Genomic DNA, 49,455 nt, shown 5'->3' on the forward strand with positions numbered 1-49,455 from the left:
AGACTTACAGTGAATCCAAACTGGGGAAGTATTTGGAAGTGTGTATCAGTTAACGGCTCGGTGGTCTATTCAACTCTTAACGTTGCCAGTCCTGTCTCTGGCAATCCCCACGCTCCACGTTAGTAGCGTGGGGTTGTTGAAATTATCATTGCGGTTGCGATCGCGCTTCCCATCGGTTTAATTCTGCGACAGATTCGACATCGACAAAAATAAACTAATAATCATCCTCCTCATCCAGCATAATCGTCTTTTCATGAGACACTTGTGTCTCTTCCTTCGCGCCCGCCTCTAGCGGCTCCTCCTCAGTTTCCGACTCATAGAACTCCCAATCGTCTATCTGTTCTGTCTCTCCAGCATACTGCTGTGTATCCGACACAGACGGTGGTTGTGCCATCTCATCCACTTGCTGCGTCTCCCCACTATACTGCTGTGTATCCGATATCGGGGCGTGGGTAACCCATTCATCCAGTTGCGCCGTCTCCCCAGCATATTGCTGTGTATCCGACACCGTAGCTTGGGAACTGAACTGCTCACGATTAAACTGTTCAGTTTCCCCATCATAGCGATTGCTTCCTTGAGAGTAAATCGTCGGTAACATCGGTTCCCCTTCAGCACTCTCAATAAAAATCATCGGTTCATCTTCAAACAAATGCTCCTCTTCAATGGTTTTCATAAACGGAGATACAACCAACGATTGGTAATACACCTGAAATTCCTCCCAAGAAAAGAACGCCCCACTTTTAACCGCCAACTGTTTATTCGGTTCATCTAACTGAGCATCTACTAAACAAGCATTCGTCAAATTCGCCGAAGTCAAATGGGCACCCCGCAAATCCGCCCCCAACAAATTCGCCCCTTCTAACTGCGCCCCCTTAAGATCCGCATCCGCTAAATTTGCCCCAACTAAACTTGCCCAGGCTAAATTTGCCTGTTGCAAATTAGCCGCCGATAAATTAATCCCACTTAAATCAGCAGTAGACAAATCCGCCTGCCAAAGGTTAGCCTCTGCCAGCATCACCCGATGCAAACAAGCTTGAGATAAATGAATCTGAGCCAAACTTTGTCTCGCCCGTTGCCAAAACGTCGTCGGAGAAAGGGCAACGGTGCGACCAATAAAACTTAACAATTGATCGGCATCAAAGTCCTGGGAAATCTCGGGATTGCCACAGGGCCAGAAGGGAAGATTCGCTTCTCTGGCTACCGAACAGAGGACTAAAAACACATTTAATCCCACAGTGGCATCAATTTGTAACGTATTCAAGGGATTTTTCAGATCCCGCAACTGTTCGTGAACCTGGTGAGCCACCCCTTCATCAAACCAACGTCCGCGACAGTAGGCGCGATAGAAGCGATAGAGCCGTTGATATAGTACCGGGAAAGAAAAAGCATCCGCATTGCGCTTTTGCTCCCGTCGCAGTCTCTCTATCACCAATTCCTCAATTTGAGGAGACAATAAACCATATCCCAACAACCGATAAAGATGCTCAGCCACATGGATAGACGAGTCAATCACAAAAGAGACTTCCCCATACTGATTCGGCATCTTTTGCGCCAATACCTTCAGTTGTAGGGCAATTTCTTCAGCGGCTAAGTAGTCTCCTAAACTGGGGTGAGAAAACTCAATCGACAGGGGTGCTGATGCCGCTTTCTGGGAGGCAGGGGATTGACGCACTGCTGGCTTCACCCCTTCCCCAGCTTGATCTCTGGGTTGGGTGCGGAAAAAGAATGTGGGTAAGGGTTGGGTAAAAGACTCCGGCGTCATTTCCTGAGCCTGGAACCGATTTTGGATCACCGTTTGCGTCACTTGATTTTGACCCGTTTGCAAAATCGTCAGTGCTGTCCCATGCATTTGACGGCGTAACTTTTGCGGGGAACGTCCTTCTAAGAGATTCGCGATCGCTTCTAGAGAACGCCCCGCATGGGAAAAACCTTCTCGAATTAACTCTAATAAAGGTCCACTCCCACTCGCCGGTTCCCCCAGCAACCAGCGACAAATCCGGTCATAGATTTCAAACTTAACCTCAGCCGGACTCATTTTAAAGATGCGATCATCAATTAAGGCATCCCGATTTAAAATTCCCACCAAATACAGCATCAGGGGACGAGTCAGCAGCGCCACCAAGTCTGGATTCGGAGATTGCCGGTGAAACACGCCGCCATGTTTTAAGAAGTTAAAATACGACTGGGCAATCGACTTGGATTGCAGTCTTGCCCACTGGAGAAACCACTTACGGAATTCCTCCTGCGCCATGGGTTCAATGGCAATGCGCTGGAGTCGGCTTTGTAGGGGAGGTAAACTACTATGGCGATATTTACGAGCCAACACCCCATTTAAGGTAATCGGACGACTCGTCAGGATAATCTTGTGACGAGGAAAACTCGACCCACTGATTTGGGTATGGAATCGCATCACCTGATCCATAAACGTCCACAAGTGACGCTCAGTCTGGGGAGAACGAGGCAATTCATTCAAACCATCTAAAATCAGCAAACAAGGGGGAGAACTGCGGGAAAACCAACCATCGGTATCCGTAAACCGTCCCACCGGAAATGCCGTCTCCAGGGTTTGCTCCAAGGTTTGACCTAAGGTAACATCCCGCAGGCGAATAATTACAGGCATCCACTGCGGATAAAGCTCTTGCGCCACCTGGGCGGCTAACATCTGACAGAAACTGGTCTTGCCACAACCGCCATCGGCTTCGATTACGGCAATACTATTCTTATCATTCAGTTGAGCCATGACCCATGCCATTAAATCCGTCGGTGGGGAGGAAGCCGCCGCCAGATAGGCATGATCTAGATCCTGTTGGCGGCGCCGTTCCCGGTTTTCTTGTCCAATCGTGGCGGGAAGGCGTCTCCCTTTCAGGGGAACGTAGATTTCCTTGAGGGAAAACGGTTCAGCGAATAAGGGTTCACTTAAGGACACACACAGTTGTGCCCGATAATATTCCCGATCCAAATCCAGCATCAATTGGGGAGTCGAGAACTCTTGCTCCTCATCCTCGTCTTCTGGGGGAGTGTTGAGTGTATTACTTAAATGACCCAACCGGACAAACTTTTGCAGTTGCGCCAAGGGCAGTGCATTTTCGGCAATCACCCGGAGTAAATGACCCGGGAGTCCATTACTCAACCGTTGGGTTAATAACTTAGCTTCCGTTTCCTCCGCCCCATTGGCGACAAACCACGCGATCGCTAAATTATTCATCTGCTGCACCAGAAACGAATTCGCCACAGAGGATAAGGCTTGTTCGGCTTGGGAATCACTGAGTCGTCCAGGGCGCAAGGTTTTGAGCAGGGCGATCAATTGGGGCTCAACCAGGGGTTCATCGGTATTCGGTGACGCCGGGACTTGGGCGCGATTCACCCAGGGTCTTCGCAGTTGGGCTTCTTGCTCTAAAATTCCTTGTAAGGCGTTCAGATAAGCCACCTGAAAACTCAGCCAGGTGCCTTCACTCCGGCGTAATGGCTTCCTGCGACTCAAAATCCGCAGCAAGCCCACCGTTAACTGAGACAAAATCGGTGCCACTTGCCAAGCGACGGTTAACGGTAACTCCAACACTTCCGTCAAGACACTAATCGCAAAGGGATTAAGACTCTTGACCTCCATGTCTTGGGCAATACGAAACGCAATACCCGCCAACTGGGCGTTATCCTGTCCCAGTTGGGCAAGTTCAATGTGGCGTTCTGCTAGCCAATGGCGAATGCTCAGGCTCATGCCACCCTAACTACTCCAAAACGATTCCTCATCCTATTGTGGACTCTATTGGACTAAGTACAAATCACCCTTGCCTTGTGGTTAATCGGGAATACAATAAACGGTGAACAATGAATTATCAATTGTTTTCTATCTGTGTCCAAACGAGACTTGCCCCGATTTCATCTCCATACTTCCCAACCTGCTCGCCCACCTCGGGGACATAAGTTAGTCATCCGACTAGCAAGAGGCTCTAAGGCATCGAGTTTAGCAGAAACGGGACAATCAAACGTCGAAGTTGCAACAGACAGGCACTCCAACCCAGCCCGAGTTCGCCGCCAACGTGAGTTTTGGCAGTGGTCCTTGCTGTGGTTGATGATTGTGTCCGTTATCGGAAGCATGGTCATTGGTGGTATCCTATTACTCACTAAACTGCCACCCCCTGCCAATTGCGAGCGCATTTCTCCTTTATCCACGGATAGCGAACGAATATACTGCGCTCAACTTGCCGCCCAATCGGGGGAATTCGAGCAACTCCTGGAGGCGATCGCGATCGTCCAATATTGGTCGCCAAACCATTCTCTTTATCCCCAGGCGCAGGAACTGCTGCGGGAATGGTCCGAGATGGTGCTGCAATTTGCCAGAGACACTCTGAATCAGGGAAACTATGGTGATGCCCTGAACATGGCGATGCAAATTCCCGTAAGTAGTCCCCTGTATCCTGAAGCTCAAGCCCAAATCGCCACCTGGAAACAGGAACGAATACAGGCTCAGGCAATTGTCAGTCAGTTTCAAGATGCCCTGAAAGTTCAAAACTGGCAGCAGGCGGCTCAGCTAATGACTCAACTGTCACGCCTGAATGACCCCTACTGGAGTGTATCCCGCTATGATAGCCTGATGAAACAGTTGGCGGCGGAAAAAGAGGCTTGGACACAACTGCAAGAGGCACGGGATTTAGCCAAATCGAATCAACTGAGCCAGATTAAACTTGCGATCGCGTTGGCGGCAAAGGTTGATCCTAACAGCTATATTAAAGCTCAAGCTCAGAGTGATCTGTCGAATTGGAGTCGCACGTTACTCCAAATTGCTGCCGCTCGCTGCCAAAATCAGGATTATCAGGGGGTTATTGATATTGCCCAAGGGATTCCGATTAATACTTCTCTGTATCAAGAGGCTCAAGATTGGTTACGCTTAGGGCGGGCGGGCAAACTGGTGCAACAAAACACCATCCTCGCCTTCATTGATGCCTTAACCGCCGTTCGCCAACTCGATGCTAAAAGTCCGGTGCAAAAGCCAGCCGCCGCCCAAGCGGTTCAGTGGGAGGCTCAGCTGCAAGATCGCCTCCAGTTAAGTCTTGCCCAAATGACTGCCAGTTTCGAGCAACGCCCCCTGCTACAGATGGCAATCGAACAAGCTACCCTAATTACACCCACTCGCCCCCAACGCATCAGATCACAGACATACATTGCCCAGTGGCGCAAACAGATTCAACAAATCGATGATCGTAATACCCTCAGAATTGCCCAACAACTTGCAGCAGGTAACACCATTGATCAGTTAAACGCCGCCGTCGCCCAAGCCCGTAAAATTGAGCTAGGTCAACCCTTACGCATCGAAGCCCAAAGCGCGATCGCGAAATGGAATCGCCAAATCGAAACCCTAGAAGATCAACCCATCCTCGATTTAGCCCGCGCCTTCGCCCAACGCCGGGATTTAATCGCCGCCATTTCCACTGCCAATCAAATTCGTCCGGGTCGAATGCTGTATGCTGAATCTCAAGCTGCGATCGCCCAATGGGTTGCCCAAATCCAAACCGCCCAAGATCGTCCCATCCTCGAAGCCGCCGCCGCCCTAGCCGCCCAAGGACGATTTGACGCCGCCATCGCCACCGCCGCCCAGATTCCCCCAGAACGAGCGCTCTACCAACAAGCCCAAGCCGCGATCGCTTTTTGGAAATCCCAATTCCCTAACCAATGACAAATGACAAATCAATCTACTCAAATCCTACTCATTGACGATGACCCAATTTTCCGATTAGGTTTAGTCACTGCGTTGGCAGCTTTTGCTGATTTAGAAGTTGTTGCTGAGGTTGATACAGCAACGGCAGCACTAGAACGCTTAACTACCTTACTACCCCAAGCACAAGTTAATTTAATCATTTTAGACTTGGCATTAGGGCGATCGCTGGGGAGTCCCCTAACCGGACTATCCTTATGCCAGCAACTCAAGACCGATTATCCCGACCTACCCATCTTACTGCTAAGTGCCCCATCTGAACCCAATCAGCTTGCCGCCGCCAAAGGCTTAGGAGTAGAAGGCTACTGTGCTAAAGGATGTGCCATCACCTTAATTGTGGAAGCCATAGGACAAGTTAAAGCGGGTCAATCCTATTGGCAAATGTTACCCATCCCAACCCATTCATTACCTCCCCCACGTTGGCATAACCAATTACGCCAGTCAGGATTACAACAAATTGAAGCGGCTTTAAGACAGGTAACCGCGCAACTCCAACAGGGTAATTTATCCCGCCTCGATTGGTTATTTTGGACGGGACGCCGCCGAGAATTATTGACAGCCCGGTGGATCGTAAATCAGCTTTTACCCACAGATGGCGCAATTGTACCATCTGATAATAATTATGCCGAACCTTTACCCCGTTTAACCTCTTCATCTCCTCGTCCTCCTGTCCCCCAAAATTCTCTGCGCCAATCCTCTACAAGTGCCTTATCCAAAACCTCCTCTGAGGCGTTGCAGTTTCAACCCTCGACCCCCCAAGGGATGACATTAACCAAACTGGATTCAAGTTTGGCAAATTTGACCAACACTCCCTTAGAAATTGATATTCTGCAAGTAGAAAGACGCCGGGAATTACTCCGTACCGTTCTTTACAAGTTTGAGGAGATGCTAGATGCCTTGCGCTTTTCCCAGGTGACTAGGGAGCAATTGATCCAGAAGCGATCGCGCTTGTTGCATGATTTGTGGCATGTTTCTTTAACTGACTTTTTTGGTCAATACTCGACCTTAGCCGTGGGCAATCAAACGATAGAAATGGTTGATATTTTGCGGCAAAATCGGGATATTGTGCAAAGGGCTATTTTGGATAAAATTCCTTTAGTGATTGAGTTAGTAGCCAATCGGCTATTTGAATCTCCGTTAATGATTGATAATGTGTCCTATCCGGCTCATACACCAGAAGCCATGGCGCGGGCAGAACTGTTATTACAAAATCTGATTATTCAAGTCGCTAATGGTGTAATTCAGCCGCTGTTAAATTCATTTTCGGATGTTGAAATAGTTAAACATAACTTTTATGATAAACGGTTGATATCTTCACGAGAAATTACTAGATTTAGGAATAATTTATCCTGGAAATATCGACGGGACGAATTAGTAGATGAACCCAGATCTATTTTTGAGAGTCGCTACAATTTGTTTGTCTTGAGCGATATTGGGATAAAAAAAGTAGCAATTTATTCCCCTCGGCGTCAAGAGTTAGAAGAGCTACAGGGTACTCAATTAGCCGTAACCATCGCCTATGAAATCCGGGATGCGATCGCGCCGCGTTTGCGGGGTATAGTTGGCTGGGTTGGCAAAGGCGTGGTTTATGTTTTGACGCAAGTCTTAGGAAGAGGTATTGGTTTAATTCTTAGGGGGGTTATTCAAGGCGTGGGTAGTGCATGGCAAGATACCTGGTTTGGCAAAAATGGAGAGCGGGGAAAGTAATATCAAATTGTGTTCAAGCGTAGGGGCGGGTTTTACCCATAACCTTTTGCCACCAACTGAGAACTTGACTCGCGCCCGCCCTTTTCCCAGATCCGGGAAAAAATTAGACGCTGACCGAGTAGTATTCTAACCTTGAAATTATACTACACAAATAGGCATTCAGGAGCAAATTTTAATCAAAAATTGCGATTGTTTTCTTGCCTGAATAGTCTAACCAACCAGGAGAGAAACCGGGAATCTTGACGAACATGTTGTTCAGACCAGATTGTACCATCAGGCATAATTGCCCCACTCCAATCTGCTCCATTAAGATTAGTCGCACTCACATCTGCGCCACTCAAATTTGCCCCCTGTAAATCTGTCTGTTCTAAGTTAGCCCAATTTAAGTCAGAGTTGCTCAAGTTTGCACATCTCAACTTAACGCGACTGAGGGTAGCCCAGTTCAAAATTACCCCACTCAAATTTGCCCCACTTAAATCCGCTCCCGTCAAATCTGCCCAACTCAGAATTTCTTCACTCAAATTGACACATTGAAAATCCCGTTGTCCTGATGCATACCGCTGCAGCAGCTCCTCAGCCGTCATTTTTATCGATCTATATTTTCTCAATCGATTGTTTTGGATATGATAGACATAAGGCTTTATGGGTTCTTTACCGATACAGAAATAAGCAAGCTGCATACTGTTATATCCCCGATAAATTGACTTTGCAATTTTCTAGCATTTCGGGGAAAATGTAATTGAACTAAATCTTAAAATATAGTGAACGTGATCGCACTAAAGGCTAAACTAAAATCCGCTTTAAGCGTGACAGGAGAATCGCCGACACCTGACGTAAAGCAATGCATAAGAGTGATAAATATCACAAAGGGGCGACTGGGGATTGGGGATTGGCGATTGGCGATTGGCGATTGGCGATTGGGGATTGGCGATTGGCGATTGGCGATTGGCGATTGGGGATTGGGCTCTCGCATTTGCGCTATGCGTGTTGGCATAAAACCGAGACATCTGGGCGCAAATGCGAGAGCCCCTACGAATGCTCCCCCATCCCATGCATCACGCCGATTTCATTTGGGAAATCTGTTCTGGTAACGTGAGAATCTCTACCCCCTCTTGCGTGACAGCTATCGTATGCTCAAATTGAGCCGAAAGCTTACGATCTTTAGTCAGAGCTGTCCATTTATCCGCCATAATTTCCACTTCCCATGTCCCTTCATTAATCATGGGTTCAATGGTGAATACCATACCGGGACGTAGACGCTTTCCTTTACCGCGAGTACCATAGTGAGGAACCTGGGGAGCCGTATGAAATATCCGATTAATACCGTGTCCGACAAAATCTCGCACCACAGAGAAACCATGAGCTTCGGCGTATTCCTGAATAGCAGCCCCAATATCACCAATGCGATTTCCGGGTTTCACGGCGGCGATTCCCCGCATCATACATTCGTAGGTGACTTCAACCAGTTTTTTGGCGGTGGGTGAAGGTGTACCGACAAAGAAGGTTCGAGACGTATCCCCGTGAAATCCATCCAGAATCGGGGTCACGTCAATATTGATAATATCCCCATCTTGGAGAATTTGTTTAGCACTGGGGATACCGTGACAGACGACTTCATTGATACTGGTACAAATTGACCGGGGAAAGTCATGATACCCCAGAGGAGCGCTTTTTGCTCCATTTTCTTGAGTCCAGCGTTCGGCTTCATCATTAAGTTCCAAAGTACTCACCCCTGGCTGAATCATGGGTTCAATGTGATCCAGGAGTTTGGCGGCTAAGCGTCCAGCTTGACGCATTTTTTCGATTTCTCGGCTCGATAGGAGAACAATTCTTTCTGGTGCCATGAGTATTTATGCGGTTATTTCCCTATTCAACGAGGGGTGTATCTGTTTGAGTCTTTCTTCACTTTACTAGGATCGCTTGCCTATTCCCCACGCTTCGTTGAATATTGACAGGGTCATTCGTCATTCTGGAAGCCCCATGCCGTCCTGATAAGGCGGCGATGGGATGGATAGGGCAAGGGTTTCCATCCCCATCCAATCAATTCTTATGCCTTGGAGCCTTCTACCTGGTAATCCTCTACCTTCTTCATCAACTCTTTACATGAGAATTCAGCAATTACCCGACTATTCTGTTGAGTGTCGCTTAAAATAATAAGTGAGTTGTTATACTCATTAAAAAGGTAAGAATAACAATTTAGGTCGGCTAAGACATATTTAAATTACCTATTGCTTGTTCCCTGTTCACTTTGCCAAAATCTAAATAGGTGGTTTGAAGGGACAACAGCTTAGTCACATCAACAGCCTAATAATCTGTCCGTTTAACAAGGGTTTAATTTATACTGATTTGTCTTCCTTCGCTGTGGGTGCAAAATGTACTTGGCTCAATGTCTGCTACGTTTAACGGCGTAACAATTTTAACCAAATCTTATCCCTTGAATATCTATAACTAATCATCGGAGATAGTAAGCCGATTTTTTTGAGATGCCATGACAGAGCTAGCCCTAATCCGCAAACCCATTATTCAACCGACTGAAATCCTGAGTCAGTTAAAAACAGGACAACTCCTCAGGGTAAATAGTACTCATGGTAATGCTATAATTATACGTCATCGTCATCATGCAGAACTTGCCGGTCCTGGTGCTGCCGTTGGTGGACTTTTCGATGCAGATTGCACGCGAGTGATTCCCATTGGTACGCTTTCGTTAGTGTATCCTGAATCGCGGTACGAACGCCAGAAAGCTTATCTATTACGTCAGCGCTGGATTTTGTTTACTCAACATGCCATGACAACTTATGTGCCGCTACACCGTGCCAAAATCTTATTAAGTTTACTCTATAAATATTTCGACGCCCAGCTTATTGATGAACTCTCAGATGAGGTGATTGCTCAGTTAGTTGGGGTTTTGCCGAAAACGATTGATAGGGTGCGTCGCTCTGGCATGTCACAGACTTTCAGAAAACCCCAGCCGATAGAATCCCTAGGGGTTTAACTCAATTAACAGTAATTATGGTACGATGAACGAGGCTCCACTTGCCGCCCTTAGCGCTTCTTAGGGGAAACAATTTTCTGTTGGCACATAAAACTGCTATAGTTTAAACTAATCTTTTAAGAATTCTTCGTTAATTATGAAATTCGTTAACGAGTTAAAAACGCCTGCTCTCTGGCAAAAGCTACAATGGGTTTTTGATCCGGTTGGTTATATGGAGAGTGCTGCCCAGCGTCATCCTGACCTATTCACGGCTCGGATTAGCTCGGAAAAACCCTTTGTTTTTGTCCACCATCCCCAAGCCTTACAGCAAATTTTAATCAATGATAGACAGAAGTTAACAGCTCCCGGTCATTTGAATACATTAATACAACCTTTAGTCGGTCAATACTCTCTACTTCTGTTAGACGGGGAAAGCCACAAACGAGAGCGAAAACTTTTGATGCCTTCGTTTCATGGAGATCGTATGCAAGTCTATGGGAAGTTAATTGGTCAACTCACAGAGAAAGTGATCCATCAACTTCCCCTGGATAAACCATTTAAAGCCCTTGATGTTACCCAAATGATCACCATAAAGGTGATTATGCAAGTGATATTTGGACTCTATGACGGAGAACGGTGTGAACAGATTATCCAAAAATCTCGGAGTTTACTCAATTTCTTGAATTCTCCCTTAACTGCCAGTTTGCTATTTTTTTCATCCCTGCAAAAAAATTGGGGGGTATGGAGTCCTTGGGGATACTTTTTATACTTGCAGAAGCAACTGGATAATTTGCTTTATGCTGAAATTAGCGAACGTCGTCAAAACCCTGATCCAAATCGAACGGATATCCTTTCTCTACTCATATCGGTTCGAGATGAAGCTGGTCAAGGCATGACTGATCAAGAGTTGCGCGATGAATTGCTTACATTTTTGTTAGCGGGTCATGATACAACAGCACTGGCAATGGCTTGGGGATTATATTGGATTCATCGTTACCCTGAAGTTCGAGAAAAACTAATTCAGGAGTTGAATAGCTTAGGAGATACACCTGATCCTCTAAGTATTTTCCGACTCCCTTATTTGACTGCTGTGTGTAATGAAACGCTACGGATTCATTCCATTGCGATGTTAAGTTTCCCCAGGGTAGTACAAGAACCGATTGAGTTATTCGGACATCAGTTAGATACAGGGACAATACTCATGGGTTGCTTGTATCTTACCCATCAGCGTGAGGATCTCTATCCAGAACCGAAAACGTTTAAGCCCGAACGATTTCTCGAACGTCAGTTTTCTCCATCTGAATTTATTCCCTTTGGGGGTGGAACCCGTCGTTGTATGGGTGAGGCGTTAGCCCAGTTTGAACTCAAGTTAGCTTTAGCCAAAATTGTGTCATCCTACGAACTGGAATTAGCTGAGAATCGACCTGTAAAACCTCAACGTCGAGGTGTTGTACTGGCGCCTAAAGGGGGTGTAAAAATGATCCTCAAGGGTAAACGGACTTCTCAAAATGAAAAGAACGCTTCCTTGAGTTTAGTTTCAACAACCCTGACTTAGCTAACGCTTGAAGTCAGGGATTGCCGGACAAACGGACCCTTTAAACCGTTGAATACCGCATAGAGTCTAAACCTGGTACAAACTCTTGGATACTTCCCTAGTCCAAGTTATCTTTAAGGCTTTTTGTCGAGTCGCTATTCAGTTAGGACATCTTGGTTTAGATGCGGGAAGGGACTACACACTTTCACTCGTGAGGTTTATCACCATGCTACGAGTACCAGTTCTATCAAAATCGGGCAAGCCATTAATGCCAACCAAAGCTAGTAGAGCTAGACGTTGGTTAAAAGAAGGTAAAGCCAAAATTTCACACAACGACTTAGGATGTTTTGCCATTCAGTTAACCTTTGAAACAGAGGAGGATACTCAGCCGATAGCCATAGGTATAGACTCCGGCAAGTGTTACTCAGGCGCCGCCGTTCAATCGAGCCTTGCTACCCTTTGGATGGCTCATTTAGTCCTACCGTTCAAAACAGTTAAAGAGCGGATGGAGTTACGGCGGGTTATGCGCCTTTGCAGACGAGGAAGGCGGATTAACCGAAAGTTACCCTACTCTGAGCGGTGTCATCGTCAAAAGCGGTTTGATAATCGCAAGCAAGCCAAACTACCTCCCTCAATTCGAGCCAATAGACAGTTAGAGTTACGGGTAGTCAAAGAGATGTTTAAGTTGTTCCCCGTCAGCGCCATTCATTATGAGTTGGTTATGGCTGACGTAGACAGAACCAGTGGTCGTAAATCGGCTCGGTCTGGCGTTGGCTTCTCTCCAGTCATGGTCGGTCAAAAACAAATGTTGACTTGGTTGTCTAAACTAGCTCCAGTGACAACCCACCAAGGATGGCAAAGGGATGGTAATGGAACTAGCCAACTTAGACAGTGGCTAGGATTAGCCAAAGACAAGAAAAACAAAGCTTGCTCTACACCAGCGACACACGCCGTTGATGGTGTGACCCTAGCCGCGTTTGAGTTTACACAATGGCGAGAATGGCACTCTAATCAGGCTAAATATGGCAACTGGTGTGGTGATGTTCAAATCACACCTGCGCCATTTGCAGTAATCCGCAGACCACCAATTAGCCGCAGACAATTACACTTGTGCGTTCCATCCAAGGGTGGTAAACGGCGCAAGTATGGCGGTACAGTTACCCGTCATGGGTTCAGAAAGGGCGACAAGGTTTTAGCTGAAAAAGCTGGAAAGGCTTACATCGGCTGGTGTTCTGGAGACACTGAGAAGCAGGTTTCAGTTAGCGATGCTAGCTGGAAAAGACTTGGGCAGTTTACTGCCAAGAAAGTTCAGTTGTTGCAGCGAAGCACGGGGTTAATCGTCGTGCCTACAACTGGATTGTCAAATCTCCCCTTATTGAAAGGGTCGATTTGACCTCTATCCCTCTCTACCCTGCTTCGCTGAGGGTAGAGTCTCACGAGATATACGATGAATGCCACTGAATTAAGGCTGGTGGGCATTGCCCACCCTACGGTATATCAAGGGTTTTGGCACTACCAAAATGCTTATTTTAATTAAAAAATTAGTTGATAAAGGGCGATTGGTTTTTCGCTTTCCTCAAATTGTCGCTGTCCCATCGGTTGCGGTGGCTGGGGTAGATGGTTCGCGATCGCCTCATAAACGCTATGAGACATACAAATCCCGCCAGGAGGGGCTTCTGCGGTGAGATGATGGGCAATTTTGACACCGGGTTCACTAACGCCTGTGTAACAAAAAATAACATCTTCCCAATGGATGCCAATCCGATAATAGAGTTCTGGATTTGAGTCCCTTTGAATGGCTGATTGAAGGGTTAATTGAATCTCTTGGGCAAAGTTAACCGCTTTCAGGGAACTGGGAAACAGGATTAACATTCCCTGATCAATTGATTTGAGAATTTTGCCGTCAAATTCTTGAGCAAGCTGGACAAACAATTGCAAGTCTTGGTAAAGTTGATTAAAAGTATTTTCCGGATGCGCCAGCAGGTTAGTGGTTAAGTTGACCCCCTCAATCACCACCAGGCTAGCTGGGTGGGTTTCTGGGGATAATTTCAAGCCAAGCGGTTTTAGGCGATCGCGAAAATACTGGTGATACAATTGACAAGGCAGACTAACCTTGCCCTGATCAACCCGCACCAGTCCCAAATTCTGCAAGCGAGCGGTAATAATGGGATCAAATTCTACAGGTGTTGATGAATTAACCACTTGCATCAAGGCACTCATCAGTTCTGGATCATGATGGAGATACCATAAGCACTGGTGCAAATGCTCCCGATAAATGTCTGTTTCCCCTGTAACGGTTGCCAAGAATTGGTCAATGGGAATCTTTTCTGTTTTAATCGCATTTAAAGTTAGCTGGACAAGATAAGGATGACCCCCTAAAAGCTGATACAATTGCTTGACCTGCTGGGGTTGCCAACTGAATCCATGGCGAATCACTAAATCTTGGACTTGTTCCCTGGTAAACTCTGGCAACTGAATCGATACATCTGCTGTAAACTCTATAGAATTAATCCCAGACATGGCGTAAACTTCAGTAGAATGCACAATCACTAGGCGCAGGTTTTGCCAAATCTGGCTACATCTATCCCCATAGCTGGCTTTTTCACCCCAGGTTTGCAGCAAACGAAAAAATTCACTAGCAATTTCTGGATAGTTAAATAGCACATCAGCGTCGTCTAATGCCAAAACCAAGGGATTACCGAGTTTTGGTAATAGATAGGTTTCAAAGTAATAGGTGCTGTTGGCATTTCCGCCATATATATCATCCCAATAGATTGGCACTTGATGAGGTAAATCCAACCCCCGTGTCACAACCGCGCAGAACCATTGCAGGAATCGATTTAAATCACGGAATATCGAGGACTCTGCTAGTTGAAGATTTAAGGCGATTGTATCAAAGCCTTCCTCTCTAGCTTGCTGAAGGATGCGCGTCATCAGAGAGGTTTTACCCATCTGTTTAGGGGCAACAATTTGGATGGAACTCCCCGGTTGCACCAGGGTTTGGTGACAAAGGGATTCAATGGGCAGACGTTCGATATAAAAGGGAGAATCGAGAGGGACTGGACTTTTGAGCGGAACTTGATCATAATTAGATGATTTGCTGTCTGCTTTGGTATAATCCTTAGGATTAAGCGTCAGATCAAAGGCGCTGAAATAAGACATCAACGTTTTGCGATCAACAGGTATTGTGCGCCGTCGTACCTTGATCAGGGTGTTTGGACTTAAATGGGTACGTTCACTTAATTGTTCCAGGGTGTAGGGTTTGCCCCCATTATCTTGAAATACTGATTTGCGCTGCGCTGCATTTAGGCGTTGCCAACCTTGAACGGAAAGAATAACTCCCCGTTGACGCTGGGGAGGCTGATGTCTTCGTGGCATTCAGGTTAAAAGTCAGAATTTGGTTAAACCGTTTATTTTAAGCGGAAAACGTGAAAAAACGGTGAACGCTTTACCTGAACCCGCCGAATTTTCCATCAACATCACCAAGTTAGTCGTTAAGTTGTGAACTTAACTTGTGATCTTGCGTTGTATTATTTGGGGAGTAAGGGCAAACTGCAAGAAACAAGTTGATAAGGCAAGTGCCTTAGTGATTACAATGATGGGCATTATCGGTACTTTAAGTGACGTATCCTTACCTGAGATTTTTCAGTTACTTGAAAAGGGCAAAAGAACGGGACTGCTGACGATTCGTGCTTTTTCTCCAGCTACTGTGACTTACTACATCTGGGTCAAACAGGGTCACATTGTCGCGGCGGCGCATCGGCGAGATGGGCAAGGGTTAATCTCCCTTATTGCCAAATGTAAATTGGTTAGCGATCGCGTGTTAACTAAACTGGTTCAATGGTGTTGTCCTGTCAATCAGCCATTAGGCGTATGTTTAAAAGAACAAGGGGTTTTAACTCGCTTAAATTTAGAACAACTGTTTCAAATTCAACTGTTGCAGCAATTGTCTGTGCTTTTTCAACTGCAAGATGGTTCTTTTCGATTTGATTCCATGGCTGTAATTCCCACTCAAGAAATGACCGGGTTAAGTATTCCGGCGACAGAAGCAACTTTAATGGGATTGCGTGTTTTACCCAATTGGGATATTTTGGCGGCTAAATTACCTGATCCGAATCACGGTTTACTCAGTACAATTGCCGGTTATCCTTCCTATCGGCTAGATACATTAGAATGGCAAATTTGGCAGTATAGTAAAGGGGCTGTATCTCTTCATGCCATTGCCCAACATCTAAAATTTCCCGTAGAACAGGTTCAACATATTGCCTTTAGGTTGATTAGTATGGGGTTGGCTGAAGCAATACCTTAAACGCCGTTTGTAGTAAGCGCTTTAGCGCCATAAAAGTTCGCTTGAATAACTACAACCGTTTAACTTAATTAAATATCACTCGTTTGTAGTTGCGCTTTAGCGCCATAAACATTCCCTTGAATAACTACAAACGTTTAACTCAATTAATCACCCACGTCAGTTAAACCGTCTGGGGTTGAAACCCAAGGGTCAACGATAAAGTCAGCTAAAGCTGACTGGATAAGAGTTGAAAACGGGTTAAAAAACTTCCCCTAGTAAGCTTTAGGTTCCGGAATTTTGTTTTCTGGCTTAACTTACCTCTGTTTTTGATCATCCCAATCTAGATGTTTTACCCCCCATTCATGCATCGCCTCAAGAATCGGGTTGAGACTCTCGCCTAATGGTGTCAAAGAATACTCAACTTTTGGCGGAACTTGCAGATAAACCTGCCGATGTACAATACCATCGGCTTCCAGTTCTCGCAATTGTTGCGTCAGCATTTTCTGGGTAATACCATGTAAAGCCCGATGTAACTGACCAAAACGCTTCACCTCTTCAAATAATTCCCGCAGAATCAAGACTTTCCAACGACCGCCAATAACCTCTAGTGTGCGTTCTACAGGACAAGTGGCGCGTTCACTCTCTACGCTTTTGGTTGCCATAGTATCTTTTTGGTAACTAACTTACTTTAAAGTGCATACTTCCCATAATAGCTGTATGGGTTTTATAGTTGAACTATACAAAATCTAATGTTTTGAGAAAACACTGATAAGCAAAAGGACAAAGGACAAATGATTAATATTCGCAAATCTCAAGAACGAGGACATGCTCATCATGGTTGGTTAGACACCTATCACACCTTTTCATTTGCTAACTATTACGATCCGAACGCTATGGGATTTCGTACCCTGCGGGTTATGAATCAGGATCAGGTTAGTCCGGGTGCAGGATTTGGTACTCACGGACATCGGGACATGGAAATCATTACCTATGTTTTAGATGGAGCGCTAGAACATAAAGATAGTATGGGAAATGGTTCCGTGATTTATCCTGGTGATGTACAACGGATCAGTGCGGGTACAGGTATCCGCCATAGTGAATTTAATCATTCAAAGACAGACTCAGTTCAGTTCTTACAAATTTGGATTTTACCCGATAAAAATGGACATAATCCTAGCTATGAACAGCATAACTTTGGCATCGCCAAGCATCCCGGACAGTTTCATTTAATTGCTTCAGGTGATGGGAGAGAAAAATCCCTAACAATTCATCAGGATGTAAACTTATATGCAGCCATCTTGACAAAGGGCGATCGCGTCACTCATTCTCTGGCACCTCAACGTTATGGTTGGCTACAGGTAGCGCGAGGTACGGTTACGGTGAATGGGTTAGCTTTAGAGTCAGGTGATGGTGCGGCTTTGAGTGAGGAAACAGATGTGGTGATAGCGGCGACAACCGATGCTGAAGTTTTACTCTTTGATTTGGCATAATCTGAACTCTTGGGGGTGCATGCGGTAAGAGAGATCCCCCCAACCCCCCTGAAAAAGGGAGTATGTCATCTTTGTAGGTTGGGTTGAGGAACGAAACCCAACTCCAGATTAGCCTGCGGTTCAAATATGCGGTAAGAGAGATCCCCCCAACCCCCCTTAAAAAGGGGGGCTTTCAGAGAATTTGTTGAAACAGTAAAGCGACTTTATCCAAATCTTTATCTCCGGGAGATCGCTCAACACCACTCGATACATCAATCCCATTGGGGTGCAATCGTTTCAGCGCTTCGAGAATGTTTTCTGGGGTTAAGCCGCCAGCCAGAAACCACGGTAAAGGGGGATGAAATTCAGCCAGGGTTTCCCAGTCGAGAGTCTTACCCGTACCCCCTAGCATCTGGGGATGGTAAGCATCCAGTAACAAGGTATCGACGTAATTGACATAGCGATAGGCTAAGTGTAAATCATCCGGGGTTTTCACCCTCAGGGCTTTGATCATTTCAATCTCAGGTAAGAATTGCCGCAGTTGGGTGCAAAATTCGGGGGATTCATTACCATGGAGTTGGATGGCACTCAATCTCCCTGAGGTAACCGTGGCGCAGATTTCTTTAACGGAGGCGTTGGCAAATACGCCGACAGTATCCACCGATATCGTCAACGAGTCTACAATCGATCCGATTTGATGGGGGGTAACATAACGGGGAGAAGCCTGGACACAAATGAATCCTAGGGCGGTTGCACCCATTTGCGCGATCGCTTGTCCTTGTTCTGGTTTGGTAATGCCGCAAATTTTTACCCGCATCGATAGCAATGTTCTCCTTTTATCGGCAAATTGTTAAATATTAAAACATTTTGTTAATTTTCTCCCCAGAATTTTTTATTATTTGTTCACTTGTGTCTGTTGATCAAGAAAAGGAGAATATACAATGCTTAACATAACATTCGCAGGGGTTCAATCCACTGTACCTCCAACCCCCTCATGGACACCCACCGTTGGGCTAGTGATGATTATCTGTAACCTGGTGGCAATTGTTGTAGGTTACTACGCGATTCAGAATCCTGGCGTAGGACCCGATTTACCTCTGCCTAAACCTGCCATTTTCAAGCGTTTCGGTGTAACCGAACTGTTGGCGACGGCTAGTTTGGGTCATCTTATTGGCGCGGGTGTGATCTTGGGATTGACGAACGCGGGAGCGTTCTAAGTTGGGAGGCTCAGATCCCCGGCTTCTTGAATCAGTCGGGGATCGAAAAGCTGATATCGTAGAATACGGCAACCCCCTAGTGCAGCGCGGCGGAAGTCCTTGAGCAGCTTTGTCTATGCTGTTAAAGCAGGGGGAGCAGGGGGAGCAGGGGGAGCAGGGGGAGCAGGGGAAGCAGGGGGAGCAGGGGGAGCAGGGGGAGCAGGGGGAGCAGGGGGAGCTGTTAACTGTTCAGTTATTTCTGCCTTCTTGCACTAGTCTAGGTAAACGCACAGGAAGAAAAACGTTGGTACAGTCAAATTGGCGAATTGGCTCCTTATTCGGAATACCATTCTTTATTGACCCATCGTGGTTTTTTATCTTAGCCCTAGTCACCTTCATTAAGGCGGGGAATTTCGATGGGAGTTTTCAGTCAATTTCCGCCTGGAGTCTGGGGTTGGTGATGGCGCTATTATTGTTTGCCTCAGTGTTATTGCATGAACTGGGGCATAGTTTAGTGGCGCGATCGCAGGGAATTAAGGTAAATTCGATTACTCTGTTTATCTTTGGCGGCGTGGCGGCGATTGATCGGGAATCCCAGACTCCGGGTGATGCTTTTCAAGTCGCGATCGCAGGTCCTCTGGTTAGCCTCTGCCTTTTTGGTCTATTCTATGGGTTAACTCAGGCACTGCCGACGGAAAATCTGGGATATCTGGTGGCGGCGGATCTGGCAAGAATTAATCTGGTATTAGCCCTATTTAATTTAATCCCTGGATTACCCCTTGATGGTGGACAAGTTCTCAAAGCGGCAATCTGGAAGCTGACGGGGAATCGCTTGCGCGGGGTGCGTTGGGCTGCACAGGCGGGGAAACTGATTGGCTTTTTCGCGATCGCGCTATCTGTAGGACTGGCGTTATTAACTGGAGTCTGGACTCTCCTGTGGTTGGCGTTGATTGGCTCTTTTGTGTATCGCAATGCCAATGCTTATGATCGCCTGACAATCTTACAAGAAATCTTACTCCAGCTTCAAGCCTCTGATGCCATGACCCGCGATTTTCGTGTCCTGGATGCCACAATGAGCTTACGGTCTTTGGCGGATGAGTACATTCTGGCAGATATTCAGACGCATAAGCCCTATTATGCCGCGTCGGAGGGACGTTATCGCGGTTTAGTCAAGATTCAAGATTTACAAACAATCGAACGCAGTCGCTGGGAAACGGAGTCCCTGGAGAGTCTGGTTCACCCGTTATCGGAGATTGCCACAGTCGAGGAGAAAACCCCGTTAATAGAGGTGATTAAGACTCTCGAAACCTGTCAGCTAAAGCATATTACCGTACTTTCTCCCGCCGGCGCGATCGCGGGGGTTATTGACCGAGGCGATATTGTCCAAGCTGTTGCAGGGCGTCTGAATCTGCCGATTTCCCAGGAGCAAATCCAGCAGATTAAGGCAGAGGGGAGTTATCCATCCTGGTTAAAACTTTCTGCGATCGCTCAAGCTACAACTTCATAGAAGGCACAATGAAAATTGACTATAGTTTTGTATAAAATAATTCGTTAAACGGGATATACATACTAAAACCAAGTTTTATCGTGTAGGGGCGGGTTTTACGGATAATGTTTGGCAAAAACGGATAACTTGACTAAACCCGCCCTGATTCAAAATTCACTGGTGATTCCACGGTTTCGACATTCAGAGTTCTAGATGCCAAATCTTAGTTAAATAAATGTAATTTTTAGCAATAAGTTGTTAAATCAAAGTCTTATTTATGAAGATTCAGTTATGGCGATTTTAAAATGTTCTAGAAGCGGGACAAGTTCACAACGGGTATGACTGTCTTTATGTGCCGCAAGTGGGTTATGTTACCGGGGACTTGGATGTCCATGATGTGGCGGTAGTCGATCCCCCCCAGCCCCCCTTAACAAGGGGGGAGCAAGAGGTTCCCCCCCCCTTTTGAAGGGGGGGTTAGGGGGGGATCATCCAGTGGCAACCGCCGTTTATTTCTAAACCATTCAAACTCTGAATAACTGAGGAATGATCGGTCGTTCTCCTCGTTGAAACTTTTGCCAAGTCTCTCGCAAAAATGTCGGTGCTGGATGATGGGAATCATACACCACAATTGCGTTCGTGAGCGTTCGTTTTGGATTCACCAAAATCCTCCCCCTGTGGTATAATGCGCTAGATGATCCGCCATCTAAATTCATCGCCTCACTACACCCAATTGCCCGCATTACCTTCGCTTCTCGCCATAAAGGTAAGGGGACTAAAAACGTGACCAAGATTAATTTTTTCCCACTGGCTGGGAACCCGATCGCACAGCGATGGGCTACACCCATAACACGCGGATCAGTAAATCCTTCACTACGCGGCGCTAACCAAACTTTCCCTTGTCTCAAAAGTCTTGGTCCCCCTGTCAGCGAAAACCAATGTTGACCCCAATCAGGTGTTCCATCCACTCGCGCTGTCACCAATTCCGGTTGGTTTCCCACCCGCAATCCCAGTGTTGTACCATAATTTTCCCAGGGACTGTATTTAAGAAACATCCCGGCTGATACTATATTTCCCATCAGCCGTTTTGGATCTTGCTTACTAAAAAATGTGCCATTCGCAACGATAGCAGCATGATAGCGGCTAACCATATTACCAAAAGATTCCTCACCAATCGTCCCTTGATGATTTCCCAGAGTGGAATTATTAGCTAAGCCAATGGCGATAAAGGTATTTGGGTTTGTCAAATCAATGTGGGTTTGATACAGGGGAACTCCGAGAATCGTACTGCGCCGAAGACTGACAGACTCGGCGGCGACTGGAGAAATAAGTCCTAACCCTTGGGCGAAAGCCGCACCACCAAGGACGAGAAATGAGCGTCGGGTGAGTTTTCGGTGATGGCTGGATAAGTTTTGATGTGACATTGGTACAATCTCAACAGGACTAGCCGTTATAAACACCAACTTGATGCGCTGGGTTTATAACTGGGTGGATTGCAACCTGGTGATTTGTAATTGGGGAAGAGGGAAGGTTTGTGTAGTATTAGAATAGGGTTCCTCGTTCCTGCAGTAACCTGATAAATAGGTTTGCTTCGCTGACAATAAATACTGGGTTATAAAGATTAATCCGGACAATTGTTTTTAAGTATCGGGGTTGAAGGTAAGTATGAGTAAAGCGGTTTCCCTGGACGAGTTATGGGAGTCAACGCCACCCAGCGAGCAAGTTTTTCAACCCGATCAAGTGGTAGGGCTTCCTGATGCGGTACAAGGCTATCTGAACCATGCGATCGCGCCAGGAACAAAATTAGCCTCTGCGGTGCGACTGCGGATGCATGGCGAAATCAAACTGCGGGGTTGGCTTCCTTTTACCGCAGAACAAGTCATCTGTTGGCGTCGAGGTTTTATCTGGCGGGCGGCGGTACGGATGAAGGGTTTACCGATTTGGGGTTCGGATCGGCTTGTGGATGGCGTTGGGGCGATGCGGTGGAAGCTGTTAGGGCTGTTTCCGGTGGTAACGGCTTCGGGTGATGATACCACGCGATCGGCTGTCGGGCGAATGCTGGGGGAACTTTTTTGGTTACCCTCTGTTCTATGTGAACCAGATGTATCCTGGACGGCATCAGATGCAGTTCATGCCCATGCTAGTTTAACCCGATTTGGGGAGAGTACGGAACTAATTCTTACGGTTGATAATCAAGGGCGGTTGGAGAGTGCCAATCTGAGGCGTTGGGGTAATCCTGAAGGTGCTGAGTTCCATTATGCAAACTTTGGCGGTTTTATAGAGGAAGAAGGAACGTTTGGCGGCTACACTATCCCCACTCGCTTGTTGGGTGGATGGCATTTTGGTAGTGAGCGCTTTGAGTCAGAAGGGGCATTTTTTCGAGCAACTATTGATCAAGCAATCTATCGTTAAACCTCTTGTCGGGGCGACTTGTTTGCATAAATTAACAAATAGAGAAACAGGGCGGGTTTAGTCACATTGAGGTGCAACGGAAAAGATAGTAGTAAAACCCGCCCCTACAGAGGATTGGGTCGCCCTTTTCTCACAATAAACAGGGCGGGTTTAGTCACATCAAGGTGCAACCGAAAAGATAGTAGTCAAACCCGCCCCTACAGAGGATTGGGTCGCCCTCTCCTCAAAATTTGGTTTAGAGTCTATTAAAATGTCATGCATTTATGTTAAAAGCTATTCATAAAACCAAACCATTTTCTCACTTTTTCCTATTTCTGTTTACCCTGTTCCTGACGCTCCAACTTGCCCTCCCTTGGGTGAGCGCTGAAGAACCGCCCAAGCCGCAACCTTGGCAGATTGATGGGATAATCGCGGCTCTTGATGATGGACATGATCAGGTAAAGGGGTATGCTTTGGGGCGATTAGCTCGATACGAGTCCCAGGATTTGCAAGCTGTGCTGGATAAACCCGGGGATATTGCCCAGAAAGCTGCCAACATTCTCCGGGATAAAACCCTTGATTCATACATTCGTAACTCGGCGGCTGGTGCATTAGGTAATTTGGGGGAAGCTGGCGCCCCCTATATCCCGGATATTATCAATTTTATTCAGGATGAAACCCTAGATGCATACCTTCCTCGCTTGGCGATTAATGCATTAGTCAATTTGGGGAAAGCCGATGCCCAATACATCCCGGATATTATCAATTTTATTCAGGATGAAACCATTGATTTCTACCAGAGTTCATACATTCGTAGCTCGGCGGCTTATGCATTAGGGAATCTGGGGGAAAGCCGCCGCCCCCTACATCCCGGATATTATCAATTTAGTTCAGGATAAAACCCTTGATTTAGACATTCGTCGCTCGGCGGCTAGAGCATTAGGAAATCTGGGGGAAGTTGGCGTCCCCTACGCTCCTGATGTTCTCAAGATTCTTCAGGATAAAACCCTTGATGCAGACATTCGTAGCTCGGCGGCTTATGCATTAGTGAATCTGGGAAAAGCTAGCGCCCAATATATCCCGGATATTATCAACTTCCTCCAGGATGAAACCATTGATTCAGACAGTCGTCGCTTGGCGGCTTATGCATTAGTGAATCTGGGGGAAGTTGCCGCCCCTTACATCCTTGAAATTCTCAACTTCCTCCAGGATGAAACCGTTGATGCAGTCATTCGTCACGTGACGGCTGATGCACTAGAAAATCTGGGGGAAGCCGCCGCCCCATACATCCCTGAAATTCTCAACATCCTCCAGGATAAAACCCTTGATTCAGACAGTCGTAGCTGGGCGGCTTATGCATTAGGGAATCTAGGGGAAGTTACCGCCCCATACGCCCCGGAGATTGCCAATATTTTCCAGGATCAAACCGTTGATCTCGGAGTTCGTCGTCAGGCGGCTTATGCATTAGGGAATCTAGGGGAAGCCGGCGCTGTTTACGCCCCGGAGATTGCCAATATTCTCCAGGATCAAACCGTTGATGATGAGATTCGTCGTCAGGCGGCTATGGCATTAGTCAATCTAGGAGAAGCTGGCGCCCCCTATATTCCTGATATTCTCAACTTCCTCCAGGATGAAAGCGTTGATGATGAGCTTCGTCGCTCGGCGGCTATGGCATTAGTCAATCTGGGAGAAGCTGGTGTCCAATACATCCCTGATATTGTCAATTTACTCCAGGATGAAACCGTTGATTCAGACATTCGTCGCTCGGCGGTTAGAGTATTAGAGAATATCGGGGAAGCTGGCGCTGTTTACGCCCCGGAGATAGCCAATATTCTCCAGGATGAAACCGTTGATTCAGACATTCGTGCCTGGGCGGCTATAGGATTAGGGAATCTAGGGAAAGCTGGTGCCCAATACATCCCTGATATTCTCAATTTACTCCAGGATGAAACCGTTGATTCATTCCGGCGTGACTCGGTGGTTCATGCATTAGGGAATCTGGGGAAAGCTGGCGTCCAAGACATCCCTGATATTCTCAATTTACTCCGGGATGAAACTGTTGATCCATTCCTGCGTGGCTCGGTGGCTGGATCATTAAGGAATTTGGGGGAAGCTGACGTCAAATACATCCCTGACATTCTCAATTTACTCCAGGATGAAACCGTTGATTCATACGTTCGTGAGTCGGCGGCTATAGCATTAGGGAATCTGGGGGAAGCCGTCACCCCATATATCCCTGAGATTCTCCACTTCATCCAACCTGACTTAAAAGTCGTTCATTTTTTGGTAGCTAATTTATTACTTGATCTCAGGAGACTGGACTTAAATGAGGTTGTTTATATTCTCAATAATGCTGAGAATGCCAATCAAGATAACTTTGAATACTGGCGTTTTTTAACCTATTTCCTAAGTGGGGGAACTGATGAAGTAAAAACTCTGCTGAAATGGGTTGGCTCTCCTAAATCAACTCCCACCGCCCTCAACTATGAAGACGGCAAAAAAACACTGGAATTGTTTCTCCAAGTCTGGGACAATGCTCAGGAGTTGCCCCGACTGCAAAATGATTTAGCCAAAAAGATAGCCGTAGTGACTCGTCTTGTCTCTTGGCAATCCCAGGATATTGATTTACTCCAACGCCATTACAATAACCTCAAGGCGGGAAACTTCTCCCAAGCTGATACTGTGGAGTCGGTGATTCAGAATTTACGCTCCACCAAAAGAGGGGTTATCGACCAAAAGTTACACCGTGGACTTATACCAAGGCAGAATTACTTGTGGGTAGGTTTGTCTAGGTTTTTAGAAGCGGTGAAGATAAGCCTTAGCGATTGGAAATCGCGGAACCAAACGAAACAAAGTCCCCTTGACAAGGCTAATTCGAGGGGTGTGGAAACCCGCGCAGGCGGGTTTTGTTTGTGTAGCTGCGGTTTAAACCGCCCCCCCCTAGCGTCGGCTGAAACCGGGAAGAGAACCCAAAACCCTGCAACAATCGATAACAAGTGTAAAAATGGATCACAATTGAACCGATAAACCTCCTTATCTCTAGGATGGATAAGTCTAAGCGTGTGACGTCCTCCTACACCGACCCTACGGGTACGGTTGTAGGCTTCCTTTGTCGCCGTTGTAGAACGACGCTTCCGGCGTTTTATAGTGGGGAATACGCCCAGCCCCACTTCTTGCTTATCGCAAGAGAAACTTTGACGATATGAGGTTTGACTTTCACCATCAACTTACCAGCATTCGCAGCTTTGTAAATGAGAATTAAAAGAATTCGTCCTCAAAGCTTGAATTATACCTTATACCGAACTTGTTGTCAAAAATCAAAACAAGTTTCGAGAGACTGGCAATTCATCTCACGCCTCCCTATCGGGTAGGACGTGAGGCTTCTTGCCAAATGAGCTAAAATCCAAAATCCGATCCTAGTCTGTGAGTGAAACACCATGCCCAAATCTCCCAAATCCCTCAGCGGTAACCAAATCCGACAAACGTTCCTGGAATTCTACGAAAAACGGCAACACCAGGTTTTGCCGTCGGCTTCCTTAGTCCCCGAAGATCCCACCGTGTTACTCACCATCGCGGGGATGTTACCCTTTAAACCCATATTCCTGGGACAACGCCAGTCGGAATTTTCCCGCGCCACCACCTCGCAAAAATGTCTCCGCACCAATGATATAGAGAATGTGGGACGCACGGCGCGACACCATACCTTCTTTGAAATGCTGGGCAATTTTAGCTTTGGCGACTATTTTAAAGCACAAGCGATCGCGTGGGCATGGGAATTATCCACTAAAGTCTTTGAATTACCTCCAGAACGCCTGGTGGTGAGTGTGTTTAGAGAGGATGACGAAGCTTTTGCCATCTGGCGGGATAAAATTGGTATCCCAGCTCATCGTATCCAGCGGATGGGGGAAGAAGATAACTTCTGGGCATCGGGTCCTACGGGTCCTTGTGGTCCTTGTTCAGAAATTTATTACGACTTCCACCCGGAAAAAGGTGACAAGGCTATCGATTTAGAAGATGACACCCGGTTTATTGAGTTCTATAACCTGGTGTTCATGGAATACAACCGGGATGTTGAGGGGAATCTTACCCCCCTGAAAAATAAAAATATTGACACCGGCTTGGGATTAGAACGGATGGCGCAAATCCTCCAGCAGGTTCCCAATAACTACGAAACTGACCTGATTTTCCCGATCATCAAAACCGCCGCTGAGATTGCTGGACTTGATTACGCCAAGAGTGACGAAAAGACCAAAGTATCCCTAAAAGTCATTGGTGATCACATTCGCGCCGTGGTTCATCTAATTGCTGATGGCGTTACCGCCTCGAATAATGGGCGCGGCTATATCCTGCGTCGTTTAATCCGGCGAGTGGTGCGCCATGGACGCTTAATTGGCATTGCCCAAGGAGAGTTTACCACCCAAGTTGCAGAAAGTGCGATCGCACTGGCAGAAGACGCCTATCCCAATGTGCGACAACGGAACGATTCGATTAAAGCTCAATTGCAACGAGAAGAATCTCAATTCCTCAAACGCATAGAAAACGGCGAGAAATTATTAGCAGAGATCCTGGCGACAAAGCCCCAGCAAATTTCTGGGATGGATGCCTTTACCCTCTATGATACATACGGATTCCCCTTAGAATTAACCCAAGAAATTGCCGAAGAACAAGGGATTACTGTAGATTTGGCAGGCTTTGAAATTGAAATGGAGAAGCAGCGCCAACGGGCAAGAGATGCCCATAAAACCATTGATTTGACGGTACAGGGAAGCTTGGATAAGTTAGCTGAACATATCCAGGGCACGACGTTCTTGGGGTATAGTGAACCGCACTCTATTGCCCAAGTTGAAGCCTTATTAGTCGAAGGTAAAGCGGTAGAATCAGCAGAATCTGGTACTGATGTTCAGATTATTTTAGACCAAACCCCCTTCTATGCCGAATCCGGGGGGCAAATTGGCGATCGCGGTTATTTATCGGGCGATAATTTAGTGGTACGGATTGAAGATGTAAAGAAAGAATCCGACTTCTTTGTCCATTTTGGTCGCGTGGAACGGGGAATGATAAATCTAGGGGATACCGTTACGGCTCAAATTGACCGCGCCTGTCGTCGTCGCCTCCAAGCGAATCATACGGCGACTCATTTATTACAAGCGGCGCTGAAAAAGATTGTTGATCTATCTATTTCCCAAGCCGGTTCCTTAGTCGCTTTTGATCGCCTGCGGTTTGATTTTAATTGTTCCCGTTCCCTGACTGCAGAGGAATTGGCACAAATTGAGGAGCAAATTAATACTTGGATTGCTGAAGCTCATGGCGCAGATGTCGCTATCATGTCCCTTACAGACGCCAAGGCAAAAGGTGCGATCGCGATGTTTGGGGAAAAATACGCTTCGGAGGTACGGGTTATTGATTTCCCTGGTGTTTCTATGGAACTCTGTGGGGGGACTCATGTGAATAACACGGCTGAAATTGGTGTATTTAAAATTGTCTCCGAAACGGGGGTGGCTTCCGGTATTCGGCGCATCGAAGCGGTAGCAGGTCCTGCGGTATTGGATTATTTGAACCTGCGGGATAAAGTAGTCAAAGAATTATGCGATCGCTTTAAAGTCAAACCCGAAGAAATCCCAGAACGCATTACCAATATCCAGAACGAACTCAAAGCCTCTCAGAAAGAATTAGACGCTGTAAAACAAGAATTAGCTTTAGCCAAATCTGATCAGTTATTGAGTCAAGCTGAATCGGTGGGTGAGTTCAAAGTTTTAGTGGCAAATCTAGGAGACATTGAACCTGACGCCCTGAAAACTGCAGCGGAACGACTTCAGCAAAAATTGGGCGAAAGTGCGGTTGTTTTAGGTTCTGTACCAACAGAAGGAAAAGTTAGTTTAGTCGCGGCGTTTAGCACCAAAGTCCAGAAAGAGAAGAAACTACAAGCTGGTAAATTTATTGGTGAAATTGCCAAACTTTGCGGCGGTGGCGGTGGGGGACGCCCCAATTTAGCCCAAGCTGGGGGACGAGACGCTAGTAAATTACCCGAAGCTTTGGATACGGCAAAACGTCAGTTAATTGAACAGTTGCAGTAATCATGTAGGGTGGGCAATGCCCACCTTTTTTTCCTATAAATTAGGCAAGGTATAGTGGTGCATTACGGCAAGATCGAGATGAAAGGAATTATAATGACTCTACTGATGCCTAATGCATCCTATTAAACGCTAAAAATGATTACTAAACCAGAAAAAGAAAATATCGTCATAAAGATATGTTTTATAGGTTTGCTACTTTCATCTCTCCTGAGTCGGGTAAAATTCACTTATTTTAGTTCTTTTAGCCTGAGTATCCATTATCTCTTGATTCCTTTATTTTCCACTCTATTAATTATTTCAAACCTAAAAAGCCTAAAAGAATTTTGTATTGCTCACCCAAAAATATTGGCAGCTATTGGATTATTATATATCTGGATATGGGTCTGTGCATTTTTTAGCAATTTTCCAGCCACTGCCCTAACTTACACGATAAAATACACCGATTATTTTTTCATATTTATTGCTTTTTTAAGCCTAAACTTTACCAAACCGAAAAGCATCAAATATTACTGCCTAACTCTATTAGTTATAATACAAGTCATAGCTATTTTAGGGTGGGTAGAAATAGTCTTCCCCAAAATGTGGATGTTTAGACTGTTAAAGTATCCCAGCTTCCATCCTCAGATTGGTTCAATCATGCAAAACCCAAATCAGTTTGGCGTTTTAATGGCGATAGGCGCGAGTTTGACTCTGATTCTATACCAGAAAAAAATTATTTCTACAATTTACTTATATATCAGCGAAGTCCTGTTAGTTATTTCCATAGCAGTTTCTACCAGCCGAAATGCATGGTTAGTGTTCATTCTCGGTTTAGTTCTACTTAAGCAAATAAAAATCATCAACAAATGTCAATTTATTTTGTTTCCTTTATTTTTGATAATTTGCATCTTATTGTATCCCGCCGCTAATTATAAACTAGGATTCGTTAATCCTAATATATTGCCTGGATTTGAGCTACTGAATCAAAACTTTACCCACGAAACTTCCCTTGAGACAAAAATACCCAATCCTCAAACAACCGTTAATCTAGTGAGTCAAAAAAATTCAATTGAGACAGAAATATCAAATCCCCAAGCAACAGCTTTGTCGAGATTAGCTTTATGGAAAGCGGCTATAATTGAAATGACCAAACAACCAATAACAGGCATAGGACTAGGCGTTTTTGCCGAACATATAGGAAGAGAAGTTTTTGGTGTCAAAGGTTTTCACGCCCATAATATATTTTTAAATATAGGTGCAGAACTGGGAATACCTGGATTACTAATATTTATTGGTTTCTTGTTGAAAATAGCATCGGATCTCAAGCCGAGTAATTTTGTAACTGTCATCATACTTCTATTTTTAGCATCGCAAATGCTTGACTTTTTCATTGAAGACTATACCTTTACAACGATTGAGCTGTATTTTTTATCCCTAGCAGTTATATCAGGAACAAAAGTTGAAACAACGCTCAAGTAAATTTGGATTTTACTATGACTCAACAACACCCATTAAAAAACAATCATTTCTATCTCATATTCCCTAATATCTTTGAATTTAAGGGAGGAGTGCAGGTTTATTCAGCTTTCTTGCTCAAATCATTACAAGAGTTATATCCGGATGCCAATTATGACATTTTCATAAAGTATGATAAAAACGATTCAAAAAACCTGCAAAATCTCCAATTTATACCCCATACTAAATTTCACTATTTCGGGCAATTTCCCCGATGGCTACAAACTATACTTCTAGCCATTACAATAATTGTCAAAGGAATTTGGCAGCGTCCAAATTTAGTAGTATCTACCCATATCAACTATGCGATTGCTTGCTATATACTTCAACGAATAAATGGAGTCCCTTACTGGTTCATTGCTCATGGTACCGAGGTTTGGTCTACAGAAAGAAAATCCCACAAACTCGTATTACAGGGAGCCGAAAAAGTCATTGCTGTTAGTGAATATACACGACAGAGAATAATTAAAGAGCAAAATATTGATACGGATAAAATTCATATATTATTTAATACTTTTGATTCTAAACAATTTCAGATAAATCCTAAACCAAATTACTTACTACAACGGTATAATATAACCCCCAATCAACCGATAATATTAACAGTAACTCGCCTAGGGCGTATGGCTAAGCATAAAGGCTACGATCAAATTCTCCATGCCTTAGTCAAAATTCGTCAGCATATTCCCAATATTCACTATATTCTCGCGGGTAAAGGTGATGATAGACCGAGGATTCAAACCTTAATTACCAGCTTGAACCTCGATGATTGCGTGACTTTGCCGGGATTTTTGACAGATGAGGAATTATGCGATCATTATAACCTCTGTGATGTGTTTGCGATGCCCAGTCAGGGGGAAGGCTTTGGCATTGTCTTTTTAGAAGCATTAGCTTGTGGTAAACCTGTGTTAGCCGGTAACCAAGATGGTTCTGTTCAACCTCTGGTTAGTGGGGAATTAGGATGCTTAGTTGATCCCAATGATGTAGAGGATATTGCTACCAAACTTATTGAAATCATCCAAGGAGATTATGGGAATAAAATGGTGTACAATCCAGAAGGGTTACGAACAAGAACAATTGAATTGTTTGAATTGAATCAGTTTAAAACAACCCTGGCAGCCTTGTTGTCTTCTAATTGAAAATAAGCCCCGACACCCGCCAAGAACTCAAGTTCTTGGCTTATAGCTTAAGTCCATTAAAATGGACTAGAACTAGAGATGCAGCCTTATACTAGATGACTGCAAGGGTTTAGTTCCTGGGGTTTCAACCCAAGGCGGTTTAACGCCAGTGGTGCAAGATATGAGTATTAACGTGAAGTTTTCCTGAGGTTTTCCCAACCTACCGACTTTCCTCAAACGCCAAATAGGAGTCTATAGGCGGGCACATTTTCCCATTATAAAAAATTATCCCCCAAAACCGAAACCTTGTCAAGCGATCGCACCGATAATATTGGCTACAGATGAAACGGTCAATAGTCAAACAAAAGTAACTCAACTGACTGACATGATAGACGCGATCGAGTCAACAAGATTTTGACGTTCTAACTCAGAAGCAATAAATGGTGCAACCTCTTGCAAAAACTCAAACGGAAATTTATTCTCACAATACCTCATCAGCCAATAAAATCTAGAATTTATAGTTTCCTCTTTATTTAACTGTAAACGCTGAATAGTACTCTCGACTTTACTTCTAATCGATGGTTCTAGATTGAGACCTGGTTTGATGATTAAAGAAGGAAACTTTAAGGTAAACCATCTATACTGAATCTGAAATGGATCTAAAACATCTTGGAAGTCTTTCTTTCTGGCATTCATCTTTAAACAGGATAGACGGAAATTGCTCCACTCGTAGGCTAACTCCGGTTTAAAGGCTTTTGGAATAAAATGATCAACAGTGGGACTGCCTTCAGTTTCGGGAATCCATTGGGCAGAGTAAGCACAAACCCCGTTATAAGCTTTATAGAGATCCTTCAGCGAATTTCTCCAATATTCCCGATTGTCCCAATTTTTTGGGTAAGTGACTTGTTGTAAGAAATTCCTCCCTTTTGCTCTAACTTTGCTTTCAAAATCTGTTGGTTCAGGTTTTTCTTGAACAGGAATCACAACGATGCTCCATGTTGCCTTGCAAAAAATAGCCACCGAGACCAGAATTCATCATCCTCGGCTAAGTATTTTCTCAGTTTATCTGAAACCTTCTGTACATCCTGTGAACTCGGATTTTCAGCTTCTTGTAGTGCTTTTGCGGCTTGTATAACCTGCTCTCCTTCAATAGAACGAGGTTGTCTAAGACCAAAAACATCTGATGTAAGCCAAGCATCAATTCGCCCTTGACGGATGAAGGGTAGTTGAACCAAATCTACTTCGTTAGCAATTAAGCCACTCTTAGCAAGATCTAGACGGAATAACTTATCTAATTTCTCATCGAATCTCGATTCCACAGATGCCATAATCATGGGAGAGTGGGTAGCAACCATCAGTTGCACTTGTAAGTCAGTAGCTAAATCTTCCCTAACATCCAATAAAGCTGATAAAATCACCCTTTGCCATTGTGGATGGAGGTGAGCTTCTAACTCATCAATTAAAATCACCATCTTTTTCTGTGGTTTTTTGCGAATCAGCTTGGATTGAATTTTATGTTCTTCCCATGCCCAGATAATCAGGTAGGCAAGTGTAATAACACGACGAACACCTGCTGAAGTATAAACGATGGGAACCGTGCCATAAGAATGGTCAATCGTTGGTATAGATCTAACATCGTAGGGAATTCTGACAGGTTCTCCTGGTTTTAAAATTCCCAAATCACTTTGTAAGGGGGGAGATAATCGTTCTAGAACTTTCTCAAGCGTACTGAATGGAGAGTTTTTAGGTCTACTTTGCCATTGAATCCAATCTTGAATTAAACCATTTATGAATGTAGTTCTTCGACCTCCAACTTCAATATTGCGCCCATCCCAAACTTCATCTTTGGTAAAAACAAATGGACGTGGATTTGTATCACTATCTCCAAGTTCTTGAATCGCTAGATATTCTTTAGCCGAGTCCCACACCGCAAAAGAGCCATCGACTTTCGCATACACGAGTAAACCAGGAATAGTCGGTCGCTGCTTAGGCGGTTTCCAGCTTTGAGTTTGCCAATCGTATGAGACTCTTATAGTTTCGGACTCAAAATCTCCAGAGATTTTAAATCCTATGACGGGTTCGTTTTTTCTAGAATTTGGCGTAGGATATGCCTGCAATCCTGCCCATTTACCCGTTAAAGCCCACCACGCACAATCAAGCAGAAACGTTTTTCCTAGCCCATTGTCTCCAGTGATTAACGAAAGCCTTTTGCCGGGTTGAAAGATTAATCGTTTCGCCGGTCCTACTCCTTGGATTTCTAAGAGGTGTAGCGTTCCACCTTCTTCTGGATCAGAGTCAGGCGGTTTACCAATAATCACCTGTAAATCTCTTGAAGATATTTTTTTATCTTGAAACAACTTATCTAGCACAGTATCGTCAGGAATAGAAGCATCAAAAAGTGACTCTTTTTCCTGCTCTGTGATAAAAAAATCCGCAAATAAAGTATCAAGGATATCTTTAGCTGTTGCATCTGAAGACCACTTTTTTTCTCTATATAACCATACAGCTAAATGAAAAGTTGGAATCAAACTCTCTCTTGTTCGAGTTAAATGCTCGTGAAGTACTTGTACATAATTCGATTGCCATCCCCAGATATTAGTGTTTTTATCATGAATAAATGCATTAGCTAAATCCCCTCTCGTCCTTGTACTCTGAGAGCCTGAGCTAGCATAATTTGGTGAAAGCCAACGATTGCTTGGATTAGAAGTTTTGAAGACCTGGTAAGGGTGTTTAGAGGTTGGTTCCGGTTTGAAGTACTCATTAAGGAACTCCGTCTCCCTTGCATTGATGGAAAATTGAATGGTATAACCAACTGGTAAACGGGCTTTTTTACACACTAGAAAGGTGATCCCATAAAAGGGATGAAGAGACTTGAGAGGCTCAAGAGATTCTTTGATTTGTTCTACCTTGAGAAACATATAGCCCTCAGAGACCACATAATGTATTAACCATGTAACTACAAAACTCAGGGTTTAAATCTATTCCAGTAGCAGATATTCCTGATTGTAGCGCCACTCTCAGGGTGGTTCCACCTCCAGCAAATGGATCGAGAACAACCCCATCTGCTGGACATCCAATATCAAGACATCTTTGAACCAACTCATCAGGGAATGGCGCCGTGTAGATGCCATTAGTTGGTTTAGGACGTGCAGCAATTGTCCACAGATCTTCCTCTTCTTCTTTTTCAAGCATTGATCGATTGAAATAATAACGTCTGTTTTTAGCAAACATGAAGACATATTCATAGCTACGTCGAGGTCTATCTTTAACGGATTCAGGCAGACAATGTTTTCGATGCCAAATAATAGGACTGCGTAGAACCCAACCTCGCATTGTCATTTCAATAGCAACCCGCCAAGGCATCCCAATAATTGTTTTAGGTTGCAGCCCAATTCCTAAACCACCGCTTTTATCAACCGCTCTTAAACCAAATCGACGTTTACTGCTCTTGCGATCCCTTCCTTGAGATTTTCCTTTACCTGAATAATAGGTATCACCTAAGTTGAGGAAAAGGACTCCATCATCCTTCAGTACCCGCTTGACTTCATCCATGACAGAGGCGATTGCACTGACATAGCCTTCAACGGTTGTCTCTTGTCCAATTTGTTCCTCAACCCCATAATCACGTAACCAGTAGTATGGAGGAGATGTAATCACACAATTAAAATGATTACTTGGCAAATCCAATAGAACCGAGTGAGCGTCTCCTTGAAAAACACTCCATAAAATTCCATTTTTTGTTACATTACTCCATTTATCCAACCAAGGCATAAGAGAAAGATTGTAGCCTAGCCTGATTAGTATAGTCAAGTTTACATCGGGAATCAAAGTGAGAGCAAAATACTATAGCCGACTTGATGCCCTTAGCGAGCACGGATGTTTGAGCCGGACAGCAATCGCCCCATCAAAGCCAGACAAATCATAGGTTAATACAGATTGCGGTGTGTAATGAAAAAATCTTTACTCTTCATACTTCTTCCTGAGTTCTTCCATTGAATTATATGGCGCGATGCCCTGACTTGTAGTAACCGTTGTCTTTGCCACACAAGAAACCGCCGCCGTAGCTAGACAAATGGGATAAGGGTCTGCCAAACTAGAAGATAATCTTGAGCATCTTCATCATGAATCGCCTCAATCACCACGCCTATAAAATCCTCTGTGCAGAAGTTCACCACTGCACCGGAGACTCCTCAGTCAATCAGGTAGAACGAGAAATCGTCCTCAATCGGTTAAAAAAACTGCGATCGCAACCCGGTGCCCCCGCTTCATTAGCCGAACTACGAGAAGCGATTGTGGATGTGTTACCCCAATTCAGTGAAAAAGAACTCAAGAAAGCGGCAAAAGCTAATCAGCCGCCGGGACTACTTAGTAAAATGGCTTGGACAGGGGCAATCCTGGGGAGTATGGCGGGTTTTGTTTGGCTGGTTAATCTGCCTTATCCAATGATCCGGCGTCCAGTGGCGCGGACAGCACCACTGTTAATATTACCCAGTTATATCCAGATGGATCATAGCTATCGCCAAACCATTCGCAACGTTGAACAAGCCGATCAACTGATCAATAATGCTACCAGTGCAGCAGATTTCGGCTTAGGGGAAGAAAAAGTTAAGCTAGCCCAAAATCATCTGGATCAATTACCTGTCTGGTTCTTAGGTTACGAACCCAAATTCTACTGTAGCTTATTTAACTGTAGCTGGAAATTCACCTTCGATGAATTTGAACGCGCTCGTACTAACGTCGCTCGTATGGAAGCCAAGGTATTCCAGGAGAAAAATGCTCAGATTGAACTAGAGAAAGCCGAAACTGTACTCAATCAAGCCAAACAGCAGTACCAGCAAGCCGCAACGCCAACTGATAAACAAAACGCGATCGCACAATGGCGTTCAGCAATTGATCAATTAGAGCAAATTCCCTCAGCTACCCTCGCCGGACAAACCGCGAAAACCAAGTTCCTCGCTTATCAAAGGGACTTTCAGCAAGTGGTTGGCTTTGCGGCGGATAACCAGCGTACCGGTTACCTGATTGGTGCGGCTCAAGAATTTGCTTTTGCGGCGGCTAAAGCGGCTCAAAATCCGCCCCACACTGTCGCTGAATGGCAACAAATCCAGAAACTTTGGCAACAAGCGATCGCGCGATTGGAAAAAGTTCCCCTAGATGATCAAGGTTATCTAGAAGCCCAAAAATTACTTGCCACTTATCAAACGAATTTAGGTATTATCCAAACTCGCTCCTCAGCCGAGGCAGAATCAATACAAGCCCTCGATGAAGCTCAACGTCAAATTCAACGTTTGCTCGCCAACACACCTACCGATGCGGCGATTGATCGGAATCTGACCCTTAGTCAGCTTCAGGGTATTATTAATCAACTCAATAAGGTACAATCGGGGACAACATCCTACCCGAAAGCTCAAGAACTTTTGCTCTCAGCCCAAAATAAACTTAAGCAGGTTCAACCCTAAAAAAAAGTCATTCGTCATACGTCATTCTACCAATAATAAACCTTCTCTATTCTGCCTTCTGCTATAAAATCTGGAGATGGTTAACCCGGTAAAATAATTGAACGAACCTTTAAAGATGCGATCGCCTTGAACCGAATTCAGTTCCTACCCCATTTCCCCCAGCGACTCCTCGGATTCCTGCTCACATTTCTCCTACTCCTGATTCCCCTACCCGCCTTAGCCGCCACCTCAGAACGCCAACCGTTAACCCTGGAACTCCTGCAAAAGAGTCTAGAGTCGCCGATTCAAAGCGAAGGCGTTTCCACGATTGATCTGCGCCAGTTCGTTATTGACTTAACCAACGAGAATACAGACTTTCGAGATCAGTTCTACCAACACCTCCAAAGCCAGCTAACTCGTTCTAAAACCCCTCTGGCTTTAGATTTAAGTGAATCCTTGATTCAAGGAGAGTTTACGGCTAGTAAATTAGGCTTACAAACCGCTCTCTCCCAAGCCACGTTACCCTCCTTATTAACTAAACAAGAACAAGCACAATTGGCAAAAGATGCTCGCTTTATCAGCGAATCCAGAGACCAAGTCCCCTCAATTACTGTCTTTCGGGGTACTCTCAAACTGAATCAAACCCGTCTCAGTGGTGCGATTAATTTCGCGAATACTTTCTTTCTGCAACGCTTAGAAGTATCTGATGCTGTGTTTATCCAGGAAGTAGATTTTTCAGGGAGTAGTTTTAGCCAGTCCGTTGATTTCAGTAATACTACATTTGGTCGAGAGGTTAACTTCAGCAGCGATACCTTCTTTGATCAGGCTGGGTTTACTCAGGTGCAGTTTAAAGGGATGGCGAATTTTAGTTTATCTACGTTTCATGGGAAGGGAAATTTTAGTCAGGCGGAATTTGTCCAGCTTGCCAATTTTACCGGAAGCCAATGGCTAGAAGATGCGGATTTCTACCAAGTGATTTGGCGCGATCGCAGTTTGTTGAGTAAGAGTCGATTTACTCAGTCGTTGTTACTAAACGAGGCGACGTGGGAAAAGTCTATTAGCTTGCGGGGAAGCCAGTTTCAGCAACCGATTTTAATGCGGGATGCGAGTTTACTCGACCAAATGGATTTGAGTAATACGCGCTTTTCCCCCAATGCTTATGTTAATGTCGCCGGGATGACCTTTGACTCCGACGAAGCAAAACTATTTGGTGATGCCGGTCATGTCGGAAAAATTCTATCAGTTCCTCGACTCGAAGGCAATGAGGATGTACTGCGGAATTTAGTCCGGAACTTTCGCGAACAAGAACAAATTCCCGATGGCAATTCTTTAGATTATCTGCGGGAACGGTTGCGACGGGAACAATTGTGGGGACGTCTGGTGGGTAGCCTTTTCCAGTTAATGAATCGCCAGGATACCCCGGTGCGATCGCGCCATTGGCTAATTGATGCTTTACACTGGGCGGGATTGAGTTTACTGCTGCTATTAAGTGCCGATGGTACAAGTTTTGGCTTAGTTTTCGGCGTGGGAATGATCGCGATTGCCTATTTCGGATTGCTGTTTTGGTTTCTAGATCGTTGGCGACGACGTTATCCTAAACCGATTCTACCCACCTCCCTAGAAACACTGTACATGGTGGGGAGTGGGGCGGCGGCTACTGTAGGGGGTGCGATCGCAATTTTTCAAACCAGTGAACAACCGTGGCTGACGCTATTGTGTTTGGCGGGAATCCTTTTACCGATACCCTTACTCCTAGTGTGGCGATTGTATCGTCAAGGGCGCTATCATGCCCTAATCGATGTAACTTACTTTGTCGAAGATGGGGGGATGCGGCAATTACGCCTGCTGATTGGACGTCTCCCGATTATGCCTCGGTTTGGCTTTTTCCGCGATCGCTATATGCCGATTCTTTGGGATCGTCGCTGGAATTGGCTAAATTATTATGATTTTAGTTTTAATAATTTACTTAAGTATAGTTAACACTGATTTCACGGATTTGGTGGAACGGTAGGAATGGGGGATTAGAAGTTAGTCGCACTGATTTCACAGAGGCGTTTGTTCTCAAGTGGCAAAGGTTGTTGAAATTGGGTATTGAGCAATCTGTTTGATCGCACTACCTCTGTGTCAAGGCACAAACTATGTAAGGGCGCAGGCACAAATCCTTTATCATCGTTCCATTCCCTTCACAGGATAGGATTATTAACCATCAGGTAAATCCTGCGATCGCTCCTGTTGCTCCTCAAATTCTGTTCCGGGTTGCTGCACAATGAAAAAGCAGCTATTGTACTCTGTGCCACCGTCGAGTACCCAATTTCCTGTGAACGGTCTGACGCCGCCATCGCTAATGGATTTCACCACCACATCATACTGACCGGGTTTGAGTGTGTAACGCCCCACAGGTCCTTTGGCGGGACAGGACTCTGGACCTGTACCCATATACTTTTGGCAGTCTTCACAGCGTTCTAATTCTTCAAATCGTGGTTCAGAACCGCTAAAGACAATCCGCATATCTTCCGGTGAGTCATTGCGAATCTCCACTACCGTCGTCCCAGACACTGTCCAACCACTGACTCCGGGGCGTTCGATTTTTCCAGCGCCTTGAGCTTTCGCCTCTGCTACCATAGACTTGGCTAAGGCTAACTCGACCTCTGATGCCAGTTGGTGCTGGGGGTAGTTTTCCAGAAACCCTTCGTACATCTTAACGGCATTGGTGTAGTCGTTACCCTTGCTGTACATCTGACCGCAAGCTTGGTAGAAAGAGGGCGAGTTCTGATTGGGTTCTGGAATCAATTGGTTTTCGACTAATTTATCGATTCGTTCACAGGCGCTGGGTTGAGCCAATGCCTCTATCCCCGCTTCCTCGAACAAACTAGCTGTCTTTTGGCGAATTGGCTGCCCTAATGCACCACTGGGATAACGACTAACAAATTCTTCATACGCCACCAGTACGGCTTCGGGTGTTGCCGTCTTCTGTTCCTCAACCACGTCTTGAAATGCTTGACATTCAGCCTTTTTCGCTCTAGCGCGAGCTATATAGTCGTTGAAATCGACGAATTGCTCACCCTTATTAATCACCCAATCAAACTCGGCAATGGCGACTTGACAATTTGCTGCGGTGTAAGCCTGCTCGCCTTCAGTGTAAGTCTTGCGAAGCCAATAATACTGACCCATCAGGTAGATCCCAGCACTAGCCGCTAGCAAACCAACCAGATGCCATCCCCGTATCGGTTGGCGTTGGGGTTGAGGTGCGCGGGGAAACCGAGATCCAGACATGGCAGACTCCTCAAGGCAGACAGGTTGAACTGCAATCCCAATATAGGCGATTTTACCATGGCGATCGCGCCCCAAGTCCCCCAAGTCATCAAACCCCAACATAACCGCCGCGACGAATTTCCCTCAGACCATATAAAATAAACAGGATTCACGAATAGTCACGCAATCACCGACACCTATGCCTCGCCGCGACGATCTTCACAAAATCCTGATCTTGGGTTCTGGTCCCATTGTTATTGGACAAGCCTGTGAGTTTGACTACTCCGGCACTCAGGCGTGTAAAGCCCTCCAGCAGGAAGGCTATGAAGTGATACTGGTTAACTCCAATCCAGCCACGATCATGACCGACCCAGATACCGCAGACCGCACCTACATTGAACCCCTGACTCCGGCAATTGTGGAGAAGGTGATTGCCAAAGAACGACCAGACGCCCTATTACCAACAATGGGCGGTCAAACTGCCTTGAATATTGCCGTTACCCTGGCGAAAAACGGTGTTCTCGACAAATACGGCGTCGATCTCATTGGTGCTAAACTCGATGCCATCGAAATGGCAGAAGACCGCCAGCTTTTCAAAGAAGCCATGGGACGCATTGGTATCGGAGTCTGTCCCTCCGGAATCGCCAGTACCCTAGATCAAGCCAAAGCCCTTGCCCAACACATTGGCAGTTACCCCCTAATTATTCGTCCAGCCTATACATTAGGCGGGACAGGCGGTGGTATCGCCTATAACCAGGAAGAATACGAAGAAATGGCACAAGCGGGGTTAGACGCCTCCCCCGTCTCTCAAATCTTAGTGGAACAGTCGCTGCTGGGATGGAAAGAATATGAGTTAGAAGTGATGCGGGATCTGGCTGATAACGTAGTCATTATCTGCTCAATCGAAAACCTTGACCCCATGGGCGTCCACACCGGCGACTCGATTACCGTAGCCCCCGCCCAAACTCTCACCGATAAAGAATATCAGCGACTCCGGGATTACTCCATTCAAATTATCCGCGAGATTGGCGTCGAAACCGGCGGATCAAATATTCAATTTGCCATCAATCCAGTTACCGGGGACGTGATAGTCATCGAAATGAACCCCCGTGTCTCCCGCAGTTCTGCCCTCGCCTCGAAAGCCACAGGGTTCCCCATTGCCAAATTTGCGGCAAAGTTAGCCGTGGGGTACACCTTGGATGAAATTCCTAACGATATCACCCAGAAAACCCCCGCCTCCTTTGAACCCACTATCGACTATGTAGTCACCAAAATTCCCCGCTTTACCTTTGAAAAATTCCCCAACGCCAAACCCGTACTCACCACCCAGATGAAGTCCGTGGGGGAAGCCATGGCAATTGGGCGCACGTTCCAAGAATCCTGCCAAAAAGCCCTACGTTCCTTGGAAATCGGACGCTACGGGTGGGGATGCGATCGCGTCGAAAAACTTCCCTCCCTCGAACAAGTGCGTTCTAGCTTACGTACACCCAACCCAGACCGCATCTTTACCCTGCGTCACGCCTTACAGTTAGGCATGACCGTCGAAGAAATTTATGAACTCACGAGTATTGACCCTTGGTTTCTCGATAAGTTTGCCGATTTACTCGAAACCGAAAAATTCCTCAAGCGCACTCCCTTAAAAAGCTTGACAAAAGAGAATCTTTGGGATGTAAAGCGTCAAGGCTATAGCGATCGCCAAATTGCCTTCGCGACCAAAACAACGGAAGATGAGGTGCGGGCATACCGGAAGCAACTTGGGGTTGTCGCCGTTTACAAAGTCGTAGATACCTGCGCCGCCGAATTTGAAGCACTAACCCCCTATTACTATTCCACCTACGAAGAAGAAACCGAAGTCATCCCCTCCGATAAGCGCAAGGTGATGATTCTGGGCGGTGGACCCAACCGGATTGGACAGGGAATTGAATTTGACTACTGTTGCTGTCATGCCGCTTACTCCCTCGCCAAAGAAGGGTTTGAGACGATTATGGTCAACTCCAACCCAGAAACCGTTTCCACCGACTACGACACCAGCGATCGGCTTTACTTTGAACCCCTGACGAAAGAAGATGTCCTCAACATCATTGAAACCGAAAAGCCAGAAGGAATTATCATCCAGTTTGGCGGTCAAACCCCACTTAAACTAGCCGTTCCCCTGCAAGAATTTTTAAACCGTCCAGAAATCCAAGCTGTACTCCCCACAAAAATCTGGGGCACCTCTCCCGACTCCATTGATATTGCCGAAGATCGGGAACGCTTTGAGAAAATCCTACGCCAACTGGATATCAAACAGCCTCCCAATGGCATCGCCCGCAGTTATGAGGAGGCGTTAAACATCGCCAAGCGCATCGGCTACCCGGTGGTTGTGCGTCCCTCCTACGTCCTCGGTGGACGGGCAATGGAAATTGTCTATTCTGACTTCGAGTTGGAACGTTATATGACCTTTGCGGTACAGGTTGAACCGGAACACCCGATTCTGATTGACAAGTTCTTGGAAAACGCCATTGAAGTCGATGTAGACGCGATCGCAGATCATACCGGTCGAGTGGTGATTGGTGGCATTATGGAGCATATCGAACAAGCTGGCATTCACTCCGGTGACTCGGCTTGTTCCATTCCCTTTATTTCCCTGAGCCCCACGGCAATGGAAACCATTCGCACCAGTACCCATCAATTAGCCACAACGCTGAAAGTTATCGGGTTGATGAATATCCAGTTTGCCGTGCAAGGGGAAACCGTTTATATCCTGGAAGCCAACCCTAGGGCGTCGCGTACCGTTCCCTATGTCTCCAAAGCAACGGGTGTCCCTCTCGCGGCTTTTGCTTCCCGGATCATGGCAGGAGAAACCCTAGAAGCCCTAGGTTTAACCCAGGAACCTCAACTCCAGCACATTGCGGTCAAAGAAGCCGTCTTGCCCTTTGATAAATTCCCCGGTACTGATGTTATCCTTGGACCGGAAATGCGGTCTACGGGTGAAGTGATGGGCATTGATACAGACTTTGGTAAGGCATTTGCCAAGGCAGAATTAGCCGCCGGTCAGCTTTTACCTCTTTCGGGTACTGTCTTTGTCTCCACCAATAACCGGGATAAAACCAATGTTGTCCCAGTGGTTCAAGACTTGATGGACTTGGGCTTTAATGTTATTGCCACGGAAGGGACACGCCAAGCCCTCCAGGATCAGGGGTTGTCGGTTGATTTAATCCTGAAACTGCACCAAGGGCGTCCCCATGTCTTGGATGCGATTAAGAATAAGCAGATTCAGTTGATTATTAATACCCCAACCGGAGAAGATGCCCAAGCCGATGGTCGTTTAATTCGGCGTACCGCACTGGCTTACAAAATCCCAATTGTTACCACGATTGCTGGTGCAAAGGCAACAGCCGGGGCAATTCGTTCATTGAAGTCTCAGCCTTTGGATGTGAAAGCGTTGCAAGACTACATTCACGATATTCACTAAGCAGTGATCGGTATCAACATTGTCTGGTGATCGATGATCCGTGATCAGGGGTTGCCGATCACAAAATAACCGCCTAAAGTTCAATCCGGGTTTGACTGCAATTGCCTCAATTCCAGCAAATCCAATGGACTTTAGGCGAAAACAGGGATTAGGTTAAGGTAGAATGTATTTGTCTATACTTAAAAAAAAATCATCGACTGATAAATTATCAAAGAAGTACGAATAGACAAGGCAGAAGATTACACGGGGAGAAAAATAGACGTAAAATTGGGGTAAGTGGGGTTGTCAGAGAGTCAGGGATGGGTAAAATAGCGTTGTCTGAACGGACAGCCTCTGTACCCCATACTCCCGTTTCACGATAGTGATATCAACTTGGTGTTAGCAGCCGTGGAAATGTGACCTCGACAACAAGCAGCAGGAGCCATCCTTAATCATTCCACCGTAGAATACAGTGTAAGTCATAAACTGCTGCCCCATCGGTCAAATCGCCCAACGTTTTTAATAGTTAAGCAGATTGTGAATCGCGATGGCTGTATCGGTTTCTCAGGCGGCAACATGTCCCAACAGCACTCAAATTCCGGTGTCTTTGAAATCTCTTCCCATCACACCTGTTCCGGATACTCTGGTGATCACCTATCTCCAGATGACCGATCCGACTCAATTCCGTCCGGCGTATCTCAACTACCCCGAGGGGATCAAAATGATGTGTATGGATACGCCTGATGTTGCCTTCTATCGTTTCCTGTACAGTACAGTGGGTAAGCCCTGGCGTTGGCGCGATCGCTTATCCTGCTCGGATGAAGAACTCCAAGACATTCTCACTGCCTCTGAAACCAGTATTCACATCCTCTATGTCAATGGTGCGCCAGCCGGATACATTGAATTGGTCAAGCGTCGCGAAGGACCTTCAGGGCGGTTCTACTCGACAGAAATTGTGTATTTTGGTTTGCGCGAAAACTATCTAGGGCGAGGGTTAGGCAAGCATTTACTCAGCCACGGTATTGCTTATGCTTGGAACAAAGGGACGCAACGCCTCTGGATTCATACCAGCAATCTGGATAGCCCCTACGCCCTAGATAATTGCATTAAACGGGGCTTTAAAATCTATCGGATTGAAAAAGAACCCATGCCAGAGTTTTATCGTCAACCCTAAGGGGGTGATGGGGAAGATATACCGTAGGGTGGGCAATGCCCACCAGCCTCATCTGAGCGTGCCATTGAACTTAAAGTAGATATATTGTCTTCACTTCATATAACTACAGCTTATGCGACCAATGCACAAGTCGCCCAGAAATGGCACAATATTGGTTTGTCGATCTGCCAAAGTCTCAAGCTTAATGGATTAAGGTAGAGAGATAAGTTTTGTCATGCTCCAGCCGATCAGGGTTAGCCATTTCCTTCGCTGTCAGCCAACTGATGTATCCATTGCCGTTGAGTGACCATCGTTAAGCACCAGAGTCAGCGTCAGAGCCTAGAGTTCAGCCTAAAGCACTTCCTAACACAGATTCTCCTTTTCGATTGTCAGGTGTACATTTACTAATCTGGGAAACATTTCTACCAATGTATCCAAGCCCATACTACAGCATCACCCACCGACCATGCAGACTATCGAAAAGACAGAAACCCAACTTCTAGAGCTGAAAACCCGCCTGAGTGAAATCAATGATCTCGAAGCCGCCGCGTCTCTGTTGTACTGGGATCAGGCAACTTATATGCCGCCAAAAGGTGCAGCTGCTCGCGGACGACAGCTAGCGACATTGCAACAAATTTCCCATAGTAAATTTATTGAAGAAGCCATGGGTCAGCTTCTAGAGGACTTAAGCTCCCTAGAAGCCAGTTTGCCCTACGACTCGGACGAAGCCAGTTTATTGCGTGTCACCCGCCGCAAATATGAGCGGGCGGCGCGGGTTCCCGCCACGTTTATGGCAAAATTCTCTCGCCATCGCACAGAAACCTACGGTGCATGGGTAGCCGCACGCCCCGAGAATAATTTTGCTGCGGTTGAACCCTATTTGGAAAAAACCCTAGAGTTGAGTCGGGAATTGGCGAACTTTTTCCCAGGATACGATCATATTGCCGATCCGTTAATTGATTTTGCCGATTATGGTATGCAAACTGGCTTTTTGCGATCGCTGTTTACCCAGTTGCGAGACGAATTGGTGCCGATGGTGGAAGCGATTACCGCCCAAAAGGAGACGGATGATAGTTGTTTGCATCAGCATTATCCAGCTCAAGAGCAGTTGGGATTTACCCTGAAAATCATTGAGCAGTTGGGGTATGACTTTCAACGGGGACGACAAGATCAAACCCATCACCCCTTTATGATCAACTTCTCCACAGACGATGTCCGGATTACCACTCGCGTCTACGACAATGACTTAGGACAGGCGCTGTTTAGTAGTATTCATGAAATGGGTCATGCTTTGTATGAACAAGGCATTAGCCCAACCTTAGAAGGAACTCCCTTAGCGGGTGGTACATCGGCAGGTATTCATGAAAGTCAATCGCGGCTGTGGGAAAATATAGTCGGGCGCAGTCGCGGCTTTTGGCAATTCTTCTATCCCCAACTACAAGGCGCATTTCCCGATCAGCTCAAGGATGTTCCCCTAGAGACATTCTATCGAGCTATCAACAAAGTCGTGCGATCGCTAATTCGCACCGATGCAGATGAGGTTACCTACAACCTCCATGTCCTGATCCGCTTTGACTTAGAACTACAATTGCTCGAAGGGAGTTTAACCGTCCGTGACCTACCAGAAGCGTGGAAAGAACGCTATCGTTCAGATTTAGGGATTGTCCCCGAAACGGATACTGATGGAGTCCTGCAAGATGTTCACTGGTATACCAGTCAAATTGGTGGCATGTTCCAATGCTACACCCTCGGTAATTTGATCAGTGCCCAATTTTTTGAAGCCGCGAACGCGGCTCATCCCGAAATCTTAGCTAAGATTGAGCAAGGACAATTCAGTACATTGCATAATTGGTTAAGAGAAAACATATACCAACACGGTTGCAAGTACACAGCGGCTGAATTAATCAAGGGCGTCACCGGTGCAGATTTGCACATCGCTCCATTCATCCGTTATATCCGGCAAAAGTACGGGCAACTTTACGACTTGTAAGGATTGCCTGAATTTTCCTGTGTTGCTCAACCCCCTAAAACACTCGTGCAGCAAGGTTTTGATGAACTGATCTGCTCAATTACCCCTCCTACCCCACGCCCGAAAAAAAAGTGGTCACTTTTCTGTTACCGCTTTGGAGTAGGGCGTTTTTCGGGAGTCTTTATTTTGAAGAAAACCCTTGGAACGTTGTAATGCTCAATCTGATCCAGAACGTACTCAATTGTGAAGAACGAAATGATTTGCGCCAATTTGCTAGTCAATTAAAACAGTCAGGACCGAGGTATCTACTGCGAAACGATATTCTGTCTGATTTTAGTAAATACTGCGCCGACCAGCAGAAACCGGACTATTATTATCATTCGTCTAATCTAGGACGACTGATTTATTACACTCAAGAAATTATTCTCGATCAGGAAAGTCTCTACCTGATCATCCGACCCAAGATTGCCGAACAAGAAGCGTTTCAAGTTCTGGAAGACTTAACCGTTGAGCCGATCACAGTTCAACAACTGCTCGATGTGCGCGATCGCTTCGTCAACCATTATCGTCCCCATGAAGGGGATGTCCTCGAACTCGATTTTAAACCATTTTACGATTATAGTCCAATTATTCGGGACTCCAAAAACATTGGCAAGGGTGTCCAGTTCCTAAATCGCTTTCTTTCGAGTAAACTGTTTCAAGATCCCCGCCAATGGCAGGAATCGTTATTCAACTTCTTAAGTCTCCATGAAGTGCAAGGGACTCAGCTGCTGATTAACGGACGGATTAAAAGCCAGCAGCAGCTTTCTGATCAGGTGAAACTAGCCCTCGGCTTTGTTAGCGATCGCGCCGATAATGAACCCTACGAAACCTTTCGCTTCACTCTCCAAGACATGGGGTTTGAAGCGGGTTGGGGGAATACCGCCAGTCGAGTCCGAGAAACCCTAGAAATACTCGATGAACTGATTGATTCTCCCGATCACCAGGGACTTGAGAAATTTCTTTCCCGCATCCCGATGATTTTTCGGATTGTTTTAGTCTCCATCCACGGTTGGTTTGGACAAGAAGGAGTCTTAGGACGTCCCGATACCGGGGGTCAAGTCGTTTATGTTCTGGATCAAGCGCGGAGTTTAGAAAAGCAGCTACAAGAAGATATTAAACTCGCCGGCTTAGAGTTGTTGAATGTCAAGCCAAAAGTGATCATCCTTTCCCGTTTAATTCCCAACAATGATGGCACGCGCTGTAATGAACGCTTAGAAAAAGTTCATGGCACGGATAATGCTTGGATATTGCGCGTTCCCTTCCGAGAATTTAACCCTAACTATACCCATAACTGGATTTCTCGGTTTGAGATTTGGCCCTATCTGGAAACCTACGCCATTGATGCAGAAAAAGAACTCCGGGCAGAATTTCAAGGGGTTCCCGATTTCATTGTCGGTAACTATTCCGATGGCAATTTAGTGGCATTTCTCCTATCCCGCCGCATGGATGTGACTCAGTGTATTGTTGCCCACGCCTTAGAAAAATCTAAATACCTATTCAGTAATCTCTACTGGCAGGAATTAGAAAATCAATATCATTTCTCTATCCAATTTACCGCTGATTTGATTGCCATGAATGCGGCAAACTTTATTATCAGCAGTACCTATCAGGAGATTGTGGGGAAGCCGGATAGTGTGGGTCAGTATGAATCTTACCAGAATTTCACGATGCCGGATTTGTATCATGTTGTAAATGGGATTGAGTTATTTTCACCCAAGTTTAATGTTGTACCGCCGGGAGTGAATGAACAGGTTTACTTCCCTTACACCCGTACTGAGGATCGGGTTCCTCGCGATTGTGAACGCTTAGAGGACTTAATCTTTACCTTAGACGATCCGTCTCAAGTCTATGGTACATTGGATGACCCGAAAAAGCGCCCCCTGTTTTCTATTGCGCGTCTTGACCGGATTAAAAATCTGACGGGTTTAACTGAATGTTTTGGCAAGAGTAAAGCCTTACAAGAGCAGTGTAACCTGATTTTAGTCGCCGGGAAATTACGCACGGAAGAATCAACGGATAACGAAGAAAAGGATGAAATCGTTAAACTCTATCGACTCATCGACGAATATAATTTACACGGTAAGATTCGTTGGTTAGGCGTGCGCTTACCCAAGCGGGATTCTGGGGAAATCTATCGGGTGATTGCGGATTACCGGGGTATTTTTGTCCAGCCTGCGCTGTTTGAAGCCTTCGGTTTGACAATTTTGGAAGCCATGATTTCAGGGTTGCCAACCTTTGGGACGCAGTTTGGCGGACCGTTGGAAATTATTCAGGATAAGGTGAATGGTTTCTTAATTAACCCCACGAACCTGGAAGAAACGGCTAATAAGATTTTGGATTTTCTCTCCAAATGTGAACAAAATCCAGATTATTGGTTAGAAATCTCAAATCGGGGAATGGAACGGGTGTATAGTACCTATACCTGGAAGATTCACACTAGCAGACTCCTATCCTTGGCGCGGATTTATGGCTTTTGGAATTATACCTCTAAAGAAAAGCGGGAGGACTTGCTGCGGTATATTGAGGCGTTGTTTTATCTCATTTATAAGCCTCGCGCCCAACAATTGTTAGAAGAACATCTGAAGCGTTGAGCCTTTATCACCCCCTTTTTCCACGGCGATTGAAATCGCTGCTACACAAACTTTCGTCCGCCTGCGCGGACTAGGTGATAACGGGGGTAGCTAACCCGGATTTGGTATCAGTAGGGTGGGCAATGCCCACCGACTATTTAGA

Annotated in this window: 34 protein-coding genes; 22 read left to right on the forward strand and 12 right to left on the reverse strand. The window is 45.7% G+C overall.

Going from position 1 to position 49,455, the window contains the following annotated elements; translation table 11 throughout:
• Positions 1 to 214: 214 nt before the first annotated feature.
• Positions 215 to 3,715 (reverse strand): NACHT domain-containing protein, encoded by a 3,501-nt coding sequence (locus RIM23_RS11090; RefSeq protein WP_446367022.1) that lies wholly within the window; start codon positions 3,713 to 3,715, stop codon positions 215 to 217.
• Between the two features lie 135 nt (positions 3,716 to 3,850).
• Between RIM23_RS11090 and RIM23_RS11095 the strand changes: the two genes are divergently transcribed.
• Positions 3,851 to 5,671: a hypothetical protein gene (locus tag RIM23_RS11095; protein WP_446367024.1), complete on the forward strand. Its 1,821-nt coding sequence runs from the start codon at positions 3,851 to 3,853 to the stop codon at positions 5,669 to 5,671.
• A 3-nt stretch (positions 5,672 to 5,674) separates the two neighbouring features.
• On the forward strand, positions 5,675 to 7,417 hold the full coding sequence (locus tag RIM23_RS11100; RefSeq protein ID WP_446367026.1) for a DUF3685 domain-containing protein: 1,743 nt from the start codon (positions 5,675 to 5,677) through the stop codon (positions 7,415 to 7,417).
• Positions 7,418 to 7,593: 176 nt separating this feature from the next.
• On the opposite strand, the gene RIM23_RS11105 is transcribed toward RIM23_RS11100, so the two are convergent.
• The 3 genes from RIM23_RS11105 to map form a co-directional block, all read right to left on the reverse strand.
• Positions 7,594 to 8,097: a pentapeptide repeat-containing protein gene (locus RIM23_RS11105; protein WP_446367028.1), complete on the reverse strand. Its 504-nt coding sequence runs from the start codon at positions 8,095 to 8,097 to the stop codon at positions 7,594 to 7,596.
• Between the two features lie 71 nt (positions 8,098 to 8,168).
• A complete protein-coding gene (locus RIM23_RS11110) occupies positions 8,169 to 8,411 on the reverse strand; it encodes a hypothetical protein (RefSeq protein WP_446367030.1) in 243 nt (80 codons plus the stop codon).
• 61 nt (positions 8,412 to 8,472) lie between these two features.
• The gene (map, locus tag RIM23_RS11115; RefSeq protein ID WP_446367032.1) at positions 8,473 to 9,261 is read right to left on the reverse strand and encodes a type I methionyl aminopeptidase; all 789 of its coding nucleotides are present in this window, start codon (positions 9,259 to 9,261) and stop codon (positions 8,473 to 8,475) included.
• Between the two features lie 644 nt (positions 9,262 to 9,905).
• On the opposite strand from map, the gene RIM23_RS11120 reads away from it, so the two are divergent.
• The 3 genes from RIM23_RS11120 (at position 9,906) to RIM23_RS11130 (ending at position 13,315) form a co-directional block, all read left to right on the forward strand.
• Positions 9,906 to 10,409 carry a hypothetical protein gene (locus tag RIM23_RS11120; protein WP_446367034.1) on the forward strand — a complete coding sequence of 168 codons (504 nt, stop codon included), beginning with the start codon at positions 9,906 to 9,908 and terminating at the stop codon, positions 10,407 to 10,409.
• 136 nt (positions 10,410 to 10,545) lie between these two features.
• On the forward strand, positions 10,546 to 11,943 hold the full coding sequence (locus RIM23_RS11125) for a cytochrome P450 (RefSeq protein WP_446367036.1): 1,398 nt from the start codon (positions 10,546 to 10,548) through the stop codon (positions 11,941 to 11,943).
• Between the two features lie 205 nt (positions 11,944 to 12,148).
• Positions 12,149 to 13,315 carry an RRXRR domain-containing protein gene (locus RIM23_RS11130; protein ID WP_446367038.1) on the forward strand — a complete coding sequence of 389 codons (1,167 nt, stop codon included), beginning with the start codon at positions 12,149 to 12,151 and terminating at the stop codon, positions 13,313 to 13,315.
• Between the two features lie 140 nt (positions 13,316 to 13,455).
• Here the strand turns inward: RIM23_RS11130 and RIM23_RS11135 are convergent, their stop codons facing one another.
• Positions 13,456 to 15,300 (reverse strand): AAA-like domain-containing protein, encoded by a 1,845-nt coding sequence (locus tag RIM23_RS11135; protein WP_446367040.1) that lies wholly within the window; start codon positions 15,298 to 15,300, stop codon positions 13,456 to 13,458.
• A gap of 136 nt (positions 15,301 to 15,436) precedes the next feature.
• On the opposite strand from RIM23_RS11135, the gene RIM23_RS11140 reads away from it, so the two are divergent.
• The gene (locus RIM23_RS11140) at positions 15,437 to 16,231 is read left to right on the forward strand and encodes a DUF4388 domain-containing protein (RefSeq protein WP_446367042.1); all 795 of its coding nucleotides are present in this window, start codon (positions 15,437 to 15,439) and stop codon (positions 16,229 to 16,231) included.
• Positions 16,232 to 16,524: 293 nt separating this feature from the next.
• On the opposite strand, the gene RIM23_RS11145 is transcribed toward RIM23_RS11140, so the two are convergent.
• Entirely contained in the window at positions 16,525 to 16,872 is a 348-nt protein-coding gene (locus RIM23_RS11145; RefSeq protein WP_446367044.1) for a winged helix-turn-helix transcriptional regulator, read from the reverse strand.
• 129 nt (positions 16,873 to 17,001) lie between these two features.
• Here RIM23_RS11145 and RIM23_RS11150 point away from each other — a divergent pair, with 129 nt between their 5' ends.
• Positions 17,002 to 17,700: a pirin family protein gene (locus RIM23_RS11150; RefSeq protein WP_446367046.1), complete on the forward strand. Its 699-nt coding sequence runs from the start codon at positions 17,002 to 17,004 to the stop codon at positions 17,698 to 17,700.
• A gap of 172 nt (positions 17,701 to 17,872) precedes the next feature.
• Here the strand turns inward: RIM23_RS11150 and RIM23_RS11155 are convergent, their stop codons facing one another.
• Positions 17,873 to 18,496: a phosphoribosylanthranilate isomerase gene (locus RIM23_RS11155; RefSeq protein WP_446360000.1), complete on the reverse strand. Its 624-nt coding sequence runs from the start codon at positions 18,494 to 18,496 to the stop codon at positions 17,873 to 17,875.
• A gap of 124 nt (positions 18,497 to 18,620) precedes the next feature.
• Between RIM23_RS11155 and psaK the strand changes: the two genes are divergently transcribed.
• The 3 genes from psaK to RIM23_RS11170 all read left to right on the forward strand — a co-directional run bounded on the left by psaK (position 18,621) and on the right by RIM23_RS11170 (position 20,382).
• Complete coding sequence (gene psaK, locus RIM23_RS11160) at positions 18,621 to 18,896, forward strand: photosystem I reaction center subunit PsaK (protein WP_446367048.1); 276 nt, start codon at positions 18,621 to 18,623, stop codon at positions 18,894 to 18,896.
• A gap of 99 nt (positions 18,897 to 18,995) precedes the next feature.
• On the forward strand, positions 18,996 to 19,151 hold the full coding sequence (locus RIM23_RS11165) for a hypothetical protein (RefSeq protein WP_446367050.1): 156 nt from the start codon (positions 18,996 to 18,998) through the stop codon (positions 19,149 to 19,151).
• Between the two features lie 28 nt (positions 19,152 to 19,179).
• The gene (locus RIM23_RS11170) at positions 19,180 to 20,382 is read left to right on the forward strand and encodes a site-2 protease family protein (RefSeq protein ID WP_446367052.1); all 1,203 of its coding nucleotides are present in this window, start codon (positions 19,180 to 19,182) and stop codon (positions 20,380 to 20,382) included.
• Between the two features lie 500 nt (positions 20,383 to 20,882).
• On the opposite strand, the gene RIM23_RS11175 is transcribed toward RIM23_RS11170, so the two are convergent.
• Complete coding sequence (locus RIM23_RS11175; RefSeq protein ID WP_446367054.1) at positions 20,883 to 21,782, reverse strand: phosphodiester glycosidase family protein; 900 nt, start codon at positions 21,780 to 21,782, stop codon at positions 20,883 to 20,885.
• A gap of 241 nt (positions 21,783 to 22,023) precedes the next feature.
• Here RIM23_RS11175 and RIM23_RS11180 point away from each other — a divergent pair, with 241 nt between their 5' ends.
• The 6 genes from RIM23_RS11180 to RIM23_RS11205 all read left to right on the forward strand — a co-directional run bounded on the left by RIM23_RS11180 (position 22,024) and on the right by RIM23_RS11205 (position 31,456).
• Entirely contained in the window at positions 22,024 to 22,770 is a 747-nt protein-coding gene (locus RIM23_RS11180; protein ID WP_446367056.1) for a DUF6544 family protein, read from the forward strand.
• Positions 22,771 to 23,033: 263 nt separating this feature from the next.
• Positions 23,034 to 23,648 (forward strand): HEAT repeat domain-containing protein, encoded by a 615-nt coding sequence (locus RIM23_RS11185; protein WP_446367058.1) that lies wholly within the window; start codon positions 23,034 to 23,036, stop codon positions 23,646 to 23,648.
• Positions 23,649 to 23,796: 148 nt separating this feature from the next.
• On the forward strand, positions 23,797 to 25,776 hold the full coding sequence (locus tag RIM23_RS11190; protein WP_446367060.1) for a HEAT repeat domain-containing protein: 1,980 nt from the start codon (positions 23,797 to 23,799) through the stop codon (positions 25,774 to 25,776).
• Between the two features lie 410 nt (positions 25,777 to 26,186).
• Positions 26,187 to 28,823 (forward strand): alanine--tRNA ligase, encoded by a 2,637-nt coding sequence (gene alaS, locus RIM23_RS11195; RefSeq protein WP_446367062.1) that lies wholly within the window; start codon positions 26,187 to 26,189, stop codon positions 28,821 to 28,823.
• Positions 28,824 to 28,958: 135 nt separating this feature from the next.
• Complete coding sequence (locus RIM23_RS11200; RefSeq protein WP_446367064.1) at positions 28,959 to 30,281, forward strand: O-antigen ligase family protein; 1,323 nt, start codon at positions 28,959 to 28,961, stop codon at positions 30,279 to 30,281.
• A 14-nt stretch (positions 30,282 to 30,295) separates the two neighbouring features.
• A complete protein-coding gene (locus RIM23_RS11205; RefSeq protein WP_446367066.1) occupies positions 30,296 to 31,456 on the forward strand; it encodes a glycosyltransferase family 4 protein in 1,161 nt (386 codons plus the stop codon).
• A 351-nt stretch (positions 31,457 to 31,807) separates the two neighbouring features.
• Here the strand turns inward: RIM23_RS11205 and RIM23_RS11210 are convergent, their stop codons facing one another.
• The 3 genes from RIM23_RS11210 to RIM23_RS11220 are packed head-to-tail and all read right to left on the reverse strand — an operon-like array spanning position 31,808 to position 35,206.
• Positions 31,808 to 32,419, reverse strand: a complete 612-nt coding sequence (locus RIM23_RS11210; protein ID WP_446367068.1) for a hypothetical protein — start codon at positions 32,417 to 32,419, stop codon at positions 31,808 to 31,810.
• Positions 32,416 to 34,353 carry an AAA family ATPase gene (locus RIM23_RS11215; RefSeq protein ID WP_446367070.1) on the reverse strand — a complete coding sequence of 646 codons (1,938 nt, stop codon included), beginning with the start codon at positions 34,351 to 34,353 and terminating at the stop codon, positions 32,416 to 32,418. Before RIM23_RS11215 ends, RIM23_RS11210 begins: the two co-directional genes overlap by 4 nt.
• A gap of 7 nt (positions 34,354 to 34,360) precedes the next feature.
• Entirely contained in the window at positions 34,361 to 35,206 is an 846-nt protein-coding gene (locus RIM23_RS11220) for a DNA-methyltransferase (protein ID WP_446343346.1), read from the reverse strand.
• Between the two features lie 350 nt (positions 35,207 to 35,556).
• Here RIM23_RS11220 and RIM23_RS11225 point away from each other — a divergent pair, with 350 nt between their 5' ends.
• Positions 35,557 to 36,894, forward strand: a complete 1,338-nt coding sequence (locus RIM23_RS11225; protein ID WP_446367072.1) for a hypothetical protein — start codon at positions 35,557 to 35,559, stop codon at positions 36,892 to 36,894.
• A 126-nt stretch (positions 36,895 to 37,020) separates the two neighbouring features.
• Positions 37,021 to 38,853, forward strand: a complete 1,833-nt coding sequence (locus RIM23_RS11230) for a pentapeptide repeat-containing protein (RefSeq protein WP_446367074.1) — start codon at positions 37,021 to 37,023, stop codon at positions 38,851 to 38,853.
• A 219-nt stretch (positions 38,854 to 39,072) separates the two neighbouring features.
• On the opposite strand, the gene RIM23_RS11235 is transcribed toward RIM23_RS11230, so the two are convergent.
• Positions 39,073 to 40,248: a tetratricopeptide repeat protein gene (locus RIM23_RS11235; protein WP_446367076.1), complete on the reverse strand. Its 1,176-nt coding sequence runs from the start codon at positions 40,246 to 40,248 to the stop codon at positions 39,073 to 39,075.
• 76 nt (positions 40,249 to 40,324) lie between these two features.
• Here RIM23_RS11235 and carB point away from each other — a divergent pair, with 76 nt between their 5' ends.
• The 4 genes from carB to RIM23_RS11255 all read left to right on the forward strand — a co-directional run bounded on the left by carB (position 40,325) and on the right by RIM23_RS11255 (position 49,313).
• The gene (gene carB, locus RIM23_RS11240; protein ID WP_446367078.1) at positions 40,325 to 43,579 is read left to right on the forward strand and encodes a carbamoyl-phosphate synthase large subunit; all 3,255 of its coding nucleotides are present in this window, start codon (positions 40,325 to 40,327) and stop codon (positions 43,577 to 43,579) included.
• Positions 43,580 to 44,105: 526 nt separating this feature from the next.
• Complete coding sequence (locus RIM23_RS11245; protein WP_446359671.1) at positions 44,106 to 44,732, forward strand: GNAT family N-acetyltransferase; 627 nt, start codon at positions 44,106 to 44,108, stop codon at positions 44,730 to 44,732.
• Positions 44,733 to 45,177: 445 nt separating this feature from the next.
• Positions 45,178 to 46,701: a carboxypeptidase M32 gene (locus RIM23_RS11250; protein ID WP_446367080.1), complete on the forward strand. Its 1,524-nt coding sequence runs from the start codon at positions 45,178 to 45,180 to the stop codon at positions 46,699 to 46,701.
• Positions 46,702 to 46,892: 191 nt separating this feature from the next.
• Positions 46,893 to 49,313, forward strand: a complete 2,421-nt coding sequence (locus RIM23_RS11255) for a sucrose synthase (protein WP_446367082.1) — start codon at positions 46,893 to 46,895, stop codon at positions 49,311 to 49,313.
• Positions 49,314 to 49,455 lie beyond the last annotated feature (142 nt).

This window comes from Coleofasciculus sp. G3-WIS-01 (assembly GCF_040223135.1).
Lineage (GTDB): Bacteria > Cyanobacteriota > Cyanobacteriia > Cyanobacteriales > Coleofasciculaceae > Coleofasciculus.

Bases quoted from the DNA above. Each gene is read 5' to 3' on its own strand.
- RIM23_RS11185 (WP_446367058.1), top strand. From the start codon at position 23,034: ATGTTAAAAGCTATTCATAAAACCAAACCATTTTCTCACTTTTTCCTA.
- alaS (WP_446367062.1), top strand. From the start codon at position 26,187: ATGCCCAAATCTCCCAAATCCCTCAGCGGTAACCAAATCCGACAAACG.
- RIM23_RS11135 (WP_446367040.1), bottom strand. From the start codon at position 15,300: ATGCCACGAAGACATCAGCCTCCCCAGCGTCAACGGGGAGTTATTCTT.
- RIM23_RS11150 (WP_446367046.1), top strand. From the start codon at position 17,002: ATGATTAATATTCGCAAATCTCAAGAACGAGGACATGCTCATCATGGT.
- RIM23_RS11180 (WP_446367056.1), top strand. From the start codon at position 22,024: ATGAGTAAAGCGGTTTCCCTGGACGAGTTATGGGAGTCAACGCCACCC.
- RIM23_RS11220 (WP_446343346.1), bottom strand. From the start codon at position 35,206: ATGCCTTGGTTGGATAAATGGAGTAATGTAACAAAAAATGGAATTTTA.
- RIM23_RS11250 (WP_446367080.1), top strand. From the start codon at position 45,178: ATGCAGACTATCGAAAAGACAGAAACCCAACTTCTAGAGCTGAAAACC.
- map (WP_446367032.1), bottom strand. From the start codon at position 9,261: ATGGCACCAGAAAGAATTGTTCTCCTATCGAGCCGAGAAATCGAAAAA.
- RIM23_RS11215 (WP_446367070.1), bottom strand. From the start codon at position 34,353: ATGTTTCTCAAGGTAGAACAAATCAAAGAATCTCTTGAGCCTCTCAAG.
- RIM23_RS11200 (WP_446367064.1), top strand. From the start codon at position 28,959: ATGATTACTAAACCAGAAAAAGAAAATATCGTCATAAAGATATGTTTT.
- RIM23_RS11155 (WP_446360000.1), bottom strand. From the start codon at position 18,496: ATGCGGGTAAAAATTTGCGGCATTACCAAACCAGAACAAGGACAAGCG.
- RIM23_RS11225 (WP_446367072.1), top strand. From the start codon at position 35,557: ATGAATCGCCTCAATCACCACGCCTATAAAATCCTCTGTGCAGAAGTT.
- RIM23_RS11100 (WP_446367026.1), top strand. From the start codon at position 5,675: ATGACAAATCAATCTACTCAAATCCTACTCATTGACGATGACCCAATT.
- RIM23_RS11110 (WP_446367030.1), bottom strand. From the start codon at position 8,411: ATGCCAACACGCATAGCGCAAATGCGAGAGCCCAATCCCCAATCGCCA.
- psaK (WP_446367048.1), top strand. From the start codon at position 18,621: ATGCTTAACATAACATTCGCAGGGGTTCAATCCACTGTACCTCCAACC.
- RIM23_RS11105 (WP_446367028.1), bottom strand. From the start codon at position 8,097: ATGCAGCTTGCTTATTTCTGTATCGGTAAAGAACCCATAAAGCCTTAT.
- carB (WP_446367078.1), top strand. From the start codon at position 40,325: ATGCCTCGCCGCGACGATCTTCACAAAATCCTGATCTTGGGTTCTGGT.
- RIM23_RS11145 (WP_446367044.1), bottom strand. From the start codon at position 16,872: ATGGCAACCAAAAGCGTAGAGAGTGAACGCGCCACTTGTCCTGTAGAA.
- RIM23_RS11090 (WP_446367022.1), bottom strand. From the start codon at position 3,715: ATGAGCCTGAGCATTCGCCATTGGCTAGCAGAACGCCACATTGAACTT.
- RIM23_RS11205 (WP_446367066.1), top strand. From the start codon at position 30,296: ATGACTCAACAACACCCATTAAAAAACAATCATTTCTATCTCATATTC.
- RIM23_RS11235 (WP_446367076.1), bottom strand. From the start codon at position 40,248: ATGTTGGGGTTTGATGACTTGGGGGACTTGGGGCGCGATCGCCATGGT.
- RIM23_RS11175 (WP_446367054.1), bottom strand. From the start codon at position 21,782: ATGTCACATCAAAACTTATCCAGCCATCACCGAAAACTCACCCGACGC.
- RIM23_RS11245 (WP_446359671.1), top strand. From the start codon at position 44,106: ATGGCTGTATCGGTTTCTCAGGCGGCAACATGTCCCAACAGCACTCAA.
- RIM23_RS11255 (WP_446367082.1), top strand. From the start codon at position 46,893: ATGCTCAATCTGATCCAGAACGTACTCAATTGTGAAGAACGAAATGAT.
- RIM23_RS11130 (WP_446367038.1), top strand. From the start codon at position 12,149: ATGCTACGAGTACCAGTTCTATCAAAATCGGGCAAGCCATTAATGCCA.
- RIM23_RS11120 (WP_446367034.1), top strand. From the start codon at position 9,906: ATGACAGAGCTAGCCCTAATCCGCAAACCCATTATTCAACCGACTGAA.
- RIM23_RS11125 (WP_446367036.1), top strand. From the start codon at position 10,546: ATGAAATTCGTTAACGAGTTAAAAACGCCTGCTCTCTGGCAAAAGCTA.